Source organism: Paenibacillus sp. Lou8.1 (assembly GCF_024213565.1).
GTDB classification, from domain to species: Bacteria; Bacillota; Bacilli; order Paenibacillales; family Paenibacillaceae; genus Paenibacillus; species Paenibacillus polymyxa_B.
The window spans coordinates 57,672-115,342 of sequence record NZ_JANAVN010000013.1 but is presented as its reverse complement, the minus strand read 5'-3'; the positions used below and the strand labels follow the sequence as shown (position 1 = coordinate 115,342).

56 protein-coding genes (1 of these 56 only partly in view) are annotated in these 57,671 nt (G+C 45.7%); 38 read left to right on the top strand and 18 right to left on the bottom strand.

The window, feature by feature from the left end; genetic code table 11:
* Positions 1–94 precede the first annotated feature (94 nt).
* Positions 95–1,141 (top strand): hypothetical protein, encoded by a 1,047-nt coding sequence (locus tag NLX78_RS18865; protein WP_254351240.1) that lies wholly within the window; start codon positions 95–97, stop codon positions 1,139–1,141.
* A 269-nt stretch (positions 1,142–1,410) separates the two neighbouring features.
* Here NLX78_RS18865 and NLX78_RS18860 read toward each other — a convergent pair whose 3' ends face one another.
* Positions 1,411–4,710 carry a DUF5695 domain-containing protein gene (locus tag NLX78_RS18860; protein ID WP_254351239.1) on the bottom strand — a complete coding sequence of 1,100 codons (3,300 nt, stop codon included), beginning with the start codon at positions 4,708–4,710 and terminating at the stop codon, positions 1,411–1,413.
* A 152-nt stretch (positions 4,711–4,862) separates the two neighbouring features.
* On the opposite strand from NLX78_RS18860, the gene NLX78_RS18855 reads away from it, so the two are divergent.
* Positions 4,863–5,501, top strand: coding sequence for a pentapeptide repeat-containing protein (locus tag NLX78_RS18855; RefSeq protein WP_103046944.1), 639 nt, complete (start codon positions 4,863–4,865; stop codon positions 5,499–5,501).
* A gap of 147 nt (positions 5,502–5,648) precedes the next feature.
* Here NLX78_RS18855 and NLX78_RS18850 read toward each other — a convergent pair whose 3' ends face one another.
* The gene (locus tag NLX78_RS18850; protein WP_061831282.1) at positions 5,649–6,077 is read right to left on the bottom strand and encodes a DUF1259 domain-containing protein; all 429 of its coding nucleotides are present in this window, start codon (positions 6,075–6,077) and stop codon (positions 5,649–5,651) included.
* A gap of 122 nt (positions 6,078–6,199) precedes the next feature.
* Entirely contained in the window at positions 6,200–7,738 is a 1,539-nt protein-coding gene (gene pdxR, locus NLX78_RS18845) for a MocR-like pyridoxine biosynthesis transcription factor PdxR (RefSeq protein ID WP_254351238.1), read from the bottom strand.
* A gap of 115 nt (positions 7,739–7,853) precedes the next feature.
* On the opposite strand from pdxR, the gene NLX78_RS18840 reads away from it, so the two are divergent.
* The 7 genes from NLX78_RS18840 (at position 7,854) to NLX78_RS18810 (ending at position 13,432) form a co-directional block, all read left to right on the top strand.
* A complete protein-coding gene (locus tag NLX78_RS18840) occupies positions 7,854–8,465 on the top strand; it encodes a pyridoxamine 5'-phosphate oxidase family protein (protein WP_254351237.1) in 612 nt (203 codons plus the stop codon).
* 197 nt (positions 8,466–8,662) lie between these two features.
* Complete coding sequence (locus NLX78_RS18835) at positions 8,663–9,250, top strand: TetR/AcrR family transcriptional regulator (protein WP_254351236.1); 588 nt, start codon at positions 8,663–8,665, stop codon at positions 9,248–9,250.
* Between the two features lie 112 nt (positions 9,251–9,362).
* Positions 9,363–9,464, top strand: coding sequence for a hypothetical protein (locus NLX78_RS18830; RefSeq protein WP_023986941.1), 102 nt, complete (start codon positions 9,363–9,365; stop codon positions 9,462–9,464).
* 343 nt (positions 9,465–9,807) lie between these two features.
* Positions 9,808–10,263, top strand: a complete 456-nt coding sequence (locus tag NLX78_RS18825; protein ID WP_254351235.1) for a MerR family transcriptional regulator — start codon at positions 9,808–9,810, stop codon at positions 10,261–10,263.
* 40 nt (positions 10,264–10,303) lie between these two features.
* Positions 10,304–11,515 carry an MFS transporter gene (locus NLX78_RS18820; protein ID WP_061831287.1) on the top strand — a complete coding sequence of 404 codons (1,212 nt, stop codon included), beginning with the start codon at positions 10,304–10,306 and terminating at the stop codon, positions 11,513–11,515.
* Between the two features lie 27 nt (positions 11,516–11,542).
* Entirely contained in the window at positions 11,543–11,971 is a 429-nt protein-coding gene (locus tag NLX78_RS18815; RefSeq protein ID WP_061831288.1) for a universal stress protein, read from the top strand.
* Between the two features lie 42 nt (positions 11,972–12,013).
* A complete protein-coding gene (locus NLX78_RS18810; RefSeq protein WP_061831289.1) occupies positions 12,014–13,432 on the top strand; it encodes an aldehyde dehydrogenase family protein in 1,419 nt (472 codons plus the stop codon).
* Between the two features lie 113 nt (positions 13,433–13,545).
* Here the strand turns inward: NLX78_RS18810 and NLX78_RS18805 are convergent, their stop codons facing one another.
* The 4 genes from NLX78_RS18805 to NLX78_RS18790 form a co-directional block, all read right to left on the bottom strand.
* Positions 13,546–14,340: an SDR family oxidoreductase gene (locus NLX78_RS18805; protein WP_254351234.1), complete on the bottom strand. Its 795-nt coding sequence runs from the start codon at positions 14,338–14,340 to the stop codon at positions 13,546–13,548.
* 84 nt (positions 14,341–14,424) lie between these two features.
* Positions 14,425–14,712 carry a DUF1330 domain-containing protein gene (locus NLX78_RS18800; protein WP_165178959.1) on the bottom strand — a complete coding sequence of 96 codons (288 nt, stop codon included), beginning with the start codon at positions 14,710–14,712 and terminating at the stop codon, positions 14,425–14,427.
* A gap of 33 nt (positions 14,713–14,745) precedes the next feature.
* The gene (locus NLX78_RS18795; RefSeq protein ID WP_061831292.1) at positions 14,746–15,096 is read right to left on the bottom strand and encodes a nuclear transport factor 2 family protein; all 351 of its coding nucleotides are present in this window, start codon (positions 15,094–15,096) and stop codon (positions 14,746–14,748) included.
* An 88-nt stretch (positions 15,097–15,184) separates the two neighbouring features.
* Entirely contained in the window at positions 15,185–16,096 is a 912-nt protein-coding gene (locus NLX78_RS18790; protein WP_069291066.1) for a helix-turn-helix transcriptional regulator, read from the bottom strand.
* A 415-nt stretch (positions 16,097–16,511) separates the two neighbouring features.
* Here NLX78_RS18790 and NLX78_RS18785 point away from each other — a divergent pair, with 415 nt between their 5' ends.
* Positions 16,512–17,078, top strand: coding sequence for an NAD(P)H-dependent oxidoreductase (locus NLX78_RS18785; protein WP_250267421.1), 567 nt, complete (start codon positions 16,512–16,514; stop codon positions 17,076–17,078).
* Between the two features lie 176 nt (positions 17,079–17,254).
* On the opposite strand, the gene NLX78_RS18780 is transcribed toward NLX78_RS18785, so the two are convergent.
* Entirely contained in the window at positions 17,255–17,812 is a 558-nt protein-coding gene (locus tag NLX78_RS18780; RefSeq protein WP_254351233.1) for a hypothetical protein, read from the bottom strand.
* Positions 17,813–18,458: 646 nt separating this feature from the next.
* Positions 18,459–18,923 carry an AbrB/MazE/SpoVT family DNA-binding domain-containing protein gene (locus NLX78_RS18775; protein WP_069291068.1) on the bottom strand — a complete coding sequence of 155 codons (465 nt, stop codon included), beginning with the start codon at positions 18,921–18,923 and terminating at the stop codon, positions 18,459–18,461.
* A 389-nt stretch (positions 18,924–19,312) separates the two neighbouring features.
* Here NLX78_RS18775 and NLX78_RS18770 point away from each other — a divergent pair, with 389 nt between their 5' ends.
* Together NLX78_RS18770 and NLX78_RS18765 are read left to right on the top strand one after the other, a co-directional pair.
* On the top strand, positions 19,313–19,684 hold the full coding sequence (locus NLX78_RS18770) for a MerR family transcriptional regulator (RefSeq protein ID WP_069291070.1): 372 nt from the start codon (positions 19,313–19,315) through the stop codon (positions 19,682–19,684).
* Positions 19,685–19,947: 263 nt separating this feature from the next.
* Positions 19,948–20,712: a MerR family transcriptional regulator gene (locus NLX78_RS18765; RefSeq protein ID WP_250259453.1), complete on the top strand. Its 765-nt coding sequence runs from the start codon at positions 19,948–19,950 to the stop codon at positions 20,710–20,712.
* Between the two features lie 65 nt (positions 20,713–20,777).
* On the opposite strand, the gene NLX78_RS18760 is transcribed toward NLX78_RS18765, so the two are convergent.
* Positions 20,778–21,251 (bottom strand): hypothetical protein, encoded by a 474-nt coding sequence (locus NLX78_RS18760; protein WP_069291072.1) that lies wholly within the window; start codon positions 21,249–21,251, stop codon positions 20,778–20,780.
* A gap of 90 nt (positions 21,252–21,341) precedes the next feature.
* Entirely contained in the window at positions 21,342–21,821 is a 480-nt protein-coding gene (locus NLX78_RS18755; protein WP_025719270.1) for a GAF domain-containing protein, read from the bottom strand.
* 339 nt (positions 21,822–22,160) lie between these two features.
* On the opposite strand from NLX78_RS18755, the gene NLX78_RS18750 reads away from it, so the two are divergent.
* The 9 genes from NLX78_RS18750 (at position 22,161) to NLX78_RS18710 (ending at position 31,813) form a co-directional block, all read left to right on the top strand.
* Positions 22,161–22,454 carry a hypothetical protein gene (locus tag NLX78_RS18750; RefSeq protein WP_061831300.1) on the top strand — a complete coding sequence of 98 codons (294 nt, stop codon included), beginning with the start codon at positions 22,161–22,163 and terminating at the stop codon, positions 22,452–22,454.
* Positions 22,455–22,620: 166 nt separating this feature from the next.
* On the top strand, positions 22,621–23,217 hold the full coding sequence (locus tag NLX78_RS18745; RefSeq protein ID WP_254351232.1) for a GNAT family N-acetyltransferase: 597 nt from the start codon (positions 22,621–22,623) through the stop codon (positions 23,215–23,217).
* On the top strand, positions 23,201–23,959 hold the full coding sequence (locus tag NLX78_RS18740; RefSeq protein WP_069291075.1) for an energy-coupling factor transporter transmembrane component T family protein: 759 nt from the start codon (positions 23,201–23,203) through the stop codon (positions 23,957–23,959). Before NLX78_RS18745 ends, NLX78_RS18740 begins: the two co-directional genes overlap by 17 nt.
* A 157-nt stretch (positions 23,960–24,116) precedes the next feature.
* A complete protein-coding gene (locus NLX78_RS18735) occupies positions 24,117–24,704 on the top strand; it encodes an ECF transporter S component (protein WP_235307211.1) in 588 nt (195 codons plus the stop codon).
* A gap of 56 nt (positions 24,705–24,760) precedes the next feature.
* Positions 24,761–26,320 (top strand): ABC transporter ATP-binding protein, encoded by a 1,560-nt coding sequence (locus NLX78_RS18730; RefSeq protein WP_254351231.1) that lies wholly within the window; start codon positions 24,761–24,763, stop codon positions 26,318–26,320.
* Between the two features lie 173 nt (positions 26,321–26,493).
* The gene (locus NLX78_RS18725; protein ID WP_254351230.1) at positions 26,494–28,008 is read left to right on the top strand and encodes an MDR family MFS transporter; all 1,515 of its coding nucleotides are present in this window, start codon (positions 26,494–26,496) and stop codon (positions 28,006–28,008) included.
* A 278-nt stretch (positions 28,009–28,286) separates the two neighbouring features.
* On the top strand, positions 28,287–28,532 hold the full coding sequence (locus NLX78_RS18720) for a hypothetical protein (protein ID WP_254351229.1): 246 nt from the start codon (positions 28,287–28,289) through the stop codon (positions 28,530–28,532).
* 82 nt (positions 28,533–28,614) lie between these two features.
* Positions 28,615–30,114 carry a glycoside hydrolase family 68 protein gene (locus tag NLX78_RS18715; protein WP_302057433.1) on the top strand — a complete coding sequence of 500 codons (1,500 nt, stop codon included), beginning with the start codon at positions 28,615–28,617 and terminating at the stop codon, positions 30,112–30,114.
* A 106-nt stretch (positions 30,115–30,220) separates the two neighbouring features.
* Positions 30,221–31,813 (top strand): glycoside hydrolase family 32 protein, encoded by a 1,593-nt coding sequence (locus tag NLX78_RS18710; RefSeq protein WP_254351227.1) that lies wholly within the window; start codon positions 30,221–30,223, stop codon positions 31,811–31,813.
* 177 nt (positions 31,814–31,990) lie between these two features.
* On the opposite strand, the gene NLX78_RS18705 is transcribed toward NLX78_RS18710, so the two are convergent.
* On the bottom strand, positions 31,991–32,455 hold the full coding sequence (locus NLX78_RS18705; protein WP_250259446.1) for a MarR family winged helix-turn-helix transcriptional regulator: 465 nt from the start codon (positions 32,453–32,455) through the stop codon (positions 31,991–31,993).
* A gap of 290 nt (positions 32,456–32,745) precedes the next feature.
* Between NLX78_RS18705 and NLX78_RS18700 the strand changes: the two genes are divergently transcribed.
* The 4 genes from NLX78_RS18700 to NLX78_RS18685 all read left to right on the top strand — a co-directional run bounded on the left by NLX78_RS18700 (position 32,746) and on the right by NLX78_RS18685 (position 35,486).
* Positions 32,746–33,180, top strand: a complete 435-nt coding sequence (locus tag NLX78_RS18700) for a hypothetical protein (protein ID WP_254351226.1) — start codon at positions 32,746–32,748, stop codon at positions 33,178–33,180.
* Positions 33,181–33,397: 217 nt separating this feature from the next.
* Positions 33,398–33,583: a hypothetical protein gene (locus tag NLX78_RS18695; RefSeq protein ID WP_061831982.1), complete on the top strand. Its 186-nt coding sequence runs from the start codon at positions 33,398–33,400 to the stop codon at positions 33,581–33,583.
* Between the two features lie 17 nt (positions 33,584–33,600).
* Positions 33,601–33,900, top strand: coding sequence for a spore coat protein (locus tag NLX78_RS18690; RefSeq protein ID WP_250259444.1), 300 nt, complete (start codon positions 33,601–33,603; stop codon positions 33,898–33,900).
* Positions 33,901–34,145: 245 nt separating this feature from the next.
* Complete coding sequence (locus NLX78_RS18685; RefSeq protein WP_254351225.1) at positions 34,146–35,486, top strand: amino acid permease; 1,341 nt, start codon at positions 34,146–34,148, stop codon at positions 35,484–35,486.
* Between the two features lie 20 nt (positions 35,487–35,506).
* Here NLX78_RS18685 and NLX78_RS18680 read toward each other — a convergent pair whose 3' ends face one another.
* Entirely contained in the window at positions 35,507–36,139 is a 633-nt protein-coding gene (locus NLX78_RS18680; protein ID WP_254351284.1) for a LysE family transporter, read from the bottom strand.
* 320 nt (positions 36,140–36,459) lie between these two features.
* Here NLX78_RS18680 and NLX78_RS18675 point away from each other — a divergent pair, with 320 nt between their 5' ends.
* From NLX78_RS18675 to NLX78_RS18650, 6 genes are all read left to right on the top strand, one after another.
* Complete coding sequence (locus tag NLX78_RS18675; RefSeq protein ID WP_250259442.1) at positions 36,460–37,428, top strand: SIS domain-containing protein; 969 nt, start codon at positions 36,460–36,462, stop codon at positions 37,426–37,428.
* A gap of 28 nt (positions 37,429–37,456) precedes the next feature.
* Positions 37,457–38,269 carry a PfkB family carbohydrate kinase gene (locus NLX78_RS18670; RefSeq protein ID WP_061831978.1) on the top strand — a complete coding sequence of 271 codons (813 nt, stop codon included), beginning with the start codon at positions 37,457–37,459 and terminating at the stop codon, positions 38,267–38,269.
* A 97-nt stretch (positions 38,270–38,366) separates the two neighbouring features.
* Positions 38,367–39,080: a GntR family transcriptional regulator gene (locus NLX78_RS18665; RefSeq protein ID WP_061831977.1), complete on the top strand. Its 714-nt coding sequence runs from the start codon at positions 38,367–38,369 to the stop codon at positions 39,078–39,080.
* Between the two features lie 135 nt (positions 39,081–39,215).
* Complete coding sequence (locus NLX78_RS18660) at positions 39,216–40,799, top strand: amidohydrolase (RefSeq protein ID WP_061831976.1); 1,584 nt, start codon at positions 39,216–39,218, stop codon at positions 40,797–40,799.
* A 2-nt stretch (positions 40,800–40,801) separates the two neighbouring features.
* Positions 40,802–42,232 (top strand): YfcC family protein, encoded by a 1,431-nt coding sequence (locus NLX78_RS18655; RefSeq protein WP_250267432.1) that lies wholly within the window; start codon positions 40,802–40,804, stop codon positions 42,230–42,232.
* 111 nt (positions 42,233–42,343) lie between these two features.
* A complete protein-coding gene (locus NLX78_RS18650) occupies positions 42,344–44,014 on the top strand; it encodes a ribonuclease J (protein ID WP_069291088.1) in 1,671 nt (556 codons plus the stop codon).
* Positions 44,015–44,170: 156 nt separating this feature from the next.
* On the opposite strand, the gene NLX78_RS18645 is transcribed toward NLX78_RS18650, so the two are convergent.
* Positions 44,171–45,430 carry a BaiN/RdsA family NAD(P)/FAD-dependent oxidoreductase gene (locus NLX78_RS18645; protein ID WP_254351224.1) on the bottom strand — a complete coding sequence of 420 codons (1,260 nt, stop codon included), beginning with the start codon at positions 45,428–45,430 and terminating at the stop codon, positions 44,171–44,173.
* Positions 45,431–45,720: 290 nt separating this feature from the next.
* On the opposite strand from NLX78_RS18645, the gene NLX78_RS18640 reads away from it, so the two are divergent.
* The 3 genes from NLX78_RS18640 (at position 45,721) to nadE (ending at position 48,947) form a co-directional block, all read left to right on the top strand.
* Positions 45,721–47,460 carry a two-component system sensor histidine kinase NtrB gene (locus NLX78_RS18640; protein WP_254351223.1) on the top strand — a complete coding sequence of 580 codons (1,740 nt, stop codon included), beginning with the start codon at positions 45,721–45,723 and terminating at the stop codon, positions 47,458–47,460.
* 141 nt (positions 47,461–47,601) lie between these two features.
* Entirely contained in the window at positions 47,602–48,036 is a 435-nt protein-coding gene (locus NLX78_RS18635) for a BrxA/BrxB family bacilliredoxin (protein WP_023986978.1), read from the top strand.
* Between the two features lie 101 nt (positions 48,037–48,137).
* The gene (gene nadE / locus NLX78_RS18630) at positions 48,138–48,947 is read left to right on the top strand and encodes an ammonia-dependent NAD(+) synthetase (RefSeq protein WP_254351222.1); all 810 of its coding nucleotides are present in this window, start codon (positions 48,138–48,140) and stop codon (positions 48,945–48,947) included.
* Between the two features lie 91 nt (positions 48,948–49,038).
* Here nadE and NLX78_RS18625 read toward each other — a convergent pair whose 3' ends face one another.
* On the bottom strand, positions 49,039–49,866 hold the full coding sequence (locus NLX78_RS18625) for an alpha/beta hydrolase family protein (protein WP_061831971.1): 828 nt from the start codon (positions 49,864–49,866) through the stop codon (positions 49,039–49,041).
* Between the two features lie 183 nt (positions 49,867–50,049).
* On the opposite strand from NLX78_RS18625, the gene acpS reads away from it, so the two are divergent.
* Both acpS and mutY read left to right on the top strand, forming a co-directional pair.
* Positions 50,050–50,454: a holo-ACP synthase gene (acpS, locus tag NLX78_RS18620; RefSeq protein WP_069291092.1), complete on the top strand. Its 405-nt coding sequence runs from the start codon at positions 50,050–50,052 to the stop codon at positions 50,452–50,454.
* A 4-nt stretch (positions 50,455–50,458) separates the two neighbouring features.
* A complete protein-coding gene (mutY, locus tag NLX78_RS18615; RefSeq protein WP_235307221.1) occupies positions 50,459–51,691 on the top strand; it encodes an A/G-specific adenine glycosylase in 1,233 nt (410 codons plus the stop codon).
* A 117-nt stretch (positions 51,692–51,808) separates the two neighbouring features.
* Here the strand turns inward: mutY and NLX78_RS18610 are convergent, their stop codons facing one another.
* Positions 51,809–52,630 carry an AraC family transcriptional regulator gene (locus NLX78_RS18610; RefSeq protein ID WP_254351221.1) on the bottom strand — a complete coding sequence of 274 codons (822 nt, stop codon included), beginning with the start codon at positions 52,628–52,630 and terminating at the stop codon, positions 51,809–51,811.
* A gap of 174 nt (positions 52,631–52,804) precedes the next feature.
* Between NLX78_RS18610 and NLX78_RS18605 the strand changes: the two genes are divergently transcribed.
* The gene (locus NLX78_RS18605) at positions 52,805–54,997 is read left to right on the top strand and encodes an alpha-galactosidase (protein ID WP_254351220.1); all 2,193 of its coding nucleotides are present in this window, start codon (positions 52,805–52,807) and stop codon (positions 54,995–54,997) included.
* Positions 54,998–55,021: 24 nt separating this feature from the next.
* Entirely contained in the window at positions 55,022–56,455 is a 1,434-nt protein-coding gene (locus NLX78_RS18600; protein ID WP_254351219.1) for a PTS transporter subunit EIIC, read from the top strand.
* A 196-nt stretch (positions 56,456–56,651) separates the two neighbouring features.
* On the opposite strand, the gene NLX78_RS18595 is transcribed toward NLX78_RS18600, so the two are convergent.
* Together NLX78_RS18595 and NLX78_RS18590 are read right to left on the bottom strand one after the other, a co-directional pair.
* Entirely contained in the window at positions 56,652–57,143 is a 492-nt protein-coding gene (locus tag NLX78_RS18595; RefSeq protein ID WP_254351218.1) for a DinB family protein, read from the bottom strand.
* A gap of 132 nt (positions 57,144–57,275) precedes the next feature.
* Positions 57,276–57,671 carry the 3' portion of a superoxide dismutase gene (locus tag NLX78_RS18590; protein WP_023986992.1) on the bottom strand. 219 nt of this gene lie beyond the right edge of the window, so only the last 396 of its 615 coding nucleotides appear in the window; its start codon lies off the right edge, out of view; its stop codon occupies positions 57,276–57,278.

The following is a 57,671-nucleotide window of genomic DNA, read 5'->3' as shown; positions in this document are numbered from 1 at the left end:
CATATGCCTTTCAATACAGCGATCGTATGATCAAATGGAACGCGAAGCGGCCTTAGCCATACAATATTTCATCTGAATGTAAAAGGAGATGATTATGTTGGCTACCTTCTCGGCCGCGCTTCAAGTGAAAAAGCGGATGGCCAAGCGAGTCTTAAAAATGTCCGGTGTCCACGGCATTGGCGTAGGATACAGGGACCCTGCCCATCCTAAAAAGGGAGCCGCTGTCATTGTGTATACGGACCGTCTAGCGTCGGCCTCTACTGGACTCCTGTCGGCCACCGCCTTAGGAAAGAAAACGAACGTTCCAGTCCGAATTGTAAAAACTGGAAAGATCAGAGCCAATGCCACGGACTACAAAGTGCGCATACGCCCGGTCATCGCCGGCTACAGTGTCGGGACGATTGAAGGCTCCGGTTCAACCGGACTCATCGTTGCCCCAACTGGAGCGCCGGCGACGCGTTATCTTTTTAGCAATAACCATGTCCTCAATCCCTCCAATACAGACAATCGGGAGGCTACAATACAGCCAGGCGGAGCCGATGGGGGGACGGTTACTCAGGATCGTATGGGAAGGCTGTATCGTTACGTACGCTTGAATCCCACCGGTATAAACCTGATTGATGCGGCGCTTTCGCTTCCGACCCGCAACAACCTGCTCAATCCGCGTTACGCTACGGTAGGAGCGATTCCAGGTCATGTTACCGCATATCGCATAGGAGAAAGATTGAAGAAGGTTGGGCGTACGACCGGACGGGTCAATGGCACGGTAGAGTCCGTCTATACGGACCTGCAAATCAATTATGGCGGAGAGTTGGGCCTGCTGACCTTCGAAGATCAGACGGTTATTAGAGGTACGACTCCCGTATCACTACCTGGGGATTCTGGCTCTGTATGGCTCAGACAGTCAGATAATTATGCAGCTGCGGTCAACTATGCAGGCACGGCAGATGGTCGCTTATCTATAGCCTTTCCGGTGCAGTGGGCGATGCAGGTATTCAACACACGGGTAGCCCGCCCCAACGGGGCAGGCAGGGTGCTCAGGGTAGATACAGGTTCTTCCCCTCGCTCCTATACTAGGCAGCTCACCAGTGAGGAACTGGTTCGCTTAAGACCAAGAACGACACGCATTAGACGAAGCTAAACGCCCTACAGATGGAAAAGCTGCCGCTGATCGTCCCAATAAAGCGGTCGCTTTAAAAGCTTTCCGAAGGACTGCTTGCTTCGGAAGCATCATCTCCCCGGATTTCTCCCCTGATTATAGACTTAACTTAAGTAATCCGGGGGTGGAGCTAATATAGCAAGAATCATTCACGATACCAATCATTTACGACGATAATGATTCACGACGCAAATCATTCACGGTACAAATCATTCATAATCTAAAACGTTAACGGCATGAATGAATACATTCTAATCTGCTCCTTCAGCATATGAATGGGCTCCCACATCATGGGCTGTAATGGTGCTGCTTGCCGAGGCCAAGCCCCGGATTTCCTGAGCGGTTAGGGCTCTGTTGTAAATAATCAGTTCATCCACTGCACCGTTCAGGTAGGGATCATCAAACTGGGATTTCCCAATATAGTTCCGATCTGTCAGTCCAAGGCTGGAAGGATTGAGCGTCATGTTCGTGTTACGCGTCGCCTCTACACCGTCCAGATACATCATTCCAGTATTGCCTGACAAAGTCACGGCGACATGCTTCCAAACCCCTGTTGCCAGCTCTGGCGCATTCAACTGTTGTTCCTCTCCGTTCCCCGAGACGGTGATAGCAAAGCGCATACCGGTTCCCTCGGCTTTGGGTGTCAAAAACATATACCGATTCGTGCCTGCTCCAAAATCAAACAGGCGTGCCCAGCCGTTATGCGTGTTCACCCGTACCCACGCGGCAATCGTAAAGTCATTTAGACTGCTAACGATACCACCGGGCAGGCTAGCATAGGCGTCTGTACCGTTAAAGTGCAGGGCATTGCCTTTCCGTCCAGCTCCCCACGCACCTCCATTTACACTGGCCTGCTGTCCATAACCTGACGAATCGGCTGCGGTAGATCCGGCCGTTTCGTCAAATTCATAACGGGCTACAATATCTCCGGCGGGAGACGGGTTGTCTGTACTCGACTGGATACGGATATCATAGTTGGCTGCCGTACCGATATTCAGTCTGACCGTGGTCGTAGAGCTGTTAGCAGCCGTGACTGATCCGTTTTTTGTGCCGTCTACGAGCACGTCATACGTACCTGCCGCAAGTCCGGTCAAGCTCATAACGGTGGTGTGAGTCGTGCCTGGGGTCATGTTTTTCAGCTTCAGGCGGATGCTGTTCTTGGACTTAGACACGATGGCCGAGCTATATTGGTCCCGATTCAGCTCCAAACTCAGCTTTTGGGTGATCAGATGCAGTCGCTGGAATACACCGTCCTTTGGAGTGATCGTGTAGCTGTTACTGCTTTCTGTAACGTCACAGCCATAGCCGAACAAGCCGAATATTGGATCTACAGCAACATCCGAGCTTAGGATTTTAATGGCTCCAAATAGCCCCAGGTCGGCTTCCCCGGACATCCCGCGCCATCCGTTAAAGAGGGGGCCGCCGTCCAGACCGAGTGCGCCATAATTGCCCTTGCCCGCCTGATATGTCCACGATACCGCCCCGATATTGGCAGGATCAGAGCTGATCTGTCCCGAGTTAATCGCCCCGATGTTCGCCAGCTTGGCGGCATAGGACAGACGCTGATCCACTTCGGGCTTGGACGAATGCCGACGTGTCCAGTCATCCATCGCATAGCCGGCCAGTGAAGTGGTGTACTGGAAGTTCCACCAATTCTCTCCGGTGATGGTGACCGGATCGGCGTAATAGTACCAGACAGGCATATGACCGCGTGCAGCACGCGTTTTGGCGTTGATTTTGCTCATCATGGTCGTGTTGTTGTTCATTTTGGCGAGTGTATATACGGCTTCTTCACCTGTGTTGTCATAGTTATACTCAGAGCCATAAGGATAGGTGGTGTTTTTGAAATTGTTGTACTTGGTAGCCATTTTGGCAATCAGGTCGTTAGCCTCGGTGGTCAAGCCTTCTTCCTGAAGCGCTTTAATCATATCAGGTGTAGTTAGCTCACCCATGAGTCCCGTGTTCCAATTATAAGCAACAGGGCCTTCATACAACGCTTTAAAAATACGATAAGCACGTAGCAAATATGTGTTTTTGCTATTGCGATAGCTGATCAGGTTGGGATACAGCTTGGCAAGTTTATACATGCTAAAAAATGTATTATAAATGTGCGGATAGGCATAGCCCCGGTACGTTGGTGTCGTATTAGGCTGGGGCATCAGGAAATCAGGAACCAGATAATCGGTATGATGGCCTTCCATCAAATTCGTCCAGATGGCCACCTCCAAATAATCATCGACTGCCTTGATTTCAGATGCTACGGGCTTCTGAACGTTTTTCTCCGCCAGAAACTGGCCGTGAGTTAGTCCCCAATCATCACCCCAGCCCCAGTAGCCAGCAAAGCTGTTTCGTTTGGCCTTGTATTGCATCATCCAGTCATCAAAGACCTTGTCCCTCAGGTCGCCCGGCACGTTCCATTGGGTGCTGTTGACCATGAAGGTAGAGTGACGCTGAAGTGCAGCTTCGACTGGCTCGATGGCATAGAACTGGAGAACGGTTTTTTCGCCGTTACCATAGTTTACAGTAATATTGTTATGTCCCAGTCGTCCCAGTGTAAGTTCATATATTTTATGGTTTGTAGGGGCTGTTTCCAGATAGCTGATGGTCGTTTCGGACGGATATTGCGCTGTGACAGAGGTAATGGATTTGCTGGTATGCAGATCGAATTTGGCCTTGAGATTGGTCGGGAAAATCATACCCGGAACCACGGTCACATCCACATGTCCCTCACTGTACAGCCTGTCCTTTACAGCCTGCTCGTCCGCTACTTTATAAAATTTAAAGGCATACGTTTTACTTTCACCAGGAGCCAGCGACAGACTGGTGCTTCCGAGATAACCACGGTTGGTGCTCTTGATGACATTGGAGTGGATATAGAACACATTCAGTCCTTCGGACCAGCCGCCTTGCTCCATAGCCCAAGTGCTGCCGGGATGCTCCTCAGTTCTCCAATGGTCCTGATATTCGAGACCAGCACCCGTTGAGGCATCAGGGATTAGCAGTACATACGGTCCGATGCCGCTAGGTCGTCCGGCGGTAATAAAGGAGCTATTATGGCCTACAAAGGAGTGTGAGAGTACTCTGGTTTCATAAATTTGTTGATTATTGCCACCGGACCAGTACTCGTTAAATGGAAGCGGCAGTCCCCAATCTCCGATCTCCAGCGTTTGATTAGAGGTGTTTGTTACTTTCATTTGCCAATGCAAATAGTCGTTAACCAACGAATAAGTTTCATGTAAAATGAAATTACGTATTCCCTGATTGTTTGATGAATTCTGATAGGTTACCTGGACACTGTTTCCAGAAGAGGTGATCTGGCGCGCATCAGCAGAATTACTTGTCCATGCCCGAGTCCACGCTCCGTTGCCGAGACGATAGGTGAACATGAGTTCACCCAGCCACTGATGATCCGACGTATTCTGTTTAGGTGCGTTGGAGTTGTTCATGACATAGTTGGTATTAAAAGTGTCCCCTACCAGCCGTAAGGAAGAGAGATCGCCGTAATCTCCGACAGAGATGGAGAACACTTGATTAGATAGTTGTACTGCCATGCTATCAACCTCCTAACAAAGGTTCGTGAGCGTGCTCACTACGTTAATATATGTGTGAGAAATACTTTTGCTACCCTATGTATGAGAATTGATAGAAAATAGATTCATATAAATGTCCTAGAGGGGCGCTCAATCGTGGAGGTAGAGGTATTATGAAAATTAAAATGGAGTTGCCGAAGATTCCTGTCGACTTGCCCGTATTAAATGAAGAAATGTATTCCTTACGATCCAAAGGCGAATATCGTATGGGGTCTGTAGAAGATATGATTTTGGATAATGTGGAAGCGGTTAAGGTTTCATTAGAGAAGATGACTTTTAAAAATGTAACGATCATGGAATCGTCATTGCCGGAAAGTGAATGGACAGACGTCATTTTTGATAAATGCGATCTGTCTAATGTTCATTTTTCCGGTTCCTTTATCCATCGGGTAGAGTTCAGGAACTGCAAATTGCTTGGAACAGACTTTTCCAGAAGCAGGCTCCAAAACGTTCGTTTTTCGGATTGCTTAGGGGATTATTCGATGTTCCGTTTTGCTAATTTTAAGCAAGTTGGTTTTGAAGATTGTTCTTTAATAAGTGCCGATCTGTATCATTTAACACTACAAAAAACCTTTTTTAACCGTTGCAATCTGGATCAAGCGGTGCTATCCGGGTCCAAGCTCAAAGGGATTGATCTGAGCGATTGCGAATTTGATGGGTTACAGGTGGATATAGAAGATTTGAATGGCTGCATCATTTCACCGCATCAGGCTTCATCATTTGTAGGGCTGTTGGGGCTAGTGATTAAATAAGGGATTCCTCACTGATTTTTATTACGGCCCCATGCCTGGCGCAGACGTTTAATATGATGTTTGCTTATCATCCGTAAGGGGTCTATGTTCCGCCCATAACAAAAAAAGAAGATCCGCCTAAGCGGATCTCTTGCATTTATTGATAGCTTATTTTTTTTTAATAACCGGCCGTACAGGCTTCGTTGTCAAGACATTAAGCGCGTCACGCACTTCAGTGGCGAAAACAAGCGGCTTTTCTACTTTTTCGAAGTGGATGTACCAGAGATTGGGGTTATCGAATAGCCAGTGATTGTGCAGTGCCGTTACTTTGACACCATGTTTACGAAGTCGAGAAATAAATGGATTAATTTCTGCGGTCAAAATCACGGTTTCACCAAGACATAATCCTTTTCCGTTACGGCCAATACTTTCGAAAGAAAAAGCTTGGGGTATTGCAAGAAAGGATCTGGTCTTTTTCCCTAAAATGATCGGCTTGATGTTATTTCTGACTGTAGATGCAGTACAAACTCCGTTAATGATTTGAGGTGTTGCTTTTAATATAGCTGCAAACTGTCTACAAAGCGGACTAATTGCCATTTCTCTCACTCCAATTCATTTGAATTACTAGCATCATATGAAAAAGTAAGGGAATGGGAAGGGTAAGTCTTCTTTATCATTAGTCTAATTTGCTATATACAAAGTACGAATGGAGCACCCTTTTAAAGCCTCAGCTTTGCTCCGTGATACTCATGTTTGATACTGTCCCATGCCTGGCGCAGACGATTAAACCCTTCAATAATTTGTTGCTCCGTTAAATGGGCAAAGATAAAGCAGGCTGATGGAGATCCCGGTGTCAGTTGGTAATCGGCGGCATCACGCCATGTGACTCCGTAAAATTGTGCTGTCTGCATCAAATGATGATACTGGGCAGACTCATGCTTCCAGATGGCATAGGCATGTAGTCCGCAATCGTTCTGATGCCAGTGAAACAGTTCACTTAACTGCTGTATTTCACGCTGAAACACGTCGTAGCGTGATCTGTATATTCGAGTCATCCGACGCACATGGCGTACATAGTCGCCGCGCATCATAAAACGTGCTAGTGCGCGCTGTTCCAAGCGGGCAGGCGGCAGGGGATCATATAGTCGTTTGGCAGCTGTCAGCGCTTGGGCCAATTCAACGGGCAGAATCGCAAATCCGAGTCGAAGGCTGCTGAACATGCTTTTGGAAAAGGAACCGACATAGATCACACATTCCGCGCGATCCAGTGCTTTTAACGGCTCAATGGGTCGTCCTGCCCAGCGGAATTCACTGTCATAATCGTCCTCAATGATCCACGCACCTTTGGATACTGCCCATTGCAAAATATGTTGACGACGTGCTAGTGGCAACACAGCACCCGTTGGAAACTGTCGTCCCGGCGTAACAAACAACAATTTGGAATCCCAATCCTGTGGGACAATTCCTTGTTGATCCATTTCAGCAGCATGTATCTGTCCGCCTGAGGCAGTAACTGCACGATAGATGCCGGAATAACAGGGATTCTCCAATACAATTCGATCTTGTTCATGAATAAGCAACTGACTTAATAACGTGATCACTTCCATGGAACCACTGCATAATACGACTTGATCCGGGGTAGCCGTTATTCCGCGTGTTCTGCCAACATGATGGCAAATCGCTTCGCGCAGCCATTCATCACCGTTCACTGGTGCAGTCGTCGTATCAGCCGAGGGCTTTTGCAGATCTTTTCCAGCGGCAGTCATTGCGCTTTTCCATGCGATCTGTGAATTGCCCTCCAATACAACTTCTCCTGCCTGGAAAGAAATCAAAGGCGGTTGCGCACTGTCTCTATCTGTAGCAGAAGCAGGAGACGACTGTAAGTTTCGTTCCCTTTCGATCTGCATGATTCGTTGTCCCCATGCTGATAGAGCAGGGGCTTTTTGTTTTGCGACAGGTGAATTTTGGTTCTGCTGGCTGATTAGAGATTTGTCGGGCAGCGTCGCTGTCTGTTGCATAACAAAGGTTCCTCTGCCTACTGTCGAATCTACATATCCTTCTGCCAACAGCATATCGTATGCTTCTTTAACGCTCCCTCGCGAAATTCCATACATCACAGCCAGATCACGAGTGGAAGGCAGACGCGTACCACTGGCAAGGGAACCATTGAGGATTCCCTCACGAAGAGCATGATACAATGCCAAATATTTTAAATGATACTTTTGAAGCGCACGCTGATAAGCAATTGTAATATCCATACTCTTCTCCTTCGATTGGACCACTCATTTTCGTTCATATTGGATCTTTTTATGAATCCATTTTCAACATAATCTGAAATGTATCATTGGTCAATAGATGGAAGGAGAGTTCCCTGTGAGAAGAAAAGAATTTACGGTGGCAGAACAAGAGGAAATAGAGCAGTTTCTGAGCGAGGTCAGTTTCGGATTTTTAGGCATGAACAGCGAGGATGGTTTTCCGCGTGTGGTTCCCTTGAATTTCGCTTATGGAAACGGCGTTTTTTATATTCATGGCAGCCGTGCTGGAGAAAAGATGGAACGGATGAAAGAGGATAATCGGGTTACTTTTTCAGCCGCCAAAGAATATGCGCTCATTCCGTCTTATTTTACGGATGAACATATGGCATGTCCTGCGACATCATTTTTTAAAAGTATTACCGTGCGTGGTCATGCGGAGCATGTAGTGGATTTGGAAGAAAAAGCATCGGCCTTTTCCATTTTTATGAGTAAGCTGCAACCGGAAGGCGGGTATGACACGATTGATGCCAGCGATTCTCGGTATGCTTCACGCTTGAAAGGGGTCGCTCTGCTCAAAATTGTACCAGAGGAATGGACTGCCAAGTTTAAATTCGGTCAAAATGTCAAAGATCAGGAACGTCAGCAAATTATCGATGGCTTGCAACAACGGGGGCTGGATGATGATCTGACAACGATTGAGATGATGCGCAAATATTGTCCTCATCACTGAGCGTAATAAATTCCTGCTCGCTCACCATCAGATTGGTTAATTATACCTTGTAGGCAGATGCCCTTGATTTTCCAAAACTTTCAGTCCTTCTGTATTAGGACTTTTGAAGGACAGGTATATATCATCCTCAAGCCCGTTGTTCTTACTGCAAAGGAACTTTATAATACGATAGATTTGTGGCGTAAGGGGGCAAGACCGTGACGAGAGCAGGAGTCAGAAGTCGGGAAAGTCGAAGGTTGTTACTGGAAGCGGGGGCTGAAGAGTTCGCTCAGACGGGGTTTTATCAGACTAAGGTAAGTTCGATCGCGGCACGTGCAGGATTGACGCAGCCGGATTTTTATATTCATTTTGAAAGCAAGGAACAAATGTATGAGGAGCTTGTGGAGAGCTTTCGTACTTTGGTGAATGATACGGTACAAAGCATGAAGATTGGCCCAGACCTAAGCGAGGCTGAAATTTTGAGACGGGGACAAGTGTTTCTGGAAGCTATTTTTCGCGTGTTGTCTAACAATCCGGCGATCACTCGTGTCGGGTTTTACCAGGCGGCAGACTCGGTGCGCATTAAGGCGGAAATGGCCGAGCATATTAAAAAGCATCTGCTGGCGGCGCAACGATGGGGCTCCTGCCGTGAGGAACTGGACCCTGAGCTGACAGCAGAATGCGTGATCGGCTTGATTGAACGGCTGACGTTAACTAAATTGCTACCTGGACGTGAAAGTCCGTCTGTGCTTGCCAAGCAGGCACGAAACCTCCTGTATCACGGCATGCTCGGGTCCGAAGAATAACAGACTATACAATCCTAACCTAGATTTGGGCGGCAGGCGCGGCATTTGTCCCTATCGTGAATGATGGCATAAGCATAAGATGCTTTTGTAAACCATGAAGGGAGGAATCACCATGTCTGGAGTAGGCGCTGGTTATGGAGCTTTTACATCTACAGGAGCGATTCTGGTACTTTTCATTCTGCTCGTTATTATTTCCAAAGCATTTATCATCTAATTAGTAGCTCAAGGATTTAAAATTCGGGAGATTTGCTGGAATCAGTAGGGAGGAGGAATACGAAATGGGTGAAGTAGATAGAGGTTGTGGCGGTTGTAACATGTTCACCTCCACTGGTGTTATTCTGGTTCTCTTCATTTTACTGGTTATCATCACTCGTACTTGTTTCATCTAAAGCTATATTCATGGGCTTGAGCACCGATGCTCGGGTCTATGACCGTGCAAGCCAAACTAGGAACCGTCTCCAATAGAGGCGGTTTCTTTTTTATATAAAAGTTTACGTTGACGTTAACGTTATAGAGGCGTAGTATTTATATATAATCTTTTTCATAAGGTGGGTGTCATGGTTACGTATAAAATTGATGAGGTCGCCAAGCAAAGTGGTCTGACGAAGCGAACCATTCGTTATTATGAGGAAATCGGCTTATTGCCCTCTCCGCAGCGCAGTGAGGGGAATATGCGTCTGTATACGCAGGAGGATGTGGATTTACTAAAAAAAATAGTAAGTGCCAAGGAAGTACTTGGATTCTCCTTGCAAGAGCTTCAGCGTTACATGTCCGCAGCGGAAATGCTCAAAGGTCAGCGGGAGGAATATCGCGAGCGAACAGAGCATTTGCAACCGAACGAGCGACGGGCCATGTTGGAGGATATGGAAAGTACATTGAACGAACAGTTGGAATTAATGGAGGGAAAAATCAACAGCATCCGTATGCTCCAGACTGAGCTGGAGGAGTTGCGGGTTAGGGTGCGTGAACGCAAGGTTCTTCTGGATGAGGAACTTAATCACGACCCGTCATAACAAGAACATTTACATTCAGATGTGGAGGTAACATCATAATATGAGTTCACAACATGCATTACCTGAAGAGTTAAAAGAACGCTCAGGCTTGCTGTCTCAACCGAAAGCGGTATGGGCAGTCGCCTTTGCTTGTGTTATTTCATTTATGGGTCTGGGATTGGTCGATCCGATTCTTCCGGCCATTGCTGATCAGCTTCATGCTACGAAAAGCCAAGTGTCATTGCTGTTCACCAGCTACAATCTGGTAACAGGCGTTGCGATGCTGATTACGGGCGTTGTATCTAGTCGATTGGGTGTCAAATGGACACTACTAACCGGGATTTTGTTTATTATTGTGTTTGCCGGACTGGGCGGCACAGCCAATACAGTTGGCGGAATTGTGGGCTACCGGGCAGGCTGGGGTTTGGGGAACGCTTTGTTTATCGCAACAGCGTTGTCTGCGATTGTAGGTCTGTCCACTTCTGGAACAGCTAAAGCAATTATTTTGTATGAAGCGGCCTTGGGCCTTGGGATTTCAGTGGGTCCGTTGCTGGGCGGTGAGTTAGGTTCCATTTCCTGGCGCGGTCCGTTTTTCGGTGTAGCCGGACTGATGGTAGTGGGATTTTTGTTCATTACGTTTATGCTGCCTTCGATTCCAAAGCCCAAAAAACGCGGTTCCATTGCCGATCCGTTCAAAGCGCTCAGCTATCCGGCTTTGCTCACGCTCGGTATTGTAGCGTTGTTATATAACTTTGGATTTTTTACGTTGATGGCGTATTCTCCATATGTAATGAATCTGGACGAGCATGGTTTAGGTTATGTGTTTTTTGGCTGGGGAATTATGCTGGCCTTTACCTCGGTGTTTGTAGCACCGAAGATTCAAGCACGCTTGAGCGTGGTATCTTCCATTAGTATCATGCTAACGCTGTTTGCCATTGATTTAGGTGTTATGGCGATTGGGACGATAGCTGGTTCGCCAACGACTGTCATTGTCGCCGTCATTGTAGCTGGTATTTTTCTGGGAATTAACAATACATTGATTACAACTGCTGTTATGCAGGCTGCTCCAGTGGAGCGCTCGACAGCATCTGCGGCCTACAGCTTCATGCGGTTTTTGGGCGGGGCAATTTCGCCGTGGCTTGCAGGGAAGCTGTCAGAGTGGTACTCAGCAGAAACCCCGTTTTATTTTGGAGCATTGATGGTACTGATTGGTGTAGCTGTGCTGATCGTACGTCGTCGACATATGCAGGATATTCAAGTGGATGCACACTAAAATTGGACTTCTGAGGAGGAAAAGAGTATGAGCGAGTACAAACATATTCTAGTCGCGATTGACGGTTCGGAACACGCGATGAAGGCGTTGGAGACAGCCAAAACGTTGTCTAAGCAGCTTCAGGGGAATCCGCATCTGACTGTATTGCATGTAAACCCGGCTTTATCCATGAATGAGCCGCCGGTTGGGGTTGATGTGGATGAGCGGATCGAAGAGGAAGGTCGTCATATCTTAGAACCTGCATCCGACTATTTGAAGGACGAGGGTATTTCTTACCGTATGCTGGCGGGTCACGGTGATCCGGCCAGTGTCATTTGCGAAAGTGCAAAGCAGGAAAAGACGGATTTGATCATTATGGGGACGCGGGGCAAAGGACTTGTTTCCGAAATGATACTGGGTAGCGTGAGCCATCAGGTGATTCAGCATGCACCTTGTCCGGTGTTGACGGTAAAATAGATGGTAAAAGGAACGTTGATATCAAGAGAAGGAGGGAAAAGCATGCAGCAGCATTTATTTATTGGTGGAGAATGGAAAGCTGCTTCATCGTACACGACGTTGAAATCACCGTATTCCGGGGAAATCATTGCTGAGGTGGCAGAGGCCACGTCAGAGGATGCCAAGGCTGCTATTCAAGCGGCCTCTGATGCACGCTCGGAGATGCGGGCCATGCCAGCGCACCAGCGGTCAGCCATTTTGGAGAAGCTGGCTAACCTGCTGGAAGAGCGGCGTGAGGATGCAGCGCGCATCATTGCACGTGAAGCGTCCAAACCATGGAAGGCTGCGCTGGCGGAGGTTGATCGGACGGTGCAAACCTACAAGTTCGCAGCTGAAGAAGCCAAACGGATTCACGGGGAAACCATTCCGCTGGATGCCGCACCGGGCGGCGAGGGTCGTATGGCCTACACGCTCAAAGAACCAGTAGGGGTAGTCGGAGCTATTACACCATTTAACTTCCCGATGAATCTGGTCGCTCATAAAGTGGGTCCCGCGCTGGCAGCAGGCAATACGGTCGTATTAAAGCCTGCGGAGCAGACGCCGTTGTCGGCTTACTTGATTGCGGAGCTGCTGGAGCAGGCTGGATTGCCTGCGGGCGCTCTTAACGTGATCAGCGGCGATGGTAAAACCATTGGCGACGTACTTGTCACTGATTCACGCGTCAGCTATATCACCTTTACCGGTAGCCCGGCGGTTGGTACAGAAATTCGCTCCAAGGCCGGCTTGAAGCGGGTCACGCTGGAGCTGGGTTCCAACGCGGCCGTTATTATCGACCGTGATACCGATGTGGACGCGGTCATCGACCGCTGTGTGAGTGGAGCTTTTGCCAATCAGGGACAGGTGTGCATATCGGTTCAGCGTATTTACGTTGTTGATGAACTGTATGATACCTTTGTATCCCGATTTATAGAAGCGACTCAACGTTTAAAAATTGGAGATCCGCTAGAGCCGGACACGGATGTATCCGCGCTTATTTCAGCCAAGGATGTCGAACGTGTCCGTGAGTGGCTGGAAGAAGCGGTTCAAGCAGGTGCGAGGATCGCTCTGGGTGGCCAAGCCAAGGGAGGTATTTTGGAGCCGACGGTTTTGCTTAATGTGGACCCGACTTCCAAGGTGTCCTGTCGTGAAGTGTTTGCCCCGCTTGTGCTGATTCATTCTGTTAGCTCTATAGATGAAGCCGTAAACCATGTGAATGATTCGATCTATGGCCTGCAGGCGGGAATTTACACGCGTAATATCACGACTGCACTGGATGCAGCGGACAAGCTTGAAGTGGGCGGCGTGATGATCAATGACATTCCAAGCTTCCGTGTTGACCATATGCCGTATGGTGGTGTGAAGCAAAGCGGCACCGGACGAGAAGGCGTAAAGTATGCCATGGAAGAAATGCTGGAAACAAAGCTGATCGTTATTAAACGGTAGTAGTTATATAAAAGCCTATCTGATGGACATAGATAATACGTTTTGCGTATGTCTGCTCATTAGATGGGCTTTTTTTTTCACCTTTTGCGCGATTGTCAGATGAAAATAAAGTTTTAGACCGTTGGAACTGTTCCACCGTCAATATTATATTCACTTCCTGTAATTGAAGCGGCCCGGTCGGATACCAGAAAAGCAACAAGCGCAGCGACTTCTTCTGGTAGTCCTGGACGACCAATTGGAATTCCTCCCAACGAGTCCATCAGTTGCTTTAATGCACTTTCTCGGTCACCTGTCGTTTCAGCAATCCGATCAATCAAACTTTGTGCTGCCTTCGTTTCGATAAAGCCTGGCGCAACTGTATTAATACGAATGCCTTGAGGCGAAAACTGCTTGGATAACCCTTTGCTGTAAGTAGTTAAAGCTGCTTTGGCTGCAGCATAAGCCAATGTTGCATCATATAGCGGCAAGCGACGTTGAATAGATGAAATATGAATAATAACACCGGAACCCTTTTCCACCATAGCCGGCAGCAGTCCACGGTCTAAACGGACGGCAGCAAACAGATTGGCGTTAAAAGTTTGCTGCCAATGCTCGTCTGTCAAGATAAGAGCTCCCCCGGATGGGGCTGACGAGCCTCCAACATTGTTGACAAGAATATCTACACCGCCTAGGCGCTCAAGAACACTGTTTACTACTTTATTTACACCTTCAGGCGTACTAATATCGGCTGGAATAAACAGGTCTGGATTTTCTAAATTAGCTGGAGTAGTTCGAGCCGTAGTTATTACGGTAGCACCTGCAGCTGTAAGTCTCTTAGCAATAGCCTCTCCCATTCCTTTGGTACCGCCTGTGACTAAGGCCCTTTTGCCTTTAAACTCACTTAAAATGCTTTCTAATTGAAAACTCATGCAAATAATTCCTCCTAAATTCTACAATGTGGTTGAGAAATACCTCTAGGTATCTCCACTTCGAGTTCACTTGTCTTGCGAACCTTACAAACTATCGACAATGACACCCCGGTACCGCCCTCCGCGCAGTCGATGCTTTAGGGCTTTTTGATAGGCTGGACTAAAGTACCAAGCTTGTGCTTCCTCAAAAGTGGGGAATTCCAAGATGGCCAGCCCTTCAATAGCGGGTCCTTCGAGGACTTGGTATGCGCCATACATTGCTAGGGGGTTGACGGAATGTCCCGCCAAACCTGCCGGTGCCAACTCAGAATAGAGTTGGAGTTCAGTTTGATCGGTACTCTGTTCACGTATAAAAACAACATAAGCGGGCATATTCGTTGTCCCTTTCTTATTTTTTTAATTCCTTTATGGAAGTGTAATAATCAGTTCTTTAATTTTATTGTTGTTTACTAGAAATTGATGTTTAAGTAGGAGTGGATCGGGAAGATTTGATTTATCAAAGTCTCCGTCTACTTTCGCAATTACGACGATGGTATTATTACTGTCATCCATATCCACGATCTCAAAGGTGACATTCGGCCCCAATATTTCTGATTCACACCATGATTTTATGGCTTCCATACCTTTGATTTCGCGATGATTATCCAAGATCAACGCATCTTTATCGAAAGCGGAAGTAAGTACTTCAAGCTGGGATTTGTTCGCTGATGTAAAGTAAGTTTCTACTGCCGGTGGCAGGGTTCTATGTGGATTCATTGATCCTTCAACCTCCTATGGTGAGTATGTTGTGAGCGATAACTTCAAACTCATCATAGCAGTAATAATATGACTACATGGTGTCATATTATAGAGGATCATTTAAATTTCTTTTCATCGTTTCTAAATGAGACAATATTCTTGTACGTACTTGTTCGGGGCTAACCTCTATAAGGAGGGGACCAAAGGACAGCAGATAACTGTCCAGCCAATTGCCTACAGGAAATTGTGCTGTGACGGTATAAGAGCCGTCTTCCTTCTGAGTAATTGTTTTCTCGGCAAATTCATCGTATACGCGGTAAGCTCCTTGAGCAGAAATGTGAAGAGTTACTTCAATGGTATGAAGCAAGTCGTTCATCTTTGTATCTGTAGATGCTACGACTGTTCTTGGCTCATAACTAGTTTCGGTAACTGCAATCTCTTTCATTCGGCTAATCTTAAATACACGATGACTTTCGGTATTTAAACAGTAACCTTCCACATACCAGGATTTATCTTTAAACAAGAGCTTGGCAGGTTCGACGCTACGATAACTCTGTTCCCCGGCGACGTTATAATAGCGGAACTTTATAACACGGTTTGTGATTATTGCGTTGCGTATAAGAGTGAATAGCTGTCTCTGGCTGTTTTGGCTTCCCCATGGCGAAAAATCTACTTCGATCCAGTTTCCCATGTCTTTTTTAAAAAGCCTACTCAACTTGTTTAGCACTTCTTCTACCTGTGGGATGGTAGCTGTAGCCACACTCTGAAGGGCCATTAAGATATCATCTTGTTCCTGCTCGGACAGTAAAGAGGTGTTAAAGACATAACCCTCCATCAATGATATTCCGCCCCCCTTGCCTCTACTGCTGTAGATGGGAATCCCAGCTGCGCTTAAGGTATCTATGTCCCGATAAATCGTTCGTGTGGAAACCTCAAAATGCTCTGCCAATTCATCAGCAGTCACTTTTTTCTTATGGAGTAACATATAAACGATTTCAAAATGTCTGCTTAACGGCATACGCTTCACCTCTCTCGGTAGCATACACCTTATAACATGACATTATAAAGTCATATTAAGTGATTGCTCTACATCACACCCTAATGGGCATCAACTGGGGGACTTTATTTTCTTTGAACAGCGATAATAACACTGCCTTTGGATCAGATCTTTTTACAATCTTTTATATAAAGTTGAACAAAAAGCACTTGCAAAGTAAAAAGGAATAAACTATACTGAGGCCAATCATTAGTAATTGATCAATCACTAACTGAATTAACAAGCAACGGAGGTGATATTCATGAGCAGGATACCGCTCAAGTTTACTGAACGTATCTTTATCGGAACTATGGATTGAGCATATTCAGTTAATTGAAGGAGTACGAAGTTGAGTAATTGATCAATCACTTATTTTAAAGTAAATGGAGGAGAGAACATGAAGCATCTTATTATTTACGCACATCCATCCGAGGGAAGCTTTAATCATGCAATTTTGACCACAGCAGTCGAGGGGCTGAAGCAAAAAGGACATGATGTGGTTGTTCGTGATCTATATGCAATCAACTTTCAACCTGTGATTAGCAGCAGCGAGGTCATTGAAGGAATCGGAGAAGATGTTGTACGGGAACAGGAATTTTTGCAATGGGCAGAGGTAATCACCCTTATTTATCCGATTTGGTGGACTGGGATGCCAGCCATTATGAAAGGGTATATAGACCGCGTATTCTCTTACGGATTTGCTTATAAATATGTAAATGGAGTGCAGATGGGATTACTCAAGGGTAAGAAAGCCATTATCCTCAATACACAAGGAAAATCACATGCGGAATATGCCAGCAATGGTATGGATCAAGCCCTTCGCTTGACGTCTGACAAAGGCATATTTGAATATTGTGGACTTGATATCATGTATCATCTATTTTTCGAGTCGGTACCCCAATCTGATGAAAATACACGTAAGAAGTGGCTTCGCCAGATTGCAGACATGACCAGCAAAGCCTAATATTTATGTTCAGAGCCAGAGGATTAAGCATTAGGGGAATCGAAGTTGCCAGTGGCTAACCCAAAAGGCATCGCGTGCATCTACAGGCGATGCCTTTTGGGTTGGTCCAATATTGAATGTGTTCCAATCGACACTCGCTCATGGCAAGCGGCAATTGCTACAATAAGGGGTGGATATTAGTTTTTCCGATTTTTCCGATTGGCGCTACGAGATCCACCAGAAGGCCACTGTGCCCCACCACCTTGATTATGAGGAGGCCAATGCGATCCGCCGCCCTGACCATGTTGAGGCCACCACTGCGACCCACCGCCCTGACTGCCACCTTGACCATGTTGAGGCCACCACTGCGACCCACCGCCTTGACCGCCGCCCTGACCATGAGGAGGCCACTGCGATCCACCGCCTTGACCGCCGCCTTGACCATGAGGAGGCCACTGCGATCCACCGCCTTGGCTCCCGCCCTGACCACCGCTTTGTCCTGGAATAGAAGGCATACTTGGATAAGGGCCTTGTGCCTGACTGATTTGAGTAACATCAATATAAGACTGTGTCCCATTAGGATATAGCACTAACATTGATTTATTAGTGGGATCTACGCTTTTTACGAAAGCAACGATCTGTTGACCATTCACAGTAAATATTCCCCATAGATTAACAAAATTACTCACTTCAGTAGTGGTTGCAAAATGTGGTTGTAACGACCCCATCGAACGATGAGAAGAATGTTTAGACAAGGTATATATCTCTCCTTTAGATTGAATTTTGTGACATCATATGTGCAAACGTACTCGTTGGAATGGGCAATGTTCCTACAAGATATTTTCTTGAAAAATTCATTGTCCCAAAAAAGTACAAAAAGGAGCATTTTTGCAACGATCCCGTCAGCCCGTTAATTAAAAAAGGCAGCCAGTCCCTTATGGACGGCGGCCTTTAAATGTCGACCCCTTGCTCGAATCACGGATGAAATCGATACCTTCATTCTGTTAAATGTCCCAGCATGTGTGGCATCTTTAGGGTGAACAGGAGGTTGGAGAGCGCCTTTTACTGATTTTAGATTATCGCAAGGAAACCATAGAGAAAATAATATTAGAAGTGTGCGGTGGTTTACCATAGAAAAATGAATAAATAAATGAAATGACCTTCTCAGATTAAAGAAGGTCATTTTTTAATTCAGGAATCATTATTAAATGTAGCACAGCCTTCTGCTTATAGGCGTTATCGCTTGCAAGTCATGCAGTGGTTCTTTATACCTAGTGTGGAATTTTCGCATGGACGTTCATGCATTTTGTCGGTTAGCTATGATGCTGCGTATCACGGTTCAAAAGTAGCTACACATGATGAAATCTCTGGTGTATATCTATGTAGGGTATCAAGCTGTAGTTAGAGCATTTTTTTGAGCTGGGATATACGGGCTTGGGAAACCTCAAGTATTTTGGCATATTCGTGCTGTGCTGCATTGGGGTGTTTTTGCATTAATTCTTTTAGACTTTCGATCATTTGTTGTGTCGATCGCCGCAGACGTTTGGACTCTTTATTAGATCGTTGTGAGTTGGATAAAGCTGATTTGGATGGTCTTAGGATAGGGCTAAAATTTATCCCCTTCTTTAAACTTTCAATACATTCCCCGCAAATAAAACTGTCTCTAAAATAAGTTAACTGTTCTGTTGAACCACACATTTTACACGTCACCCCAGTATACTTTCGAAAGGCGAGAATACCAGTTTCCTCATCTGCAAAAATCTCAACAGGATCACCCACATTATAATCCATGGAAATTCGCATTTCTTTGGGAATAACGATGCGGCCTAACGCATCTAGGGGACGTGTCATACCTGTACTTTTCAAATGATAACCTCCTTTTTTTATATCCTTATAATACTAAATAGTTATGATAAAAAAGAATAGGCTTAGAGAAGCAATCGCATATATTTAGTAAACTGTTGAAAAGTATACAAGTAATTTCCAAAATATGTTTTGTTATTGAGAGAAACGTGTTGAGGAGATTATAAAAAATTTCCGATATATATATTCATAAAGATTATTCTAGACGATTTTCGTTATGAGGCACAAATGCTCACGTTCTATTTTCTATCCGGACTAACGGGCAATAAGAAGGTTGCCTCGCTGCTGCAAGGTAGTAGGAATCTTAATTTTGCACTCTTTACTATGAAAACTTATACTTATCGTTAAAGCTGACTTGAAGAGAAAATAAAAGAACGAGGAGGGGAATAACTATGTACTCTATTAAAGAAGTTCAAATGAAGAGCGGATTGCCCGCATCTACTCTTCGTTACTATGAAAAAGAAGGCATATTACCTGATGTGGGTCGGGATGAAGGTGGAAGAAGGGTATATACCGAAAAACAAATCGATTGGATTAGGTTCCTTATGGCTATGAAAGATACAGGGATGACCATTGAAGAAATTAAGGCATACCTTGAGCTAAATGTAAAAGGAGAAGCCACAATCCAAGAGAGAAGAGACTTCCTTGTAGCCCACAAAAAGAAAGTAGAAGAACATGTGGCACAAACGCAGCACAATTTGGAGAAAATTATTCAAAAGATAGCTTTTTATGATCATGTGGTTATGGGGAAAAGCCTCTCTTAGGTATCGTATGATCTGTAAATAGTGGTAAAGTCAAATCGAATATATGGAGCCCCCGGCATATTTGAGAATACGTGCTGGAGGGCTTTTTTGCATAGATTTCTAAAGATGCAGATTCTAGGTCGTAAGTATGGAAAATGGTTGGCAAATGGGCGGTTCACAACGCGCTTATAGGGTAAAAGTGTAGTACCAAGGTGGGCAAGTGGGGGCGTTGACTCTCACGCCACGTGAGACTGTAGACTGTCAAGCAAGGGAGGTGAAGCGGAATGGCTTATACGGTGAAGGAAGTATCTAATCTGTCGGGAATCAGCGTACGAACATTGCATTATTATGATGAAATCGGATTGCTGAAACCGCATCATATTGGAAATAATGGATATCGCTATTACGAACAGGAACAACTGTTGAGGCTTCAGCAAATCATGGTGTACAGGGAACTGGATTTGCCTTTATCTGAAATTGGAAATGTGCTGGAGCAAACCAAGGAACAAAAGGCCGAGGTTTTGCAGGAGCATCGAGCCAAGGTTGAGGCCAAAGTCTTCCGCTTGCATACTCTCCTACAGACCATCGACGAAACGGTGGCTCATTTGAAAGGGGAACAAGCAATGAAACCAGAGCACATGTACCAAGGATTTAATCCGGAAAAGCAGGAAATGTATGAACGTGATTTGACAGACCGTTATGGTCAAGAGGCTGAGGAAACAATTCAGGAGAGCAAGACGGCGACGAAGAACTGGAGCAAAGAGGATTATTTGGATTCGCAGGCAGAGGCTGATCAGATTCATCGGCGGCTGGCAGAAGCCATGAATAAAGGATTGAAGCATAACAGTGAAGAGGTACAGGCGCTAATCCGCCGTCATCTTCAATGGGTAAGCCGATTCTATACCCCTACAGCAGAAATTTATAGCGGGCTGGGAGACTTGTATGTGGAGCATGAGGATTTCAATAAAATGTATGAAGGCTATCGCCCCGGACTGGCTGAGTATTTGCGAGACGGGATGAAGGTTCTAGCCGAACGGGAATTAAATTAACAAAGGGGTGAACAACAAGCCAATTCCGATGGCCTGCTGTTCACCCTTTTTGTGTGTAAAGCAGCTTACATGCTGCTTTGTGCTGTTCTCATGCCTTGCTGACTGCTGTTTCCGTAATGTTGCATGCCACTGCTTGCGAAATGTTGTCCAGTCGTTCCCATATGTTGCGGAAAGCTGTTATTCATGTGGCTACCTGTATTAAAGGAGGTTGGTTGCATACTGCGGGAAGCAAAGCTATCGCCAAATCCAGGCTGAGTCATTTGGTTGCTGGAACGGATGGAGTTTTCCAACTGACTACACAGTTGAATCACTTGCTGGTATTGCTGCATAGCCTGCTGGTGATGCTGAATTGCAGTTTGGATCATTTGAGCTGCGCTTCGTTCACGTTGCACCAGGCTTTCAAGACTGGATGCATTTTGTTGTTCCTGTTGCAGCAACTGCTGATACATGGCAGTTCCTTGCTGTGTTTGTTGTACCAATTGCTGCATGATTTGTTCACATTGATGAAGTTGTTGTTGTGGAGCCATGTTGTTGTACATGAATCATCAATCTCCTTCGCCGGATAGTTTTGGGTTTCAGACCCTCCTATATTGTGGCGAAGGAAGACGATATATATGCGCTATTTTTGGTTATAGGCTGGCTACCAGAATAGCCGTAAATTCCTCTAGGAATACACGATCTTCGTGATCAAAGCGGCCTTTGAGTGGGCTGTCAATGTCCAGCACTCCAATCAGTTCCCCATTCTTGACAAGGGGAATAACGATTTCACTATTGGAAGCAGCGTCACAGGCAATATGTCCTGGAAACGCATGTACATCATCTATAACAAGCGTCCGTTGTTCTGCGGCTGCGGTACCGCATACGCCACGTCCTAATGGAATCCGTATACATGCAGGTAAGCCCTGGAAAGGACCAAGTACAAGCTCAGTGCCATCATAAAGATAGAAACCGCTCCAATTAATATCAGGAAGGAAATGACCAAGTAATGCTGAAGCATTTGCCAGATTGGCAATGGTATTGGATTCATCATGAATAAGTGCCCGGAGTTGTCCGAGAACCGATTCGAATTGTTCATGACGTGTGCCTTCGTAAGGAATAGCTTGAAACATGTAGGGTTCACGCTCCTAACATTAAATTTTTACATTAAGTGTTGTATATATCGTAAAAAATAGGTAATTATCCAATTCGCTTTTACCATTGGTTAATTAATTCAAGATATAACGATTGTATATATTCAGTCAAGTGGAAAATCACTCTGTAACCTTTTCGTACACTCCGTACTCTAACCTCTGTACAGAATCATTTTGGGAAGGGAAAGCTATACGTTTTAGCGGGGCAAACAATATAGAAAGCAATTCAGCGAGGGTTGTCCTCATCTGTTTCCAGCTTATCCTCTATGGGTAAAAACAGTGTAACATGGTGGCCTAGGCCAGGGAGGAGTTACAATTATGCATGCAGATGTTCAGAACTTGTTTATCCGTATACAGATGCTTTCTTATGCACATCAGAACGATCTCACGGTAAGAGATATTCAACCTGTGTTGGAAGAGCGCGGTTACCGTGTAGGAGAACGTGAGGTCAAGCAGGAGCTTGAAAACCTGACGCAGGAAAACTTTCTGACACCGCATGATGATATGTTCAGCATTACCGGCGCAGGGATCGATGAATTACAGGAAATTCAGTCGATGCTGGGCGTACTGTACAAGGATGTTGTGAAGAAACCGACTCGCACCACAGTTTAATCTCTTATAATATAGAAGATGCCCTTCTAATTCCTAATCCTAGGAACAGGAGGGCTATTTATATATATAAGCTTCGCAGCTTTAAATAAGGTTGTGTTTGTTGAAGGTGTATGCTTAAATGTAGCGTATATTTATTGTCATTTTAATGCTGGAAGGATGATTGAACATGTGTGCATATGCATGTAAGGGGCATATACCACTGCTGGAAAGTGTGCGTCTTCGGCTGCGAAGGATGGAAAGCGGGGATGCGGCTACAATGTTTGCTTGCTGGTCTGACCCGGAGGTTCACCGTTATATGAACCTTTCTGGTATGTCAGGACGTGAGGACGCAGAGGATATGATTGAGCTGTTGAATGAGCTGGCGAAGACGGAGGATGCGCTGCGCTGGGGAATAGAGCTGAAGGAGAACGGGAAGTTGATTGGAAGCTGTGGTTTTAATTATTGGCAGACGGAGGGAGCCTATAAAGCCGAGATTGGTTATGAAATAGCCAAGCCTTATTGGCGACAGGGTTACATGACCGAGGCGCTACGCTTGGTGCTGTCATTCGGGTATAACACGATTCGGGTGAATCGGATCGAAGCGCTGGTGGACCCGCGCAATACAGGCTCGCAAGCCCTGCTTTCCTCGATGTCCTGGACACAGGAAGGACTGTTGCGGCAGGTACAGCATACATCTACAGGCTTTAAGGATATGCTGATGTATTCTTTACTGCATGAAGAATGGCTCAGACTGGAGGCACAACGAAATGCTGTTTCAGTATAACGGCGGTTCGTCGCCGCTGCACAGGTTAGGGCCGTTAAGTAAGCTAATATGGGTGGGATGTTTTAGCCTCCTGTCGATGGCTTGGGATTCGACGCTGCGGGAAGCAGCACTCTTGGCTGTACTGATTGCTGTGGCTGGCTTGGGCGCACGTTTGCCCTTAGCACGCCAACTTCGGGCTATGTCGTTCCTGATTGGTTTAGGTATTCCGTATTTTATATTGTCTATCCTAGCGATTCGAGAAGGACATACCGTGGCTGCATGGGGACCCATTGTCATTACAGCAGAGGGACTGGACATCGCAGGGGCGTTGACGTTGCGGATTTTTGTGTTGTTTTTGGCATCTTATATCTATCTCTCGACGACCGATCCCCGAGATTTTGTGCAGGCATTGAATCTGCGCTTGCGTGTTCCTTATCGGTTTGCGTTCGGTATTTCGGTGGCACTGACGTTTCTCCCCTTATTGGAAGAAGAAGGGCGAACAATTATGGCAGCACGGCGTGTTCGTGGACAGGAACCACCACGAGGGTGGAGCAATCGGTTATCATGGTGGAGCGGGTATGCGGCTGCTGTGTTGGTGAATGCTGTAAGACGGGTTCAGCAGACGGCGCTGGCTATGGAGGGCAAAGGTTTCGGCGCTTATGCAGAACGGACATATCTTCGTACACTGAACAATGGGCGTTTAGGCAACTTATGTGCGGTGACTGCTGTATTAACTACGGCTGTTTTATGGTGGAGCTTATAAAGTGAAGCCTCTTATTTTTGGCCTTATTGTCAACCTGTTAAATATAATTAGGTTGACAATAAGGCCGCAGATGAATACATTTATACAGTAACAGCTTGTACAAGGATCAGAGCTGTAATCTTATAGATTAGATAGGGAGAGGAGTCAAGAAATACATATGAAGGAATCTCGTATGTTTGCAAAGTTTACAACGCTGGATATCGTACTCATGGCGATGCTGGCCACGTTGAACGGTGTCATGACCGTGTATTTGTCGCTCATTAACAAAACATTAAACAGTCTGGGAGGGCCTATCGCTACTTCCTCTATTGTCGGGCTGTACATGATATACGGTTTGTTGGCTTATTATATTATTCGTAAGCCGGGTACGGCGGTTATTGCTTATGCATTTGGCGCGGTGGTGCAATCCTTTATGGGCTCTGCCTATGGAATTGCTTCTATTATCGCGGCGGCTGTCTGCTATATGATTGCGGCTGAGTTGGTATTTGCCTTGTTGCGGTATCGACGCTGGAACGCAGTTTCGCTGATGCTAGTGGGTGGGGCTATGGTTCCGCTGTGGTTTATTGTCGCAGCCAATATGTTTGGCTATATGCATTGGGGCTGGAAGGTGCTGACGATTGCACTGGTCGTTCGTATCCTGAGCGGCATTGTCCTGTGCGGTCTGCTGACGAAAGTGTTGGGTGATGCTTTAAATCGTACGGGACTGTTAAAACGTTTTGAACTGGGACGCGCTTCACGTGCATAGCCGTGGCTATACATGTGGTTATATCTTCAACAATGGGGATCGAGGATATTTCAGTTATGAATGAACATAGCGATTATAACTCTAGCAGTAAAATAGCCGTATCCTTGAAGAATTTTGGCTATCGGTATGATGACCAGGTGGAGCCAGCTTTACATGGTCTGACACTGGACATTGCGGTGGGCGAACATGTAGCCATTGTCGGAGCCAGTGGAAGTGGAAAGTCTACGCTATGTCAGCTACTTCATGGCGGGTTGTCTCGTTCCGGTGAAGGCGAACGGACGGGGGAGCTGACCGTGTACGGGATGGACCCCGATACCGCTGATTTGGCTACTGTCGCCACCACTGTCGGCGTAGTGCTTCAGGACCCGGATGCCCAGCTGGTGCAGGGAATCGTCGAAGACGAGATTGCTTTTGGGCCGGAGAACCTGCGCGTGCCTCCGGCAGAAATAGCGCAGCGCATTGCCGCTGCGCTGGAGGCCGTCGGCCTAGCTCCCGAGCGCGACTCCTTCGTGCGGCGCCTTTCGGGAGGCCAGCGCCAACGCACCGCGATTGCTGCGGTACTGGCGTTGGAAGCGCCGCTGGTCGTGTTCGACGACGCAGCTGCGCAGTTGGACCCACCGGCTGTACGCGACTTTGCCCTGCTATGTCGGCGGCTTCATGCCGAAGGCCGGACGGTAGTTACCGCGTCCGGCCGCATAGACGATGGCGCGCGGGCAGCACAGCGCGTCATCGTCTTGAAGGGCGGGACCGTGCAGCTGCAGGGTCCGCCCGAAACGCTGCTGCGCGAACATGGTGCACAGCTGGCCGCCTTGGGGCTGCTCCCCTCTTCCGCAGGGAGGGGAGACATGCCGCGTGAGCCGGGGGTGAATCCCGGCTCAGCAGCGGACCGCGCTGGGCAGCCGTTGTTGGAGGTGAAGGGATTGACCTTCACCTATCCTGGCAGCCAGCGGGCAGCGCTAAAGGGTGTGAGCCTAGCTCTTGCGCCCGGTGAACGAGCCGTGCTGCTGGGTGAGAACGGCTCGGGTAAAACCACGCTCGGCAAGCTGCTCATGGGTCTACTCCCAGCACCGAAGGGGTGCATGCGGTGGGAGGGGCAGGATATGGCGAAGCTGCCAATTCACCAGCTGGCTGCCGGAATCGGCTATGTATTCCAGCAGCCAGAGCATCAGTTTGCAGCTGCAACGGTGTGGGAGGAGTGCTTGTACAGCGTGCGCGCCAAGCTTGGTTTACGGACCGGGGAGCCGGTTCCCGCCGCATATGTGGAACGGGCGCAGCGCTTACTGGCTTCCGCCAGGCTGGAGCACAGACTGGATGCCTCCCCGTACCTGCTAAGTGGAGGCGAAAAAAGGCTCTTGAGCGTTGCGGCACAGTTCATCTTGCCCAAAAAGCTATACATTTTGGATGAGCCTACCGCAGGAACGGATTACGAAGGAGCGAATATTCTGCTCCGTATGTGCACAGAGCAGTCTGCCGAAGGTGCGGCTTTTCTGGTCATCACCCACGATATGCAGGTAGCTGAAAGCTTTGCCAGCGATGTTCTGTGCATGGAAGAGGGCCATCTCTATAAAATGGAAAATAGTGAGATTTATCATACGATTATAGTTGACAAAAATTAACGATATGTAGACAATAATATATATACATCGTACAAAACAGGCGGCCTATATAGGCCGCCTGTTTACGATTATGCGGTGCGGGTAATAATCCATTCTGGAAAGGCAAACCGCACAGATACAACACAGTTTTTATAAGGGAAGGATTTGTGATTTGCTTGGGAAACGATAAACCCATGAAGCGCGGACTCGTGCTGACAGGTGTTCTATTGGCCACTTTTCTGGCCGCAATTGAAGGAACGGTTATCGGTCCAGCGGGACCGACGATTGTTAGCGAGCTGGGTAGCGTGAAATTGCTCAGTTGGATTTTCACGGCATATTTGCTGACGATGGCTGTGACCACGCCCATTTTCGGCAAGCTTAGCGATTTGTTTGGCCGAAAACCCATTTTTTTAATCGGCTGTTCGTTGTTTGTACTTGGCTCGTTGCTTTGTATGATGGCTGGTAGTATGGAGCAGCTTATTATCTACCGGGCTATCCAAGGGATTGGTGCGGGTGGTGTCATTCCCGTTACCTTTACCATCATCGGTGATATATACAAAATGGAGGAACGCGGCAAAGTCCAAGGCATGATCAGCTCCGTATGGGGAATTTCTTCCCTGATCGGGCCTCTCTTGGGCGGTTATGTGGTTACCTATTTTGGCTGGGAGTGGATTTTCGGCTTTAACGTCCCCTTTGGATTGCTGGCTATGTTCTTCATCGCCCGTTACTTGCGTGAACAGGTAAGCAAGCGTACCGCACGTATTGACGTGCCGGGAGCGGTTACCTTTACCATCGGGATGACGGCCCTCTTGCTCGTATTGGCACTGGGTGGGCAGTATATCGGCTGGGCTTCTCCTGAATTGCTGGCCTTGGCTGCCGTAGCCATTTTGTTCCTGATTCTGTTTTTGGTTATTGAAAAACGCGCTCAGGAACCGATGGTGCCACTAAAGCTATTTCGGATACGGGATATTGCTTTTTCCTGTGCCGCAGCCCTGTTAGTCAGCACCCTGCTGATCGGTCTGACTAGCTATCTTCCACTATGGATTCAAGGTATACACGGTGGAGATGCCGCTTCATCTGGTCTCGCCTTGGCTCCAATGTCCGTAGGTTGGCTATTTGGCTCCATGATCGGAGGGCGCATTTTGCTGACGCTGGGCTCGCGTCGAACCTCTTTGATCGGGCTGACCCTGATTGTATTGGGTGCCTTCGTCATGACCTTGATGGGCCAAACGGCTCCGATCTGGCTGCTGTTCCTGTCTACATTGTTGTATGGACTGGGATTTGGCTTTTCGATAACTGTGTTCACGATTATTGCCCAGTCCTCGGTTGGGTTCCAGTTGCGTGGCGCGTCTACAGCTTTGAATACATTCCTGCGCACGTTGGGGCAAACGATTGGGGTTGCAGCCTTCGGTTCATGGCTGAACTATCGCATCGCTGCCCAGACAGCCGATGGACAGCTAACTCAGCAAGGGGTTACGCAGGAGGATATTAACGGTCTGCTGGCCCCGCATGCTTCACAGAGTCTAAGTGACAAGGTTGCCGGATTACTTCGTTCTGTACTGGAAAACAGTCTGCATTCCCTGTTCGTTATCATGGTCGTTATTGCAGTTATTAGCTGGTTTGTCGTCCTCGGACTGCGGAACCGTCCGCCGGGTACGGAAGAAGAGGCAGATCAGCGCGTAAAGACACCACAAAGAGAACACGCATAAAAAATAATATAAATCTTTCATGATAAAGAGACAGTACGGTACACCAAATAAGGGTCCGGGCTGTCTCTTTATGCAATGGTCTCTCCTCCTACTGATCAGCAAAATAGCCACCTCGTATAGGACCGATAAATTCCCCGGTATACAAAAAGGAGATAAAAACCCCCTAGAGTTGCTATATATTCATAGGTATAGGTTACAAAATGGTAAAAAAGTCTTAAGGAATTGTAACAAAAAATATGTTTCTGAATTGAGCTGTAGGGTACTAAGGAACCATTTTTTTGAACCCGCTTACAAATGAGGCTTTGTATGATTATTTTAGAACGATTTTGCATGTAAATGAAGCAACCAACCTAGCAAAATGGGACACGGAAAAAAATCAAGTAGCAAATATTTCTGAATGTAATAGGAATGAAAAAAAAGGAATTTTCAGAAAATTACTAGGAAAATATGAGGATGAAATTCATAGAGGAACCTGTTTTCTTACCTCACATAATAGGGCTTTTCAGTCTATATCAATCGTTTGACATACCATATAAAATGGCCCTACCAACCAAAAAGTTGGGTTTCAAATCTAGAAGCATAATTAGATTAAGGGAGATGGAGTACTTGAAGTTTAACAAATGGTTCAGTAAAGCAGCCACTGCAACAGTAGCAACTACCTTGCTGTTAGGAGGCGGCGTTCAGGCTTTTGCCGAGGAAAATGATGCATCTGATCTCAAAACAGACAGTGCATTTACGCAAATTACGCGTAATGACATGCTTAATATTTTCAAACAGCAAGGCAAAGAGAAATATGAGGTTCCGTCCTTCGATGCGTCTACAATTAAAAATATTCCTTCTGCTATGGGTCGCGACAGCTCAGGCAAGCTGATTGATTTCGATGTCTGGGACTCTTGGCCGTTACAAAATGCCGATGGCACAGTAGCCAATTACAAGGGGTACAATATCGTTTTTGGACTGGCAGGCGATCCTAAAAGAGGCGAGGATACATTCATATACCTGTTCTATCAAAAAGCGGGCAATACTTCACTAAGCGGCTGGAAAAACGCTGGCAGAGTATTTAAAGACAATGATAAACTGCTTGCCAACGATCCGATTCTAAAAAATCAGTCAGAAGAATGGTCAGGTTCAGCTACCTTAACCTCTGATGGACAAGTACGTTTATTCTATACCAGCAGACAGCCATATGATCCGAATAACAATTTATACGGCAAGCAAACCTTGAGCACGGCTCAAATTAATGTCTCTCAGCCTGATGATAAGACACTGAAAGTAGATGGAGTCGAGGATTTGAAATCGATCTATGACGGTGGAGATGGGAAAATCTATCAAAATGTACAGCAAAGCGTCGGAGTGGAAATGGATAATCATACCTTTAGAGACCCTCACTATGTCGAGGATCAAGGCCACAAATATATTATATTTGAAGCCAACACAGGGACAGAAACAGGCTATCAGGGCGAAGATTCGATTCAAAACCCAGCTTATTATGGCGGCAATAAGAAATTCTTCACGGAAGAGCAACAAAACCTGTTGCAAAGTCCTAAGAAAAAGGGAGCTGAGCTGGCGAACGGCGCACTGGGTATCGTTGAATTGAATGATGATTATACGTTGAAAAATGTAATGCCTCCTTTGATTGCATCCAATCTGGTAACAGATGAAATTGAACGGGCGAATGTGTTCAAAATGAACGGTTTGTGGTATTTATTTACGAGTACAAGAGGTTCTAAGGTGACTGTAGATGCGATCGGTGACGATGATATTTACATGCTGGGTTATGTTTCTACTTCCTTGACAGGGCCTTATAAACCGTTGAATGGAACCGGTCTCGTTCTTCATCAGGATCTGGATCGTGATGATATTACCTGGACGTATGCCCATTTTGCTATCCCGCAAGGCAAAGGCAATAACGTAGTTGTGTCGAGTTATATGACCAATCGTGGGCTTTTCCCGGATCACAAATCTACTTTCGCGCCAAGCTTCCTGCTGAATATTAAAGGTTCGAAAACCTCTGTTGTGAAAAACGGTATACTGGAACAAGGGCAAATCACGATTGATCCAGAAAAGGACAAAAAAGAACCCCAAAATGAGTATGGCAAGAAATAAGTAGGTATAAGCAGCATGTCCGAGGGCGGCAGCTTGGTAGCAACCCGATCTGTCGTCCATCGGACGATACATAACGATGCAATGAGAGGTAAGGAGGATCGTCATAATGAGAAACAAAGCTCCCAAGAATATTTGGATACGATCCGTTGTAATCATCACAGGCTTAACTATATTTATAGCTATGGGTTGGAGTATGTACCAACAGGATGCAGGCAAACCCCAAAAATCTGCTGCAACTCCAAAAAATCAAGCGAATCAAAATAAGCAAACAACACCGACCTACCGGTCAGCCTATCATTTTACCGTTCCGGATAAGTGGAAGAATGATCCGCAACGGCCTATTTATATGGATGGAAAATATCATTATTATTATTTATATAATCGTGATTATCCCAAAAAGAACGGTACAGAATGGCGACATGCCACATCCACCGATCTGGTTCATTGGAAAGATGAAGGGGTGGCGATTCCAAAATATACGAATCCGAATGGAGATCCTTGGTCCGGTTCGGTCGTGATCGATGATAATAATACCGCAGGTTTTGGAAAAGGCACGCTGGTAGCCATTGTGACACAGCCCTCCGCAGATGGCGGAAAGCAGGAACAATTTTTGTGGTACAGTAAAGACAAAGGCAAGACGTTTACTTCTTACCGCAACAAGCCTGTGATGTCCAACCCCGGTACAAAGGACTTCAGAGATCCCAAAATCATCCGAGATCCTCAACGTAATCAATGGGTGATGGTCATGGCAGAGGGAACGAAGATTGGCTTTTATGAGTCTGATAATTTAAAGAATTGGCGGTATACGAGCGGCTTTCAAACAGAAAATATTGGGCTTGTGGAATGTCCTGACCTTTACCGGATGCGTGCGGATGATGGAACCTATCAATGGATTCTGGGTGTGAGCGCCAATAGCAAATCAACAGGCGGACCCAACACGTATGCCTACTGGACGGGAGATTTTAATGGAGAAGCATTTCTCCCTAATCACAGTGAACCTGAGTGGCTGGATTATGGGTTTGACTGGTATGGTGCAGTTACGTTCGAGGAAGGAAAAGACAAAGATAAATATAGTCACCGTTATGCTCTGGCCTGGATGAATAATTGGGATTATGCCAATAACACGCCTACCCTAAAGGAAGGCTTTAATGGAATGGATTCGATTGTTCGCCAAATTCGACTGAAACATACGGAAGATGTTGGATATCGTTTGGTTTCACAGCCGGTACCCCATTTGGAGCAATTCCAAACATCCAAAAAATCATTAGGAACGATTAAAGTAGAGGGTGCTCACCGTCTTCCGGTAGCAGGCGATGCCTATCAGTTAGAGGCGGATGTATCTTGGTCCACGATTAAAAATGTAGGATTGAGGCTTCGAGAGTCGACGGATGGCAAGCGTCATGTCGATGTGGGTGTCTCAGTGGACGGTCAATACTCCTACGTAAATAGAGCCAACACCGGGCAGCCGGATCAGAGTGGAAAATATGTAGAGAGCAAGGCGCCTTTTGATGCTAATAAGAAAAAGGTCCACCTGAACATTCTCGTCGATAAAACCAGCATTGAAGTGTTTGTAGATGGTGGAGAAGTAGCTTATTCCTCCTTAATATTTCCACGATTAGAGGATCAGAAAATTACTCTTTTTTCCGATGGCGGTCCGGCTGTTTTTAACAATGTAGTGGTCAAACATTTTAGCCGATAGCAGGTACTTATGCTGTTCTGTAAGCTTGGGCATATTTCGCTCTATTCAGGTATATAAAAAGTCCACCCATGAATATAAGGGTGGACTTTTCTGTGTAAATCTAAATTTTCGTTTTAGCACAGCTATAAGATTGTTCGTTTATTCACAAACGATTAGTTGCTAAAATTACTATTCATTCTATTTGTGATAAGGTGACAAGTTATCAGCGCTACGGCCCATTTTTTTGAGCAAGCCGATGAGTTGATCTCTTTCGGTTTCACTGATTCCGCTAAAGGCACGTTCAATCTGACGTGTATAATCAGGATAAATTTCGTCCATGACACGTTGTCCTTCATCCGTCAATTCTGCATATATAATCCGACGATCTTGGTCGCACGGGTGACGATGCAAATAACCGCGGCTTTCTAGTTTGTCGATAACATAAGTGACATTTCCGCTTTGCAGAAGCAGCTTTGCTCCAATTTGTTGGATTGGCTGCGCGCCCTTGTGATATAAAACTTCCATCACGGCGAAGGCCGTGGGGTTGAAGCCCACCGTTTTGATGCCAGCAACCGCATGTTCGTTTACACTTTTGAATGACTTGGCAAACACGCTATACAAATGCATGGATTGCTGTGTCACCAATGTTCGGTAATCTATCATCTTCATTCCGCCTTTATGTATGGATTTGGGCATCCTTTGACCGCTCGGCTCGGATGACCGGGCAACCATACCCTTGTTACTAGCATAAAGGGATTTACGTAGCGAAAACATGCGATTTGTCACAGTAGCTGCTTTTTTAACTATTTAATTTCAAAGCTTTAAAGTAAATTTTTGAAAAATAAGGGTTTTGAATGTAAAAATACTGTTCCGGTTGGTTATATTAAAAATAACATACCTAGCTTGATGAACCCCAATTAACCAAATAAGCTACTTCAGAGGAGATGAAACACATGGATACAGGTTCTTTCCGTTTTCAATTTCGTGATCCGCAGCAAGCCGTCCAAGCCTGTGAAACATTAAAGGAAATTGGATACTCTGCCAGCACAAATGGTGACACAGGTCTCAGTGTTCATATTGAGAACCAGGATGTGCTGTCTGCATTGGAAATTTGCCAAGCCTATGAAGGAAGCATGATTGAGGTAGGGACTCTTTTCTCTAAACCGGATCAATATCCCGGTTTGCAAGGAAATACAGGTGTACATAATCCAGGTTATAGCCCGGAAGATTGGATTATCCCGGCACACACGATCAACGAAGACTGGAGCGAAGCTTATAAAAATGGCTCCTCTCAAACGTACACTAATACGATGGAGGAGCACAACGTCAGCTCTGATCAACAACCTGAAGACGATGTGGATGGATTTTCTGGAAGCATCCATATCTGATTTTGTCCTAAAAGTCATAATTAGAATTTGAGTCTTTACTGTTCAGCTCATATTAGGATAAGGCTCCTATAAGACCATTAATTATTGTGGATTTGAAGGAGCTTTTTTTGTGTGAGAAGAACTCAGTTAGAGCTTTCACCAAAATTGAAATTCTGTAGGATATGCATAAATAGCAACGACAGCAGGGAATAACAATTTCAGAAAGGAGGTCTTGACCTTGCAAAAATTAGGAGTTCACGAAAAATTGGAATTACATGAGCTACTTACGTTTAAAACAACTTGCCTGACAAAAGCCCAAACCATGATTCCTTTAGTATCAGACACAAATTTAAAAAACATTTTGCAGCAGGATGTAAACGGTGGTACACAAGATATTCAACAACTTAAAAATCTGCTCGTGTAATTTAAAGGAGGATTAACGTGAATTCTATTGTTCAGAACATGACTGGAATGGGCGGAATGACGGATCAGGTGATCGCTTCAGACCTGTTGATTTCGGCTAAAAGTGGAATTAAAAGCTATGCAATTGCCCTGACAGAGTCAACCAGCTCGGAAGTTCGCAATGTTCTTTGCGACCAATTGAGCAAAGCTGTTAATCTTCATGAACAAATTTTTAATTATATGAAGAACAATGGTTACTATAACGCTTATGAGCCGGATCAGCAAATACAAATGGATATTCAAAATGCGGACAAGGCACTTTCTATGTCTAAATTTTGATAATTAATAATTAACGCAACAAAAGATCTATTTAGTCCCAACTAAGTCTCTGGTTTTATGTAGAAAAAGCATCAGCAAACCTTAAACGAGTTTGCTGGTGCTTTTTTATTACATAAATAGTCACACTTCTAATCCAGAAATCACAAATAACGAAATGAATTGCTGTCCACATGAAATATGGTGAAGAAGGCAATCATAATATCGGAGAACTAGGTCTCAATATCAGGAATAGGGTGATTTTCATTATGGGCAAGTCTTCAGCTGTTAAGCAAAAAGATCAAAAACTAAAATGGTGGCAACTTAGCTTATTAGGCGTTGCAGGTACCATTGGTACAGGATATTTCCTCGGGTCTGGCTTAGCGATCTCCATAGGTGGTCCAGCCGTGCTGATTGCATACTTTTTTGCAGCAGTGGGAACATATGTGGTGTTTGATGCCCTTTCGCGCATGACGGCAGATCATCCAGAACAGGGCTCTTTCCGTTCCTATGCCCAAAAAGCATTTGGAAGTTGGGCAGGATTCGGCAGTGGATGGGTGTATTGGTTTTCAGAATTGCTTATCAATGGGAGTCAACTAACCGCGCTATCTATATTCTCACGCTTTTGGTTTCCTCAGGTACCGATGTGGATATTTGCAGCAGGCTTCGGGATTTTAGGGCTTGTGATTGTTTTTTTTGGCAATAAGGGTTTTGATCGAGTTGAAAATGTACTGGCCATCATTAAGATGGCAGCTATTGTTATGTTTCTGGTCTTGGCCGTTGCTCTTTTGGCAGGCTGGATCGGAGGAGGAAAATATAATCCGAAGTTCCCCATCAGTTACAAAGAATTTTTTCCGACTGGGGGCATAGGATTGTGGTCATCTTTTATTTTTGCCTTTTATGCATACGGAGGTATTGAAGTGCTCGGAATTATGTCTAATCGGCTTCAAAAACCGGAGGATGCACCTAAAGCAGGCAAGGTAATGCTGATTACACTGGTTGCAGTGTATGTGCTTTCAATTGGTCTGGCTGTGTCTATGGTGCCATTAAGTGCCTTTAATCCGAAAGAAAGTCCTTTTGTGCTTGCGCTTAGCAGTGATCACCTGGTTTTTGTGCCTCATTTATTTAATGGAGTGCTTATTATTGCAGGGTTCTCCACAATGACAGCATCCCTATACGCAGAGACATCTATGATGCTTACGCTTGCACAGGAAGGAGATGCGCCCAAATTATTTTCACGGAAGTGGAAGGGCAAATATCCCCTTTATGCACTTAGTTTGATCTCTGTTGGATTAATATCAGCTATCGTAATGTCGTTGCTGCTACCGGGAAAAGTATATGAATATATCACTACAGCAGCGGGTTTAATGCTGTTGTATAATTGGTGCTTTATTTTGCTGTCTTCAGGTAAGCTACTGGAATCGAGCAGATCAAACAATATTAAACGTTGGATTGGATTATTGTTGATAGCTATGGCCGTGGTCGGATCATTTTTTCATAAACTTAGCCGCCCGGGAGTGTATATCAGCTTACTGCTTGTCTTGTTAATTGCAATATGTGACCTCATTGTACAATGGGTTCGCCGAAAGCACGCCAAGGAATCTCATTAACGTTGTCAGTAAGTTAAGCGTTAGCGTAAAAAAAGTAATTGAAATGCTTGTAGGCCAAAATAAAAGCCAAAACCGATAAGAGATAATCCGGACATCCAAGAGATGGTTTTAAGCAATCCGGTTTTTAAGAACCGCCGGAAAATACTTGAAGCGGCTGCCATGGTCACATCCCAGAGTAACACGCCTAATACAATCGCTCCGCTATAGATCATTAGTTGTTGTACTGGATATGTATTAGCGACGTTTGCGAGTATGGATCCGTAAATGCCAAGCCAAAAAAGGATGGAGAGAGGATTAAATAATGACATTAGAAAACCGGACATAAATGAGTTACTTAATGTATTACCATTTCCCCTTAATTCGGATTCTGAAATCACACCTGCATTTTTGATGCTTTCAATACCTGTATACACAAGTACGAAAAAACCAAACAGCCATAAAAAAGCTTTGACAAACGGAGCATTAAGAAGGTGAATCATTCCCAAATAAACAAGCAGCATGTAGATAATGTCTGCGGTTATTGCACCAAGCCCAATAAACCAGGCGTGCCAAAAACCATTCTTGATACCCCGATCCAACTGTGCGGCATTAATCGGTCCAATGGGGGCCGAAAGTGACAGACCAAGAAAAATATAACTGATAAATGTATTAATGGTGACTCCCTCCTTGATTTTTTATTGGATGTTATGTATTTTGTCTACTTTAGTTTATTCGGACAAACCCATTTGTAAGACCATATTTTTTGTGCGTATATTGTAGGAGTAGCTTCGTTATTGCCAACCACCTATCGATGAATTAAATCTAAAAAAGGAGCTCTAATTCCGTTCACACAAGGATTAGAGCTTTTTTAATACAGGTTATAAAAAAAAGTTTATTTGATCGAATAATTGGGGTTGACACTTTTATTGAAAGCGCTTATATTTATCTCGTAAACAATACGTTATATAACGTTATATAAAAAGGAGAGGTAAAAATGAATGTACAACAGACGGTTCAGACGATTTATGAACAAGCAAGCGGAGAGATTTTTGAGGTGTATTTAGTAGCCTGCGGGGGCTCATTAGTTGATATGTATCCCTCAAAATATTTTCTGGATAGTGAAGCAAAGAAGCTGGTAGCAGGGATGTATACGGCGAATGAGTTTGTGCACGCACTGCCAAAACGATTAGGTAAAAACGCTGTAGTCATTGTTTGCTCCCATGGAGGAAACACGCCGGAATCGGTTGCGGCTGCTAAATCAGCCAAAGAGAAAGGCGCTTACACCATCGGCTTAACCCACAATAGTGAAGCGACACTGCTCAATTATTCTGATTATTCATTCCTCTACGAGTGGGGAGATGAGAGCGATGTCAAAAATAACCCGATGGCTATTATTTTGGAGCTTGCTGTTGAGTTGCTTCAAATCGCTGAAGGCTATGTGCATTATCAAGCTTTCCAGAACGGCTTGGGAGCAATCAATGGAATTATTAACCGGGCAAAAATACAAGTTGAACCGCGTGCCAGTGTATTCGCTGACAAATATCGCAATGAAGACCTCTTCTATATCCTGACCAGCGGAGCTTCTTATGGACATGCGTACGGATTTGCTATCTGTTCTCTGATGGAAATGCAATGGCTTCATGCGGCTTCAATCCATTCGGGTGAATTTTTCCACGGACCGTTTGAAGTAACGGATAAAGAAACTCCATTTATTCTGATGATCAACGAAGGACGCACACGGGCATTGGATGAGCGGGCACAGACTTTCCTGAATCAATATGCCGAGAAAGTGGAAGTGATTGATGCAAAGGAGCTTGGAATCGGAACTATTGCCGACGAGGTCGTCGAGTTTTTTAACCCGGTTTTATTTTACAGCATTGTATGTGTTTATCGTGAAGCACTCGCAAATGTACGCAATCACCCACTGGAAACTCGCCGTTATATGGGCAAAGTAGCTTACTAAGCGCACTTACCAACAGGAGGAAACCATCATGAAAGTTCTAGGCATTGGCGATAATGTGGTAGATAAATATGTTCATCTGCGCATGATGTATCCTGGCGGCAATGCGCTTAATTTCAGTGTGTTTGCCAAAAAAGCGGGAGTAGATGCAGCCTTTATCGGAGTATTCGGAGATGATAACGAAGCACAGCATGTAGAACACATTCTCCGTGAGCTGGAAATAGACATTTCACGGTGCAGATATCACAGCGGGGAGAATGGCTGCGCACGTGTAACCCTGGAAGACGGAGACAGAGTATTTCTGGGCAGCAATGAGGGAGGAGTTACACGTCTCCATCCGCTGAAGCTGAGTGAAGATGATAAGGCCTATGTTGGCGGATTCGACCTTATTCACACCGGCTTGTACAGTCATACAGGGCACTTGCTGCCTGAATTGAAGATGCTGGGAATCCCTCTTTCTTTTGACTTTTCGGATGATTTCATAGATGCACAGGTGGAGAAATATATTGCGTACGCCGATTTCGCTTTCTTCTCTTGTAGCCATATGACGGATGAAGAGACACAGAACTATATCCGCTCCAATCGAAAAAAAGAGGGGCAAATTCTGGTAGCCACACGCGGCGGAGATAGATCTATTGCCTATGATGGTACTAAGTTCTATTTTCAAATGCCTGATTCCGTGGACGCTGTGGATACGATGGGGGCAGGAGACTCTTATATAACCGCCTTTTTACTGAGCTTTTTGAAAAATGGCAACATTCAGGACGCTATGGTAGAAGGCTCGAGGGTTGCTGCTCAGAGCTGTCTGGTAGAAGGTTCTTTCGGATACGGCGTCCGCTACTAAAAAAATTATGTTCAAATATCTTCACTTGTAAGAATATGTAACATTTGATACTCTAAGTGGGAGTAATATAACGTTATATGACAAGTGAGGGCACATTATGTTGAATTCGGACCAAGCAGAGCCATTATATATTCAATTACAAAAAGCGGTCAAAACGGCTATTCATAATGGAACATTTACGCAGGGAAGCCGTATACCGACCGAAACTGAGCTAAGCGAGACCTACAATGTAAGTCGAATTACCGTAAGAAAAGCCATTGCCGAATTGGTTCATGAAGGTTATCTGACCAAACGTCAAGGAAAAGGTACCTTTGTCAATGTACCCAAAATTGGGCGGAAGATTGAACATGTCATCAGCTTTACGGCTGCCTGCAAATCCAACGGCCTATCTTCACACAGTGTGGTCACAGAACGTGAAATCATAGAAGCAGATGAGGAAATTGCACATCAGTTGCAGCTGCAACAAGGAGAAAAGGTGTTATATATTCAGCGCAAAAGATACGCCGGTGATCGACCGCTAATGCTGGAGAATAATTTTTATCCTTATGACCGATTTTCTTTTCTAATGGAAGAGCAGTTGGTGGACTCTGTATACGAACTGTTACGTCATAAATACAGCATTGATCCTAACCAACCGGGAGAGACGATATTACAAATCGCTTTGGCGGATGAATACCAGGCAAAGCTGCTGGAGACGGCCATCGGACAGGCGTTGTTCTACATGCACACGATTATTTATGATCAGCATGGAGGCCCCGTTCATGTAGGTAAACAGTACATCATTGGAGATCGTTATCAATTCTCAATATAAATCCGTTGCCTGTTATGTAAATGTATTCAGGTACGGCGCAGCTTCTGCTTCCACTCTATAAGAGAAGCAGAAGCTATATTATAACGTTATATTACGTTATGTAGTGAGGCGGATGAATAATGAGGGGGTGAAATTGTGCAAGGGAAGAATGATACATTAGCGGACAAAGTTTTACTGTCAAATGCTATTTTTAATGGCTTAGAAAATGAAGCCTCGCCGGGGTTTATTGCACTGCGAGGAGAATGTATTGCAGCAGTGGGGCGTCCCGAGGAGGCACAAGCTTGGATAGGAGCGGGAACGGTTGTCTGTGATTTGGGCGATGCTTTTATCATGCCAGGAGTTCATGACAACCATGTATTTTTTACCGGATATATGTCGATGCATCGGGGCGTGGATTTGACTCATGCAGCCTCTATTGAAGAAGCAATGGAATCCATGCTACAAGCGGCAAACAACCTTCCGCCAGGGAAAGATGTAACCGCTTACGGCTGGAGCGAGGAAGGTTGGGGCAAGCTGCCTGAGCAAAGCTTGTTGGACGAGCTGTTCCCTGATCGGGCGGTGATTGCCATTAACCTAAATAAAAGCTACTGCTGGATGAACCGACTGGCTCAGGAGAAATATCAATTTTTGCCGGATCAATGCAGTGCTGAGGCACGCGCTTTGCTGCTCCAAGCTATGATGAAGGATCACAGCCTTGTCAAACAAGAGTTTATGGAGTTTTGCCGCATACTAGCTGCACGAGGAGTTACCTCCATAAAAGATATTGGCTTTGACCGGCATAGCGAGCTGCTGCCGATTCTAGAAGAATTGAAAGAAACAGGAGAACTGCCGCTCCGATTTCATTTCTCACTTGAACCCGTTGTTGAACCGTTGGATATTGGCACCGGTATGAAGTATAAAGCACTTTATAATGGGGACCTTATTCGTTTCCAAGGATACAAGCTGATGCTTGACGGCGTCGTAGCAGATCATACGGGGGACATGCTGGAACCGTACGCAGATATGCCTGAAGTCACGAATTTGAGGACGGTTGATTACGAAAAAATTGAAGCCTCTGTGCTGGAAGCGGACAGCCAAGGTATCAAATGCTGCCTAACTGCAGAAGGTGATGCTGCGATTCGCCAAGCGGTATCCATGATTGAAAAATGCCGCGAACAACAAGGTAATAACCTTATCAGACATTCTATCAGTGATCTAGAGTATCCTCATCCAGATGATTTGATCAGAATGGGCGAAAACGAAATTTTTGCCGAAGTCTACGCCCAAATCCTGCTACTGAATCCAACCTATGAAGAGGCCTATATGCCTGTTGTGGTAGGCAAAGGTAATGAGAACCGATTTTATAATTATAAATCTATGCTGGAGGCTAACGTGCCAATAACCATTGGGACTGATCTACCTTTATTTATCACAAGTGTCCCTGATTCACTGTACTCAGCTTCTCATCGGTTATTTCCGGACGGATCACCTGCTGGAGGCTGGTATCCCGATCATGGGATGCCGCCATCCGAAGTTTTAAAAGCATGGACCATTAATGGAGCCAGACATTGTTATATGGAAGAGGTCACAGGCACGCTGGAGGCTGGAAAATATGCTGACATCGCCGTTTTTGACCGCAACCTTCTTAATGCATCCGCTAGTGATATCAGGGATGCCCAAGTGATACTGACCATTATGGGAGGGAAGGTTACTTATAACCATTCTTGGAATGAGGGATAAACATGAACATCGAGAAAAAGAAATGGAAATTATCCTTGCCCCATAGCTATACCTTAATATTTTTGATTATTATTACAGTCGCCGCATTGACATGGATTGTACCCAGCGGACAATTTGACCGGCATGAAGTGACAGTGAACGGTGTGACCAAAACCGCGATCGTTTCGGGAACCTATCACACTGTACCCAAAACGGGTGAGAACGGTGATTTAAGACAAGGACTCCCCCAAATCCTAAGCGCTCCTATTGAGGGGATTATCAATGCCGCCGATGTGGTCTCTTTTGTCCTTATTGTGGGCGGCTCCTTCGGGATTATACTGCAGACGGGAGCCATTGACCGTGCCCTGACAGCTCTTGCCAGACGGCTGAAGAATAAGGGGATTCTGCTTATTCCAATTGCCATGGTTATATTCAGTCTCGGAGGCTCTACCTTTGGAATGAGCGAAGAAATTATTCCGCTTTATGCGATTTTTATTCCATTAATGTTTGCCCTAGGCTTCGATTCTATGACTGCTATTCTCATTCTATTTCTGGGAACGCAAATTGGCTATGTTGGTTCGACTGTTAATCCATTTTCAGTATTGATTGCCCAGGGGATCGCAGGATTGGAGGGGAATCCCCAGCTCTGGCTGAGATTTATCGAATGGCTTGTATTTACTATGATTTCTATTGCCTTTACGATGTGGTATGCGCACCGGGTTAAGAGAAATCCGGAGAAATCCATTGTTTTTCAGAGTGATATTATAAATCGCGAGCAGTTTATAAAAGAAAATACAGGTGAGGACGTCGTCTTCACGTTTCGGGACAAATTAATTATAGGTGGATTTATTGTAACGCTTGGAGCAATTGTCTGGGGAATTTTGGCCAAAGGCTGGTATATGACTGAAATCGGCGCCCTTTTCTTCGCACTCGGTCTTTTTGTCGGGGTAGTTACTAAAATGAGCCAGAAGGAAATAGCTGAGAATTTTGTAAAAGGGTGTGGAGAATTCATCTACGCTGCAGTGATCATAGGTCTCGCCCGCGGAATTCTGATTATCGCCGAGCAGGGTATGATCATCGATACCGTATTGAATGCACTCGCAAGCATTCTGGAAGGATTGCCAAGTTACTTATTCACTACCATTATGTTGGTTGCACACAATATTATTACTTTCCTGGTCCCATCTTCTTCGGGGGAAGCAGCACTAACAATGCCTGTACTTGCACCGCTTGGCGATCTTGTAGGTATCAATCGTGAAGCAGTAGTCACAGCATACCAATTCGGTAACGGGTTAACCAATCTCATTTCACCGACAGGCGGAGTACTGTTGGCTGGATTGGCCATTGCCCGGATCAGCTTTGGACAGTGGCTGAAGGTAATCTTCAAGCTATTCCCCATTCTGTGGTTAGTTGCTGCTATTTTTGCTGCGATTTCGGCTGCAGTGGGTATCTAATAAATCAAGTGAGAGCCCCTGTCTTTTAGAGACAGGGTTTCTTTTTGTGCATAAGTTTACGTGAAAAATAAATAATATGGATAGCATTTTCCTAAGGAGGAAATAAAATTGATGCATGCTGATAATAGATTACTCGTTGCTGCTCTAGGCGGTGTTAATGAAATCGGGAAAAACATGTATTTCATCCAATATGACCAGGATATTGTCGTTATCGATTGTGGCTCCAAGTTTCCTGATGAGAACCTGCCTGGTATTGACCTTATTGTGCCCGATGTCACCTATCTGCTGGAAAATCAGGATAAAGTCAGAGCGCTCATTGTGACTCATGGGCATGAAGATCACATCGGAGGTATTCCCTATCTGCTGAAACAGATTAATATGCCCGTTTTTGGCACAAAGCTCACCATCGAATTAATTAAGATTAAGTTAAGGGAGCACAATCTTTTACGTGATGCTGAGCTTCATCTTATAGATGCAGATTCAACCGTTCAAGCGGGAACGATTCAGGCCTCTTTTTTCACCACGGTCCACAGTATCCCGGATTGCCTGGGTGTCTTTTTTCAGACACCGGAAGGCAATGTGGTCCATACCGGGGATTTCAAATTCGATATGTCTCCCGTAAGCGGACCTTTTCCCGATCTTCATCGAATGGCTGAAATAGGAAAGAAGGGGGTAAAAGTGCTGCTCTCCGAAAGTACAAATGCGGAAAGACCGGGATTTACCCCTTCAGAACGTTTGGTTGGCGGGCATATTCTAGATGCATTTGCCAGAGCCAAGCAGCAGGTATTTATCTCCACGTTCGCTTCTAATGTGAACCGTGTTCAACAAGTCATTGACGCGGCTGTGGAAACAGGTCGCAAACTGGTTTTACTCGGACGCAGTATGGTAAATGTGGTTTCGGTGGCGAAGGAGCTGGGCTTCTTGCATATGCCTGAGGATTTGTTGATTGAGCCGGGGGAAACAGAGCGGTTCCCCGCAGAAGAAATTGCAGTTTTATGTACCGGAAGTCAGGGAGAGCCGATGGCCGCATTGTCACGTTTAGCCAATTCCCTGCATCCCAAAATCGAAATTTTGCCTGGTGATACGGTCATCATTGCTGCGGGAGCCATACCGGGGAATGAGCGAAACCTTTCCCAGGTCATTGATAATTTGTATGTGCTGGGTGCCCAGGTTATTTATGGATCAGGCAGCTCCACGGGGATGCACGTATCCGGTCATGGCAGTCAGGAAGAATTAAAATTAATGATGACCCTTATGAAACCGGAGTATTTGATTCCCATACACGGTGAATTCAGGATGTTGTATCAGCATCGTCAACTAGCGGAGTCTGTGGGGATTCCGATGGAGAATGTATTTATCGTCCATAACGGTGACACTGTTCAAATCGAAGAGGGAAGAGCATCCCTGGGGCCCAAAGTATCAGCCGGCAATAGCTTGGTAGACGGGTTGGTAACAGGGGACGTAGGTAATATTGTACTACGAGACCGTAAAAAGCTTTCTTCAGACGGAATGCTGATTATTGTGATGACGTTGAGCAAAAACGAGAAGCAAATGCTCGCAACGCCAGAGGTCATTTCAAGAGGCTTTGTATATGTTAAGGATTCCGAAGAGCTCATGAGTCAGATCCACGACACGATTATGTCCACAGTGAACGAGTTAACAGAAATCGAAATGAGTCAGTGGGGACTGATTAAGCAGATGTTAAAAGATGATGTTGGCCGCTTTATTTACAGTCAGACGAAGAGAAGACCCATGATTTTACCTATCATTATTGAGGTATAGAATAGCGACAAATGTCAAAACAAGATAGAGCTTGTTCAATACGCGATTACACAAAAAAGACTTAAATCAGCAATATGACTGATTTAAGTCTTTTTGATTTCCTTCCTACTTTTCCTATAAGAATGCGGATGTAATGGCGGTTTACAGCGCAGCGTCTTAATCGCTTACAGCCGCTTGGGTTCCTGCTGTATGCCCTGTCGTAAACGCCGCTGTAATATTATAACCACCTGTGTAACCGTGAATATCGAGAATCTCACCGCAGAAGAACAACCCAGCCATCAGCTTGGACTCCATCGTTTTCGGATTAATTTCCTTCAAATTCACACCGCCCCCGGTAACAAATGCTTCCTTCAGAGAGAGCGTACCGTTCACACGGATTGGAAACGCCTTAATGCGATGAGCAAGTTCTTGCCATTGTTGCTTGGGAATATGATCATAGGTCAAGTCCTCACGCAGTTCGGCTTGCTGGAGCAACAATGGAATCAAGCGTTCCGGTAAATAAGGCTTAAGCACATTTTTGATCGCTTTTTTAGCATCGACCGATGCCAATTCCAGCGTCTCACGATAGACTTCATCGGCATGTTTGTGAGGTTGTAAATCCAGAGTCAACAACACCGTGTTTACCTTATCCTTTTTCATTCCCTTGACGACAAACTGACTGCACCGCAAAGCAGTTGGGCCAGATAAACCGAAATGTGTAAAAATCATATCTCCTTCATGGACGACAACTTTTTTTTGCTTCGCATTCCATACGGTCAGACTGATATCGCGTAAGGATAGTCCCTGAAGCTCTTTCGTCTGGATGAACGTCTCGCCTGAGGTCAACGGCACCTCTGTTGGGTACAGTTCCGTAATCGTATGCCCTGCTTGTTCTGCCCATGCATAGCCGTCACCTTCCGAGCCTGTATGCGGGACGGATTTGCCGCCAACGGCTACAATGACATTACGGCTATGTAGGATTTCACCGGAACGCAGCCGCACCCCAGCCGTATGACCTTCATTGTAAATAACCTCTTGAACAGGACAGCTTGTCCGAATCTCGACTCCTTGAGAGCGTACCTTGTTGATCAAAGCATCGACAACTGTTTTGGCTTTGTCCGTCACTGGAAACATACGCCCATTGTCTTCTTCCTTTAAGGCTATACCCAGCTGTTCAAAAAAGGCGATGATATCCCGATTGCCGAAAGCCGCCAGTGCACTGTGCAGAAAACGGCCATTGCCGGGAATGTGTTGAATGAGTTCGTCCAGCTCTTTGGCATTCGTGACATTGCAACGGCCTCCACCAGAGATCCCCAGCTTTCGCCCGAGCTTATTTCCTTTTTCAAGCAAAAGCACCTTGGCGCCCTCACCGCTGGCAGCGGCAGCAGCCATTAATCCGGCTGAGCCGCCTCCGATCACAATAACGTCGTAAGTCATAAACCTCTTCCTTTTCGTCGACAAATTTTCAAAAAATTCAGAATGGTGTAACCGATTTTTCATCATATCGTAATACCGTCGCTCTAATAGCCTTAGAGCACAGCAAACGCGTATATCTTTCAATTTCCAGGAATTTAAAACGCGTAAAAACGTTCCTCTTATATACATCTGGTATTTAGCAGATTTTGTCGTTCTACACCGGGATTTTAACACATATATTGTAATATATTGTAGCCTGTGCTTTAATTCAACTAACGGCGTCAAGGAAAGATGATGAGGGGGAGAAGTCCTTGTTAATTGCGTTGAAGGAAAGTGTGCTCCAAGTTCTCCTTGCCGTTATATCGGCGGGTTTTTTCTCTATATTAACGGATTATGGGGATAAGAAAAAGGTTTGGGGCGGCAATCTGCTTCCTGGACCCAATCAAGGAATACTGTATCTGTGTTGCTTGCCAGCCATATTGCTATGTACACTCTTTCAATATCAGTCTCCGTATGGTCTACCTTCCAATCTCGGTATTATTCCCCTTGCTGTTGGCATCATGTACGGTAGACGTCGCACTGCCTTCGTGCTCGCCGCTTCCGCACTGATGGGTGTCCTGATTATAGCCCAGTCGACAGAAATGTCCCCGATGTATGTGGGCACGGGTTTTATTCTTTTTCCTTTTATGCTGCTGCATGTCAAGTTTTTCCAAAGAGGAACCTTGGTGGACAAAAAAATCCTAATCTCCGCATATGTTGTGGCTGATATGCTGTTTAAGGCGATTTTTCCGCTACTGTGGGGCAAACAGGAAATTGCGGTATACGTTCCTGACTTACTTACAACGTTCTGGAATATTGGTGCAGGGGTGCTGGCAAGTTTTACGGTCGTGAGTCTGATGCATAATGCCTTTGAGAAGCTGGCGCTGCGGCGTGATGTGACTGAATTTACGAGCAAATACTTAATTGAAGTGGATAAGCTGCGTCAAGTTATGGATTTGATGCCGTTATCTCTTGTTACTCTGGACAGCGAAGAACGAGTTATACATATGAACAAAACGATGCTGGAACTCTACCAGGACTTCGATCCCTACATTACACTGCCTGAGGTAGTAGGCCGTCCATTGACCTCGTTATATGGTTTTAGCGCTTTGCCTGTGGTTAACGAACGAGTTGCTAAAGCGTTGGAAGGAGAGGCGGGTGCTGATTTTATAAATGTTCCTCCCAAAGTATTCTTCTCAAGTTTCCTTCCTATTCGTGATAAACATGTAAACCAAACGACAGGCGTCATTATCGCCTTGCAAGATATTACAGAGCTGGAGACGCTGCGCAGTGAGCTAGGCAATTTCGAGAGGCTCAGTCTGGTCGGACAGATGGCAGCGGGCATTACTCATGAAATACGTAATCCGATGGCGGTTGTGCGTGGTTTTTTACAGCTTATGCGTGAGAAAAGTCCAGAATCTCTCAACCATTACTACCGCATTGTTATGGAGGAACTCGATCGGGCGAACGGAATTATTAACGATTTCCTTTCACTGGCCCAGAATCGGATTGTCGAGAAGGAGCAATGTCATCTGCATGATATTATTCGCGAACTGACGCCTTTATTGTGGGCAGATGCGAATCTGAGAGGGCAGACGATTGAGCTAAAGCTGGAGGAGCATGTGACGATGCTGCATTTGAACCCTAAGGAAATGAAGCAGTTGCTGCTTAATTTATCACGTAATGCGATGGAAGCTATGGGAGAAAAGGGGGTGTTGACCATTTCGACTCATGAGGAAGGGGATTTCGTGGAACTCGAAGTAAAGGACACAGGTCCGGGAATTCCGCAAAAACAGCTTGAAAAGCTGTTCCAACCTTTTTACACCACCAAAACGAAAGGTACAGGTTTGGGGCTGGCCTTATGTCAAAGTATAGTGGAGCGTCATCACGGTACGATTGCCGTAGACTCGGTGGAGGGAATGGGCACGCAGTTTAAAGTCCGATTGCGCAGAACCGTCCCGACTTACCGGGATCACGCTGAACCTTCTGTCATAAATTCGATACAGAAATAATCGTGCAAATATATAGCCGGATTTTTGCAAATTACGTGAAAAAGATTGTATAATGAAGTTTAGATGTCCATGCCTTTACTACGGCAAAGGATGAAATTAAAAACGTAGTATACATGATTTTTGGAAAAGGAGTGAAAGAATATGTCTATGTCTTTCGATCAATATATGAGAGATTCAGTTCAGCCAATGCGCGATGAACTGACGAATCTTGGGATTCAGGAACTGCGTACTTCTGAAGATGTGGAGGCCAAGCTTCCTAATGCTAAAGGGACAGTGTTGGTTGTTGTGAACTCGGTATGTGGTTGTGCCGCAGGCCAATGCCGCCCGGGTGTGGCTGAAGCGTTGAAGCATGATCTTACGCCAGATCATCTGTATTCGGTTTTTGCCGGACAGGACAAGGAAGCAACGGCAAAGGCTCGCGAATTTTTCGCACCTTACCCACCGTCATCCCCTTCTATCGCGCTGTTGAAAGACGGCGAGCTGGTTCACTTCATCGAGCGTCATCAGGTGGAGGATCGTTCGGCAGATCAGATCGCTGCTGATTTGACCAGTGCATTTGATCGTTTTTGCCGGTAAGACTGCTCAAGCTATGCCCCGCATTTTTCGCCTGCGAAACTTGCCGGGGCTTTTGCATGTTGGCTTGTGAAGGAAATTCCTAAAAAAGAGGTGCTTATCTGATGAGTTTGCAGGAACAGATTATTGCTGAATTGGGAGTACAGCCTACGATTAACGTAGAGGCGGAGGTCCGTAAGCGTGTGGATTTCCTCAAGTCGTATGTTACGAAAACGGGAAGCAAAGGGCTGTTGATCGCCATCAGTGGCGGGATTGATAGTGCCGTAGCAGCCGCTTTGTGCAAGCGGGCTACAGATGAATTGACGCAGGAACAAGGGGACGAATACACAACACTGGGTGTATTCCAGCCATACGGCCAACAGGAAGATATCGAGCATAGCTACGCGGTAGCCAAAGCGTTCGACCTGAAATATGCTGGGGAAACGAACATTAAGGAAGCCGTGGATAAGGTTGCCGTGGAAGTAGAGCATACGTTAAAGGATATCGGTCTAGAGCGTTCTATTACTCCGCAAGTGAGAGGGAATGTAAAGGCAAGAACACGTATGGTGGTTCAGTACGCACTCGCGAATGAGCTGAATCTGCTCGTCGTTGGCACAGATCACGCTTCAGAAGCTATCACAGGCTTTTATACCAAATGGGGCGATGGTGCGGTTGATATTACGCCACTTAGCACGCTCAACAAACGTCAGGTGCGCTTGCTCGCTAGCTATCTTGGAGTCCCGCAGGCCATTTTGGACAAAGCGCCTACAGCAGGATTGTGGGAAGGCCAGACGGATGAAAAAGAACTGGGGATCTCCTACGAAGCAAACAGCGACTACCTGGAAGGCAAGGAAATTGACCCGGCGGCACGCGAAAAGCTGGAAAGCTTCTTTACACGTACAGCGCATAAGCGGACAAGCATCCCAGGAGTGTAAGCATTAATCATTATGGAATTGTAAAATCCTGAAGTAAATAAATGCGGCGATCCGCCCGGCGGATCGCCGTTTGTATTGAAGGGGCAATAATTTAATTGGTGATCCACTCAATGAAGCGGCGGGTTTCAGTAATCGCTTGATCCAGTGGAAGGCTACCTCCCTGGAATGGATGAACGGTATTAAAGGTATGATTGCCGCCTTGAATTTGTACCCATTCGATGTCGGGACGAACGGATGTGAGCAGGGCAGAGCCTTCCCGTAGACGTTTGGAATCTTCGGTTCCCTGGATCAGTACAGCTGGGAGCTGGCTGTTGGCAAGTCTGTCTACAATGGCAAAACGCTGGCGATTTTGTTCCAGGTCTTCCAGTATGACAGCATCCAGCGGAAGCTGTTGTCCTGTTCTAGCGTTCTCCACATAGCTGCGCCCCTTGGCGCGCATTTCTTCTTTTTGCGGTAAAGTAAACAAATCAAGATCTGTCACGCCATTCCATGAAATGACGCCAGCAATCTCGCCGGGATGATCTAGAGCATATACAAAGCAGCTTCCCGCGCCTCGGCTATGTCCTAACAGAAACAACGGCAATTCTCTGAACTCATGACGTGCTCTCAGATTGGACAGCAATAGTTCCAAATCCTCTTGTTCGCGGCTATAGGTGTTGCGTGCGAACTTTTCCAGCTCGGTAAAATTCTCTAGATCCTCACCAATGCCATTATGTGAAAAGTTAAAGGTCACAACATGGTTATCCATACTCAATGCTTCTGCTATATAGGGGAACATGCCCCAATCCTTGAATCCTTTGTAGCCGTGAGCGATGATGAGCAGGCTTTTGGCTGTATTTTTAGCGGGAAACCAGGAAGCCCGGATCACCGCATCTGTTCTTGCTTCGGTACCTGCTTCAACAATAATGGTTTTTGACATCCTATCCTTCCTTTCTACGGGAATTTTTTAAAATGGGCATATGAGCTGAATTCAAAACATTCACCTATAGCCTTTCTTATTTTAACATATTTTGGTGCCGCTTTTACGCCTTTGTGACTCGCCAGGGTGAGGACGCACTGTTACAATAGATCCAGTAAAGTAAAAAGGACGGGGAATACCCAAATGATCTACGGAATTGGACATGATGTGCTGGAAATAAGCCGTATGGCTCATATTTTGGCAGGTAAATATGCAGATGCGTTTTTGAATCGGGTGCTGACCCCGGCAGAACGTGAGCTTGCTGTGGAACGCAAGGGTAGACTAACGGAGTTCGTAGCAGGGCGCTTTGCCGCCAAGGAAGCGATAACGAAAGCCTTCGGTTGCGGAATTGGGCAAATCATCGGGTTCGGCGATATGGATATTTTACCGGAACCTGGGGGGAAGCCAGCCGTTTATTTGTCTTCATCCGCATGGGATAGACTGAGATTGCCGTCTACAGGTGACTCGAATTACAGCATTCACTTGAGTATTACACATCAGCCTAACATTGCCTCTGCTTTTGTGATTGTCGAATATAAGGAGATGTGATGTGATGACTACAAATACATTGGAACAAAAGCGTTATTTCAGCTTTGAACTGTTGAATTGGTATACACGTAACAAGCGCGATTTGCCGTGGCGCCGCCATCGGAATCCTTTTTATATCTGGATCTCGGAAATTATGCTTCAGCAGACACGTGTGGATACGGTCATTCCGTATTTTAATCGCTTTATTGCACGTTTTCCTACAATTGAAGCGTTGGCGGAAGCACCCGAGGAGGATGTGCTTAAGCTGTGGGAAGGGCTGGGTTATTATTCGCGGGCCCGGAATTTGCAAACTGCGGCAAAACAAGTAGTTGAGCTTCACGGCGGGCAGGTGCCGGATGATACACAGGCTGTCGCTGCACTGAAAGGAGTAGGCCCGTATACGACGGGGGCGATTATGAGTATCGCCTTCAATCGACCAGAGCCTGCTGTGGACGGAAATGTGATGCGTGTGCTGTCGCGTTATTTTCTCATTGAAGAGGATATTATGAAGGGCAGCACGCGGGCGCATATGGAAAGTCTGGTACGGGAGCTGATTCCCGAAGGAAGGGCTTCTGATTTTAATCAGGCGCTGATGGAGCTGGGGGCGCTGGTCTGCACGCCGAAGTCGCCTCATTGTCTGACCTGCCCGGTAATGGAGCATTGCTCGGGCAGGTTGGCAGGTCGCGAGGAGACGCTGCCAGTCAAGACCAAGGCGAAGCCGCCGCGGCTGGAGCCGCGTTCCGTAGCCCTCATCGAGGGCAGCGGAGCGAACGCAGGCCGCCTGCTCGTACGGCAGCGCCCGGCCAAGGGCCTGTTGGCCCGCATGTGGGAGCTGCCGCATGAGCTTGCCGGGCCGGAGGGCTACAACGGCCCGGTGCCGGATGAGCCCGCCATGGACCATTTGGCGGCTCATTTGCTGGCAGAGGGCGTGCTTGCGCGCCCGGTGCGGTTTGTACGTGAGGCGGAGCACACGTTCAGCCACATTCACTGGAACCTGCGTGTGTTCCAGTGTGAAGAGGTCGCCGTCCCTGCCGGGGAGGCGGGAGGACATCCGCTGGCTGCCGAACAGCGGGCCAGCTACAGCACCGAAGCGAAGCCAGGTGCGTTGATTGCGCTGGCTGAGCAGGCGGAGCACGCGCATAATGCGCTGCCAGCGGGGTACCGCTGGATCAGCGAAGCGGATATGGCCACCTTGGCGTTTCCCAAGGTGTTCCTCGATCTGATCACCGAGTATTATGCGAAGCAAAAAGAGAACTAATTAAGAGAACATGCAGTTAATAAAATAGCGGCAGTATGGACATGAGGTTGATCCATGCTGCCGCTATTTTTCTGTTTTTGGAATGAATATGCCTAATTTAGTTGCGAACGAAGTGTGTTATTTTTGGGGGGGGTTTCGGTATTCGGATGGAGTCACCTTGTTGACCGTTTTGAACATTTTGGAGAATAGGAGTACATCTTTATACCCTACAGACCGAGCGATATCCCCGATTTTAAGGGAAGTATTTCTTAATAGGGAGCACGATTTTTCAATCCTCAAATGCAATAAAAATTCCTGTGGTGACTTATTTAGTTGCTGTTTAAATAAACGATGCAAATACGAACGGTCAATTGAAATGTACTTGGCAATGTCGCTTACAGTAATGAAGTGTGAATAGTTTTGTTGAATGAAGAGAAGCGCTTCTTTAATATACCGCTGCTGTCTTACCTCAGGGTTGACTTCCTGATTAGGGTAATGTTCAAACATCAGATACAGAAATTCATACAGCTTGGATGCAAGGAGTAGGTCCTTGTTGGATTTCAGTGTAGAAGAAACGACGATGCTTTCCATACAGCGGGCAAGGCTGCCCTCTGCTTCAAACCGGAAAATGGGATTGTCCGTATTGATAGAGGTCCGGCTTAGATATTCTTTTGCTTGCACCCCATTAAAACCAATCCAGGCATATTCCCATGGGTCGACTTCATCCGCTTCGTAGTAAATTAAAACCTTCGGCTCAATAAAGAAAGCATCGTTTTTCTCCAAATGATAGATTTTATTGTTGACTTTAAAGATCCCTTTTCCTTTTAAAATATAATGTACCATATACCCGCTTCGAATGGCTGGACCATAAGAGTGCTTGCTGGTACAGCTTTCTTTGCCACATGTGTATAAATTGAGATCCAGGTTGTTATAGGAATGATTGGAAAAGTGTGAACTCATTTATTTTCACCCCTTAGTTCATCTCTGCATATTATCACACCGTTTCATATAGAGTCTACATTATTCCATATAATTATTAAAACTATTCAATTATGATTAGGATGTAAACAATAAGTAAACAACATAATTTATACTTTTTGGAAATCGTACTATTGGCTCTATAAGGGGGTTGCTATGGCTATACACATCGATAAAGAGAAGCTTTTATTCCATTTACAAGGCAGCAATACGAGTTATGTCATGCAGGTTATACGAGATGGTTATTTAGCCCATCTGTATTGGGGAAAGAAAATTCAGAACTATCGGGGAAGCAATAAAATCATCTTTATGGATAGAGGATTTTCACCCAATCCCGATGGCTCGGATCGAGCCTTTTCACTGGATACTATCCCGCAAGAATATCCGTCATTTGGAAATAGTGATTTCAGGATTCCTGCGTATCAGCTTCAATTGGAGAATGGTTCTACAGTGACAGACTTTCGCTATAAAGAACATCGGGTTTACCAAGGCAAACCAAAATTGAAAGGGCTTCCTTCTACTTATGCAGAAGATGCTGGCGAAGTAGAAACTCTGGAAATCGTCCTTGAAGACCCATTAATTAATGTAAAGGTTGTACTATCCTATAGCCTATATCCAAAGCGGGATGTCATTACCCGTTCAGTCCGTTTCGATAATGAAGGTCGGCAGCAGCTAAAACTACTTAAAGCGTTAAGTGCTAGTGTGGATTTTCGTGATGATGAATATGAACTAATTACCTTGTACGGTGCGCATAATAATGAAAAAAATATAGCAAGGCGAAAAATTTTACCTGGAATTCAAATGGTAGACAGCTGCCGTGGAGCCAGCAGCCCTCAACAGGCACCCTTTATGGCACTTGTAAGAGAAGGAACAGATGAAGAACAAGGTGAAGTGTACGCCTTTAATCTGGTGTACAGCGGGAACTTTACGGCCCAGACCCAGGTAGATTCCTATCGGAACACAAGAGTCACGATGGGGATTAATCCTTTTGATTTTACATGGCTGCTTGAACCTGAGGAATCGTTCCAAACACCAGAAGTGGTCATGGTATACACCGAAAACGGCTTGGGCGGCATGTCGAGAATTTATCATGAATTATACAGGAACAGATTATGTCGTGGGCCTTTTCGTGACAAAGAGCGGCCGATCCTGATTAATAACTGGGAAGCCACTTACTTTAACTTTGATGCCGACAAGATTGAGCAGTTGGCGAAGGAAGCTCAAAGTGTAGGAGTGGAACTGTTTGTATTGGATGATGGTTGGTTTGGAAAACGGGATGATGACAATACTTCATTAGGCGATTGGGTGGTGGATCGTCGCAAACTTCCAGATGGATTGCTGGATCTTGCAAACCGCATACGAAACCTGGGTATGGAGTTTGGTTTGTGGTTTGAACCTGAAATGGTATCCATAGACAGCGATTTATACAGAAAGCATCCCGATTGGTGTATCCATGTCCCTGATCGTCCGTATACGTTGGGAAGAAATCAACTGATGTTGGATTTATCGAGGAAGGAAGTGTGTGAGTACATTATTAAGTCGGTTTCCGATATTTTATCGGACGTTCCAATTACTTATGTAAAATGGGACATGAATCGTCACATGACGGATGTGGGTTCGGCTGCCTTGCCACCTGAGAGACAGAGGGAGACTGCGCATCGTTATATCCTGGGACTCTATAGTGTTATGGAAGAGCTTACATCAAGATTTCCCCATGTCTTATTTGAGAGCTGTTCTAGTGGAGGAGGCCGTTTTGATGCCGGCATGCTCTATTACATGCCTCAGACCTGGACGAGTGACAATACGGATGCCATTTGCCGACTGAAGATTCAATGGGGAACAAGTCTTGTCTACCCTCCGATTACTATGGGGGCACACGTCTCCACGGTACCCAACCATCAAGTGGGTAGAATAACTCCCTTGGAGACCAGAGGTTATGTCGCCATGGCCGGGAATTTTGGATATGAGCTGGATCTGACGACATTAACCGTTGAGGAAAAAGAAATAGTAAAAAAACAGATAGCTCTATATAAAGAAATTAGATCGCTCATTCAATTTGGGAAGTTTTATAGAATCATTAATCCGTTTGATGAAAATGAAGCTGCATGGAACTTTGTGTCGGAAGATCAAACGGAAATGGCGGCCAGCTATTTCAAGGTTTTATCCCAACCCGCAGCCGCGATTAAAACGTTAAAATTCAAAGGTTTGAATCCAGACTACGTTTATAGAAATGTAGAAACTGGCGAGCTGTTCGGCGGTGATGAATTAATGCATGTCGGCATAACGCTTGCCAGGGTAAAGCAGGACTTTTTAGGCATGTTCTGGAGATTTGTTAAAGAAGACATCTGATTCAGCTAGAGGAGGTTTTACTAGATGGAAGCAAAAGAAAAGCAGTATAAGCAAATTTCTCAAGAAATTTTAAAATATATCGGTGGTGAAGAGAACATTATCGGTGTGGCCCATTGTGCCACAAGATTAAGAATTGTACTTGAGGACAATGAAAAAGCGGAATTAAAAATGATTGAAGATATTGATCTGGTTAAAGGCGTTTTCATAGCGGGGGATCAACTACAGATCATTTTTGGAGCAGGGTTGGTCAATAATATCTATGCCGTGTTTTCCAAACTGACCGGAACGGAAGATATGTCATTAAGTGACGTCAAATCGAAGTCCGCACAAAGGCAAAATCCTTTTCAAAAAGCCATTAAATCGCTGTCAGATGTCTTCATTGAGATCATGCCTGGAATTCTTGCCGCCGCATTGTTAATGGGGATCACCGGTCTATTAGGCCAGAAGGGGCTATTCGGCCCTAAATCGATTGTGGAGATGTATCCAATTTTCCAAGGGATCAATCGCTTTGTTCAAATCGTTTCCACAGGTATTTTCACCATCCTGCCGCTGCTTGTTGTTTATTCTGCAACCAAGAGATATGGCGGCCGTCCGATTCTGGGGCTTGTGCTGGGTGCAATTATGCTTCATCCAGCCTTGGCGGACGCCTTTGAGGTAGCTAAAGGGAGCCAAAATCCGGAATCGATCAGTCTTTTCGGCCTTCCCGTACAGTTGGTAGGCTTTCAGGGCGGTATTATTATTGCTCTAATGATGGGATATGTGGTAGCCAAGTTGGATCAGTTTTTTAACAAAAAGGTTCCAGACATGATTAAACTATTTTTGGCTCCGTTGCTGACGGTCTTTGTTTCTTCCCTGCTATTGTTTACTATTATCGGCCCTCTTGGGCGAGAGTTGGCTAGTCTGGTGACTGTTTCGCTGCTTTGGATGACACAAAACCTAGGAATATTCGGTTTTATGTTTTTTGCAGGCATTCAGCAGATCATTGTTATTACAGGCTTACATCATGTTATGGGTGCGGTAGAAGCGCAGCTGTTAACCGATACAGGCAGAAATTTTATCAACCCGTTGGCATCAGTAGCTTTGATGGCTCAAGGGGGCGCCGTTTTGGGGTATATTCTTTTGAATCGCAAAGACACCAAGGTTAAAGAAATGGGTTACTCTGCATTCGGGTCTGTACTTTTTGGAATCTCGGAACCAGCGATCTTTGGGGTCACTTTAAAGTATAAGTTCCCCTTGGTTGCTGGATGCCTCGGAGGAATGATTGCGGGAGCATATGTATATTTAAGCAAGCTGACAGCCATAGGATTCGGAACCACGGCTCTTCCCGGCTTTGCAATTGCCGCGTCAGAGAACCGTGGTCATATGAATTATCTGATCGCTCATCTTATTGCCCTGTTATGTGGAGCATTATTTACATTGGCTTACGGTGCTTTTAAGAGTAAGAGGTCACGAGCCTGAACCAAGAGAATATGAACAGGTTGGACAAAATTAGTAAGGTACCATCAAGTTTTTATGAAAACGGTTAAAAATAATAGAACATTCGTGGAATGGACAAGAGAGCATAGATGATAAAGTAAAAGAGCCGACCTCAGTCGTTACTAACGACCGAGGTCGGCCTTAAGTTTATATGGGTATGCATGTACATTCGTTAAAGCTAATCAATGCTACGATCGCTTTCAATCAGCCCTTTGCCGATTACATTGGCCGAAACTGGAGGCTTGCCGAGCTCCCGAGACCATACGGACAGTTGCCCGATATGATGAATCTGGTGGGCGATAACATGACGCATCACCTCGCCCCAGGCATCAATTACAATCCTGCCGTCCGGGAGGTGATCTTCGAACCTTTTCCGTTCCAGACCATCATGCCAGGCGAGCACGAACGGCTCGACATCGAGTCGAAACTTTGCATCCAGCTCACGGACTTTGTCGAGCGTATCATAGAGAGAGAAGTCCTCTTGAAGGTCGGGTTTGCCCTGAATCGTTTGAATCCAGCTCCACTCCACATCAACGATATGAAAGAGTGTCTTTAGAATGCCGCCGACTCCGCCGACGCGTTGTTTCAGTAATTCCTCCTGCGACACCTCTTCACACCAGCGGTACCATTGTTCCCGAATCATCCAGTTGTAACGAAAAAAAGTCTGCATCCATCAACCTCCAGAGCTGTATTTGAGAATCATCTCCACCAGTTTACCATGGAATGCCAAAAGGGCTGTCTCATTCGTAGAAAATCTACTTTTGAGACAGCCCTATTATAGGATAGAGATGTTGTTACTGGCTTATTTCTTTGCAGCCGCGTAACGTTTGTTTACTTCATCCCAGTTGATTACATTGTAGAATGCTGCAATGTAGTCTGGGCGTTTGTTTTGATATTTCAGGTAGTAAGCATGCTCCCAAACGTCCAGTCCAAGTACCGGAGTCAGACCTTCAGACAGCGGGCTATCCTGATTTGGAGTGCTAGTGATCGCCAGTTTGCCGTCTTTGCCGACAACCAACCAAGCCCAGCCGCTACCAAAACGTGTTGTAGCTGCTTTAGTGAAGTCTTCTTTAAATTTGTCGTAGCCGCCCAGCTCGTTGCTGATTGCTTCAGCAATAGCACCTGTCGGTTGTCCGCCGCCGTTAGGACCGATAACTTCCCAGAACAGGCTGTGGTTGTGGTGTCCACCACCGTTGTT

Excerpts from the sequence above, each read along its gene's own strand:
- NLX78_RS18805 (WP_254351234.1), bottom strand. The coding sequence starts at position 14,340 with ATGAGTTTTCAATTAGAAAGCATTTTAAGTGAGTTTAAAGGCAAAAGG.
- NLX78_RS18670 (WP_061831978.1), top strand. The coding sequence starts at position 37,457 with ATGAAAGTTCTAGGCATTGGCGATAATGTGGTAGATAAATATGTTCAT.
- NLX78_RS18700 (WP_254351226.1), top strand. The coding sequence starts at position 32,746 with ATGGATACAGGTTCTTTCCGTTTTCAATTTCGTGATCCGCAGCAAGCC.
- acpS (WP_069291092.1), top strand. The coding sequence starts at position 50,050 with ATGATCTACGGAATTGGACATGATGTGCTGGAAATAAGCCGTATGGCT.
- NLX78_RS18750 (WP_061831300.1), top strand. The coding sequence starts at position 22,161 with ATGCATGCAGATGTTCAGAACTTGTTTATCCGTATACAGATGCTTTCT.
- NLX78_RS18665 (WP_061831977.1), top strand. The coding sequence starts at position 38,367 with ATGTTGAATTCGGACCAAGCAGAGCCATTATATATTCAATTACAAAAA.
- NLX78_RS18830 (WP_023986941.1), top strand. The coding sequence starts at position 9,363 with ATGTCTGGAGTAGGCGCTGGTTATGGAGCTTTTACATCTACAGGAGCG.
- NLX78_RS18790 (WP_069291066.1), bottom strand. The coding sequence starts at position 16,096 with ATGCCGTTAAGCAGACATTTTGAAATCGTTTATATGTTACTCCATAAG.
- NLX78_RS18625 (WP_061831971.1), bottom strand. The coding sequence starts at position 49,866 with ATGTCAAAAACCATTATTGTTGAAGCAGGTACCGAAGCAAGAACAGAT.
- NLX78_RS18595 (WP_254351218.1), bottom strand. The coding sequence starts at position 57,143 with ATGCAGACTTTTTTTCGTTACAACTGGATGATTCGGGAACAATGGTAC.
- NLX78_RS18725 (WP_254351230.1), top strand. The coding sequence starts at position 26,494 with ATGAAGCGCGGACTCGTGCTGACAGGTGTTCTATTGGCCACTTTTCTG.
- NLX78_RS18605 (WP_254351220.1), top strand. The coding sequence starts at position 52,805 with ATGGCTATACACATCGATAAAGAGAAGCTTTTATTCCATTTACAAGGC.
- NLX78_RS18795 (WP_061831292.1), bottom strand. The coding sequence starts at position 15,096 with ATGAATCCACATAGAACCCTGCCACCGGCAGTAGAAACTTACTTTACA.
- NLX78_RS18645 (WP_254351224.1), bottom strand. The coding sequence starts at position 45,430 with ATGACTTACGACGTTATTGTGATCGGAGGCGGCTCAGCCGGATTAATG.
- NLX78_RS18600 (WP_254351219.1), top strand. The coding sequence starts at position 55,022 with ATGGAAGCAAAAGAAAAGCAGTATAAGCAAATTTCTCAAGAAATTTTA.
- NLX78_RS18745 (WP_254351232.1), top strand. The coding sequence starts at position 22,621 with ATGTGTGCATATGCATGTAAGGGGCATATACCACTGCTGGAAAGTGTG.
- NLX78_RS18815 (WP_061831288.1), top strand. The coding sequence starts at position 11,543 with ATGAGCGAGTACAAACATATTCTAGTCGCGATTGACGGTTCGGAACAC.
- NLX78_RS18820 (WP_061831287.1), top strand. The coding sequence starts at position 10,304 with ATGAGTTCACAACATGCATTACCTGAAGAGTTAAAAGAACGCTCAGGC.
- NLX78_RS18785 (WP_250267421.1), top strand. The coding sequence starts at position 16,512 with ATGAAGCATCTTATTATTTACGCACATCCATCCGAGGGAAGCTTTAAT.
- NLX78_RS18740 (WP_069291075.1), top strand. The coding sequence starts at position 23,201 with ATGCTGTTTCAGTATAACGGCGGTTCGTCGCCGCTGCACAGGTTAGGG.
- mutY (WP_235307221.1), top strand. The coding sequence starts at position 50,459 with ATGACTACAAATACATTGGAACAAAAGCGTTATTTCAGCTTTGAACTG.
- nadE (WP_254351222.1), top strand. The coding sequence starts at position 48,138 with ATGAGTTTGCAGGAACAGATTATTGCTGAATTGGGAGTACAGCCTACG.
- NLX78_RS18685 (WP_254351225.1), top strand. The coding sequence starts at position 34,146 with ATGGGCAAGTCTTCAGCTGTTAAGCAAAAAGATCAAAAACTAAAATGG.
- NLX78_RS18730 (WP_254351231.1), top strand. The coding sequence starts at position 24,761 with ATGAATGAACATAGCGATTATAACTCTAGCAGTAAAATAGCCGTATCC.
- NLX78_RS18810 (WP_061831289.1), top strand. The coding sequence starts at position 12,014 with ATGCAGCAGCATTTATTTATTGGTGGAGAATGGAAAGCTGCTTCATCG.
- NLX78_RS18765 (WP_250259453.1), top strand. The coding sequence starts at position 19,948 with ATGGCTTATACGGTGAAGGAAGTATCTAATCTGTCGGGAATCAGCGTA.
- NLX78_RS18705 (WP_250259446.1), bottom strand. The coding sequence starts at position 32,455 with ATGATAGATTACCGAACATTGGTGACACAGCAATCCATGCATTTGTAT.
- NLX78_RS18855 (WP_103046944.1), top strand. The coding sequence starts at position 4,863 with ATGAAAATTAAAATGGAGTTGCCGAAGATTCCTGTCGACTTGCCCGTA.
- NLX78_RS18800 (WP_165178959.1), bottom strand. The coding sequence starts at position 14,712 with ATGCCCGCTTATGTTGTTTTTATACGTGAACAGAGTACCGATCAAACT.
- NLX78_RS18865 (WP_254351240.1), top strand. The coding sequence starts at position 95 with ATGTTGGCTACCTTCTCGGCCGCGCTTCAAGTGAAAAAGCGGATGGCC.
- NLX78_RS18755 (WP_025719270.1), bottom strand. The coding sequence starts at position 21,821 with ATGTTTCAAGCTATTCCTTACGAAGGCACACGTCATGAACAATTCGAA.
- NLX78_RS18655 (WP_250267432.1), top strand. The coding sequence starts at position 40,802 with ATGAACATCGAGAAAAAGAAATGGAAATTATCCTTGCCCCATAGCTAT.
- NLX78_RS18850 (WP_061831282.1), bottom strand. The coding sequence starts at position 6,077 with ATGGCAATTAGTCCGCTTTGTAGACAGTTTGCAGCTATATTAAAAGCA.
- NLX78_RS18650 (WP_069291088.1), top strand. The coding sequence starts at position 42,344 with ATGCATGCTGATAATAGATTACTCGTTGCTGCTCTAGGCGGTGTTAAT.
- NLX78_RS18860 (WP_254351239.1), bottom strand. The coding sequence starts at position 4,710 with ATGGCAGTACAACTATCTAATCAAGTGTTCTCCATCTCTGTCGGAGAT.
- NLX78_RS18760 (WP_069291072.1), bottom strand. The coding sequence starts at position 21,251 with ATGTACAACAACATGGCTCCACAACAACAACTTCATCAATGTGAACAA.
- NLX78_RS18770 (WP_069291070.1), top strand. The coding sequence starts at position 19,313 with ATGTACTCTATTAAAGAAGTTCAAATGAAGAGCGGATTGCCCGCATCT.
- NLX78_RS18675 (WP_250259442.1), top strand. The coding sequence starts at position 36,460 with ATGAATGTACAACAGACGGTTCAGACGATTTATGAACAAGCAAGCGGA.
- pdxR (WP_254351238.1), bottom strand. The coding sequence starts at position 7,738 with ATGGATATTACAATTGCTTATCAGCGTGCGCTTCAAAAGTATCATTTA.
- NLX78_RS18710 (WP_254351227.1), top strand. The coding sequence starts at position 30,221 with ATGAGAAACAAAGCTCCCAAGAATATTTGGATACGATCCGTTGTAATC.
- NLX78_RS18635 (WP_023986978.1), top strand. The coding sequence starts at position 47,602 with ATGTCTATGTCTTTCGATCAATATATGAGAGATTCAGTTCAGCCAATG.
- NLX78_RS18825 (WP_254351235.1), top strand. The coding sequence starts at position 9,808 with ATGGTTACGTATAAAATTGATGAGGTCGCCAAGCAAAGTGGTCTGACG.
- NLX78_RS18610 (WP_254351221.1), bottom strand. The coding sequence starts at position 52,630 with ATGAGTTCACACTTTTCCAATCATTCCTATAACAACCTGGATCTCAAT.
- NLX78_RS18735 (WP_235307211.1), top strand. The coding sequence starts at position 24,117 with ATGAAGGAATCTCGTATGTTTGCAAAGTTTACAACGCTGGATATCGTA.